The organism is Pseudomonas sp. ICBG1301 (genome assembly GCF_016918385.1).
Classification (GTDB): domain Bacteria; phylum Pseudomonadota; class Gammaproteobacteria; order Pseudomonadales; family Pseudomonadaceae; genus Aquipseudomonas; species Aquipseudomonas palleroniana.
The window spans coordinates 1-56,922 of record NZ_JAEKGB010000009.1 but is presented as its reverse complement, the minus strand read 5'-3'; the positions used below and the strand labels follow the sequence as shown (position 1 = coordinate 56,922).

The window sequence follows — 56,922 nt, the reverse complement described above, 5'->3', positions numbered from 1 at the left end:
GTTGCAGTGCAGCGCCTATTGGAAAGCCCAGGGAGGTGTGAATGAGCTGGCGAGTATTGAGCAATTGGAGGCAGGCCTTGGACAGCTGGACTTTGCGGGCCTGCTGCAACGCTGTCGCGATCAAGGTCTGCTATACGCGCAAATGGCGGCGGCGACGGACACCGACCTGTTGAATTTCATCGAGCGGGAAGTCGGGCATGGACATGCGTTGGCGCATTACAGCCTGTTCCCGCTGCCGCTGGCGGTGCATCTGTTCAGTGCCGAGGAACGGCCTACCGAGCTGTCGCGACGCAGTGAATCGCTGGGCTGGAGCGACGCGCTGGCGCCGGGGCAACTGCGCCGCATCGAAGTGCCGGGGGATCACCAGAGCATGATGCAAGCCCCGCATATCCAGGCGTTGGGCCGCGCGCTGAACGAGGCATTGGCAACGGGGACGCCGGTCAAGGAGGCCGCGCATCAACCGTTGCTGCGCATTCAAAGCGGCCGCGCAGGGCATGCGCCGATCTTTTGCGTGCCGGGGGCGGGTGACAGCGTCACCGGCTTCGTCGGCTTGAGTGAGGCGCTGGGGCGTGACTGGCCGCTGTATGGCTTGCAACCCCGTGGCCTCGACGGCGAAGCGGTGCCCCACAGCCAAGTGGAAGCGGCGGCGCAGTGTTACCTGGCTGCGTTGGAGCATGAGTGCCCGCAGGGGCCGGTGCATCTTATCGGACATTCGTTTGGCGGCTGGGTCGCGCTGGAAATGGCGCTGCGCTTGCAGGCTGCGGGGCGTGAAGTGGCGTCATTGACTGTGATCGACAGTGAGTCGCCGGGTGGCAACGGTGTGATAGGGCGGCCATACACCTCGACGGCGGCGCTGCTGCGCTTGATCGAGTCCATGCAGGTGTCGGCCGGCAAGTCGCTGGGCATCGATCCGCCGGACTTTGCCCTGCGCGATGAGGTGGCCCAACAGCAGGCGTTGCATGCGGGGATGGTGCGCGTGGGGTTGCTGCCTGCCCGCGCTGCGGTGGATGCGATGGTGGGGCCTGCGCGTACCTATGCGGCGGCGTTGCGCACGGTGTATCGGCCGGCGCGGCCGTATCGCGGGGTGGTGCGCCTGGTGTTGGCACGCGACGCGACCCTGGATATGGCGGGCAATCAGCGTGAGCAGGGGTTGATGATTGAAGGCTGGCGGCGCCAAGGCAGTGGGCTGGAGGTGGGGTATGGCGAGGGGAATCATTTCACCTTGCTTAAAGCGCCGAATGTTCAGGGAGTGGCGCAGTGGTGGCTTGAGCGTTTGGTGATTGGGGAGGTGGTGTCTTGAAGGCCATGCAACGCGCCCATTTTTAACTGTCCCGCTTTAGAACGGACCTCATCACTGCTTTAGGGTCATTTATGCAAAAGTCAAAGTTTCGCAAAGTCGGCTTCGGCCTGGCGCTGGTTGTCGCGGCGGCATTGGTCATCTACACGGTGCAAGCGCCCGCCGATGCCCCGCAATACCTCACCGCGCCCGCCGAACGCGGTGATATTGAAAATGCCGTGTTGGCCACCGGCCTGTTGGAAGGGGTCAAGCAGGTCGATGTCGGCGCCCAGGTTTCCGGGCAGTTGAAGTCGCTCAAGGTCAAGGTCGGCGACAAGGTCAAGAAGGGCCAGTGGCTTGCCGAAATCGACCCGTTGATCCTGCAAAACACCCTGCGCAAAGCCCAGGTGGATGAAGAAAACCTGCAGGCCCAACGCCGGGCCACGGCGGCCCAGCTCAAGCAAGCCAAGTCGGTGTATGAACGCTACAAGGACTTGCAGAGCGACGCGTCGGTGTCGCGCCAGGATTTCGAGAACGCCGAGTCGAACTTCCAGGTGCAGCAGGCCAACCTGGTGTCCCTGGATGCGCAGATCAACAGCGCGCAGATCCAGATCGACACCGCCAAGGTCAACCTCGCCTATACGCGCATTGTCGCGCCCATCGACGGCGACGTGGTGGGGATCGTCACCCAGGAAGGCCAGACCGTGATCGCCAACCAACTGGCGCCGGTGCTGCTCAAGCTGGCGGACCTGGACACCATGACCGTCAAGGCTCAGGTGTCGGAAGCCGATGTGATTCATATCGGCAGCGGCCAGCCGGTGTATTTCACCATCCTGGGTGAGCCTGAAAAACGCTACTACGCCAAGCTGCGCGGCACGGAGCCGGCGCCGCAGAACTTCCTGGAAACCCAGGCCGCGGGCACGTCGAAGCAGAACACGGCGGTGTTCTACAACGCGTTGTTCGAGGTGCCCAACCCCGACCATCGCCTGCGCATCTCCATGACCGCCCAGGTGCGCATCGTGCTCGACACCGCCCAGGCTGCGTTGCTGGTGCCGGTGGCGGCACTCGGTGCGCGCAGCTCCGATGGCCGCTATACGCTGCGGGTACTGGATGCCAAGGGCAAGGCGGTGCCCCGTGAGGTGAAGACCGGTATCAACAACAACGTCAAGGTGCAGATTCTCGAGGGCCTGGCTGAGGGCGATAAAGTCGTGATCGGCGACGCGACACCTGCCGTGGCAGGGAGCTGACGCATGGCTCAGCCGCTGTTGGAGCTCAAGGGCATCACTCGCAGTTTCATGGCCGGCGAGCGTGAGTTCATTGCGCTCAAGGGCATCGATTTGACGATCCAGGCCGGGGAAATGGTCGCGATCATCGGCGCCTCGGGGTCGGGCAAATCCACGCTGATGAATATCCTCGGTGGGCTGGATTACGCCACGGCCGGCAGCTACAAGATCAACGGCATCGAAACCCGCTCCCTGGGGGATGAGCAACTGGCGGAGCTGCGTCGGGATTATTTTGGTTTCATCTTCCAGCGCTACCACTTGCTGGCGCATTTGAGTGCCTTGCACAACGTGGAAATGCCGGCGATCTACGCCGGTACGCCGCAAACCGCACGGCACAGCCGGGCTCGGGAGTTGCTGGCGCGCCTAGGGCTGTCGGGGCACATCAGTCACCGGCCGAGCCAGTTGTCCGGCGGGCAACAGCAACGGGTGAGTATTGCGCGGGCCTTGATGAATGGCGGCGAAGTGATTCTCGCCGACGAGCCCACCGGGGCACTCGATTCCCACAGCGGTAAAGAGGTGATGCGTATCCTCACTGAGCTGCACGCGGCCGGGCATACGGTGATCATCGTCACCCATGACCCCAAGGTGGCGGCGAATGCCCAGCGTATCGTCGAGGTGTGCGACGGCGAGATCGTCAGCGACCAGGCCAACGAACGTGTCGGCCTGGACTTGCCCAGCGAAGCGCCCATCGAACCCAGACGCAGTGGCGCACGTCGCTTGGTGGCAAGCCTGGGGCTGTTCAAGGAAGCGTTCAACATGGCCTGGGTCGCGCTGATTTCCCATCGCATGCGGACTTTGTTGACCATGCTCGGGATCGTTATCGGCATTACGTCGGTGGTGTCGATCTCGGCGATCGGCGAGGGTGCCAAACGCTATGTCCTCAAGGACATCCAGGCGATCGGCAGTAACACTATCGATATTTTTTCCGGCACCAGTTTTGGTGACAGCCGTGCGTCGGCCATCGAGACCTTGATGCCGTCGGATGTGGAGGCGTTGAACCAGCTGTATTACGTCGACAGTGCCACGCCGGTGGTGGGCCGCAACCTGTTGCTGCGCTTTGGCAACATCGACGTGGATGCGCAGGTTAATGGCGTGAGTGAGCGCTATTTCAAGGTCAAGGGCTTGAAGCTCGAAGCCGGGATTGCCTTCAGCGAAAATGATGCGCGACGCCAGGCGCAAGTGGTGGTCATCGACCACAACACGCGTCAGCGTTTGTTCGGGCCGAATATTGACCCGCTGGGCCAGGTGATCCTGGTGGGCAAGCTGCCGTGTACGGTGATCGGGGTCACGGCCGACAATAAAAACATGTTCGCCGCCAGCAAAGCGCTGAATGTGTGGGTGCCTTACGAAACGGCGGCGGGCCGCGTGTTGGGCCAGCGCCATCTGGACAGCATCACTGTGCGCATCAAGGATGGCCAGCCGAGCAAGGTGGTGGAAGACAACGTCAATAAACTCATGCTGCAACGCCACGGCACCAAGGACTTCTTCACCAACAACCTCGACAGCATCATGCAGACGGTGCAAAAAACCAGCCGTTCCCTGGCGTTGCTGTTGTCGCTGATCGCCGTCATTTCGCTATTGGTGGGGGGCATCGGCGTGATGAACATCATGCTGGTGTCCGTCACCGAGCGTACCCGCGAGATCGGTATCCGCATGGCCGTGGGCGCAAGGCAGTCGGATATCCGCCAGCAGTTTCTGGTGGAGGCGGTGATGGTGTGCCTGATCGGTGGGGTGATCGGGATTTCGCTGTCCTACGCGATCGGCTATCTGTTTTCGCTGTTCGTGAAGGAGTGGGAGATGGTGTTCTCCCTGGGCTCGATCATCACCGCATTTGCCTGTTCGACGCTGATCGGCATTGTGTTCGGCTTTGTACCGGCGCGAAATGCGGCGCGACTGGACCCGATCGAAGCACTGGCCCGCGACTGATTGTGCCTCTCACTCATGTGGCGAGGGAGCTTGCTCCCGCTGGGCCGCGAAGCGGCCCCGGCTTTTGGTTTGAAAAGACTGGGCCTGCTACGCAGTCCAGCGGGAGCAAGCTCCCTCGCCACAAGTTATCCGTCGTCCGTTCTATCGATTAACCGACAGGCATCAGGGTTTGTCCGCCCTGTTTATTCTGGGAGTGGTCCATCGTCGGTGGCGTACATCCATCGCAACAATGAGTGCCGCCCACTGATCCCCAACTTGATCGCCGCCCGCTTCAGGTAGCTCTCGATGGTGTTGACCTTCAGCGCCAATTGTTCCGCCAGTTCGCGCGCGGTGCGCCCGGCCAGCAGGCCGACACAGACTTCCAGCTCACGCTTGGACAGCTTCAGCCCCGATTGCACCAGGCGCTCCTGGATGCGTTGACGCAAGGCTTCGAGGCCCTGGTTATCCGGTAGCGGCGGCTCGCTGTCGTGGCGGCAGGGATCTATTGCCGTGATGTGTTTTTCCACCATCGGCAGCAGCAGGGTGGAAAAATCCCGCAGCAGGCTGCGTTCTTGCGGCGAAAAGTTTTCGGATTGCTGGCCGCGATACACCGACAGCACGTAACGCACGTTGTCCTTGTAATGCGTCAGGTGCAACTGGGCGGCGGGTTGCTCATGGTCCAGGGCCACCACCGAATCGGTGTAGACCGGGTTGATCTCACGGTGGGCGTGCCCGGTGCAACTGACCTGCAACTGCGTGATATGGCTGGCGTCCACTGCCAGTTGGGTGCGGATAAGGTCATGCAGCAAGCGTGGGAAATGGCGACTGCCAGTGCTGGCGATGACCTTGCCTATCTGTGGGAACAGGTGTGAGTTCATCAATTCATCCATGAATTTCAGGTGCAGATATTTGGCCTTATGCTAGTACAGCCTGACGCAGGGATGGGGATCCAATCGGTAAAAAATCAGATTAAAACGCATAACGGCGGTCGGACCAGTCCGACCACCGTTTGTGGGAAAGGATAACGCCGAGCTTGGGACTTATTTCAGGGCATGTTCGACGGTCGAGGGCCGGCGGGTCGTCTCGCGCATGCATTTGGCCAAGGCTTGTTGCACATCGGCCAACAGGTCGGCGACGTCCTCGAGCCCCACCGACAAACGCACCAGACCTTCACTGATACCGTGGTGTGCACGTTCTTCCGGGGTATAGGTGGAATGGGTCATGCTCGCGGGATGCTGGGCCAGTGATTCCGCATCGCCCAGGCTGACCGCGCGGGTAAACAGCTTGAGCGCGTTCATGAAGCGCCGACCGGTCTCAATCCCGCCCTTGAGTTCAAACGCGATCATGCCGCCGGCCATTTTCATCTGGCGCGTCGCCAATTCGTACTGTGGGAAAGAGCGTAGCCCAGGGTAAGTCACCCACTGCACGGCAGGGTGCGCCTGCAAGGCTTCGGCCACCGTCTGGGCGCTGCTGCAATGACGTTCCATGCGCAGGGCCAGGGTCTTGAGACCGCGCATCAACAGCGAGGCATCCTGTGGCGACATCACTGCACCGGTCAGGTCCTTGAGCCCTTGCAGGCGAATGCGTTGCGCGAGGGCGTGGCTGCTCACCGCCACGCCGGCGGTAATGTCGCCGTGCCCACTGAGGTATTTGGTGGCCGAATGCACGACCACGTCGGCGCCCAATTCCAGGGGCCGTTGCAGGTAGGGCGTGCAGTAGGTGTTGTCGACCACCAGCGTGACATTCGGCTGCTCATGGGCGAGTTGCGCCACGGCGGCGATGTCGACCAATTGCAGGGTCGGGTTGGCCGGGGTTTCGCAATAGATCATGCGGGTGGCGGGGGACAGCGCCGCGCGAAGGGCGGCCAGGTCGGTGAGGTCGACATGGCGCACCTTGATGCCGAACTCCCCGATGCCGTGGTGCAGCAGGGCGAAGGTGCAGCCGTAGAGCGTCCGGCTGACGATGACTTCGTCGCCGGGACGCAGCAGGGTCCAGAACGTCGCCGCAATGGCACCCATGCCGGAGCTGAACGCAACGGCGGCCTCGCCGTTCTCCAGGGTGGCCATGCGCGACTCGAGCAGAGCCAGGGTAGGGTTGGAAATACGTGTATAGAAATGGCCGTTCGCTTCACCGGCGAAGCAGGCGGCGCCATATTCGGCCGTGGGGAAGGCGAACGTGGCAGACAGGTAGATCGGCGGCACCAAAGCCCCGTGGTGGTCCTTGGGGTCATAGCCGTGGTGGATGGCGCGGGTGGAAAATCCGAAGGCAGGGTGTTTATTGTTCATCTCAAGCGCTCCTTATTTCCTACAATGCTATGCTCATAACCGCAGATGAACGTTGCCAAATTTGCCGACAATTCCCGCGTCAAGGGATGAAAAACCTATAAAAATAATGATCAGAGGCACGTTATGCCCATCCGTCTGGACCGTACCGACAAAGCCCTTTTAAACGCGTTGCAAGGCAATGCCCGCCTGACCGTCGCCGAACTGGCCGACCGGGTGGCCCTGACGACCTCGCCTTGTTGGCGACGGGTCAGAAACCTGGAAGACAGCGGTGTGATCAGCGGCTACCAGGCGATTTTGTCGCCCAAGGCGCTGGGGTATGGGGTGACGGCGTTTGTCAGCATCATGATGGAGAGCCACACCAAGGACATTGCCCGGGCGTTCGAGAAACGGCTGTTGGAAATTCCGGAAATCGTGGCGTGCCATAACGTGTCCGGGCGCTATGACTTTCTGCTGGAAGTGGTGGCCAAGGACCTGGAGTCGTTTGGCGAGTTCGCCAGGGAGGTCTTGCAGACCCTGCCCTGTGTCAAAGAGATCTATTCGAGTTTTTCCTACAAGTCGGTCAGGCCGTTGCGGGTGATCCCGTTGCCGGGTTGATCAGAGCGTTATGCGCACCTCGGCACACAAACCGCCGCCCTCGCGATTGCTCAGGGTCAGTGACCCACCAATCGCCACGGCCAATTGCTGCGCAATCGCCAGCCCCAACCCGGTGCCACCGGTGCCACGGTTACGTGAGCTTTCCACCCGATAAAACGGCTGCATCACTTGCATCAGTTCTTCCTCGGCGATACCGGGGCCGCGGTCCAGCACCTTGAGCGAGCATTCGCCGTTGGCCGTCGAACTCACCTGCAGTTCGGCGCTGCCGGCGAATTTCAGCGCATTGTCCACCAGGTTCACCAGCACCCGGCGCAGGGCGTGGGGGCGGGTGTCCAGCAGCACCGCGCTTTTACCGCTGAGGCTGACGTTTTTATGCATGTCCTGGTAGTCAAACACCAGGCTGTCCAGGAACGCATCCAGGTCGATGCGGTGGCTGGCTTCGGTGGCGCCGTGGACGCTGCGGGCGTAGGCCACGCCTTCACGCACCAGATGCTCCATTTCCCCCAGGTCGTTCCACAGTTTGTCGCGGTCGACGGAGTCCTCCATGAACTCGGCGCGCAGCTTCATGCGGGTAATCGGTGTTTGCAGGTCATGGGAAATCGCCGCGAGGATCTGCATGCGTTCCTTGAGGTATTCGGCGATGCGCTGTTGCATTTGATTGAACGCCGCAGCCGCGTGGGCCACTTCGGTGGGGCCTTTTTCGTCCAGGGGCGTGGGATGGGCGTTCGGGTCGAGGGTTTCCACGGCGCGGGCCAGGCGCGTCAGCGGGCGGATGGCCAGGCGCACGGCGATCCAGGTGCAGCCGAGCAACAGCGCCAGTTGCAGCACCAGCACCACCGGCAACCAATAAGCGACCGGCTGGGCGGCGGGGCGCACGTCAATGGTGATCGGGCTGCCATCGGCCAAGGTCAAGTGGGCCTGGAAATGCTTGCGCAGGCCGGGCAGGTCACGAAAGGTCAGGGCATAGTGCTCACCCAGGGCGCTGGTGATCGAGGTTGCCGCCATGGGCACGTCATCGTTGCTCAGCGGTTCGCCGGTTTCGCCGGCATCGAGCAGGTAGCGGTAATTCTGCCGGTCGAGGCGTGGCAGCCAGCTTGCGCGTTCGTTGGCGGGCAAGCGGTCGAGGATCGCCACCGAGGTCGACACATCGTTTTCCAGGTTGCCGAGCATGACGGTGCGGGCGCTGAGGTAGCGCTCGTAGAACTGCGCACTGAACGACAAGCCATGGGCACACAGCAGGCTGATCAAGAAGATCAGGGACAACTGCGACGCCAGCGTGCGTGGCCAACCCAACCGCCACTTCATGGCGCAGCCCCGAGGATTTCCACCGGCAGGGAAAACACATAGCCCTCGCTGCGCACGGTCTTGATGTAGGCCGGTTCACGGGCATCATCCAGCAGGCGTTGGCGCAGGCGGCTGACCAGCAGGTCGATGGAACGGTCGAACAGGTCCGCGTCACGGCCTTGGGTCAGGTTCAGCAACTGGTCGCGGTTGAGCACGCGCTGGGGATGGTCGAGGAACACCCGCAGCAACCGGTATTCCGCGCCGCTCAGGGCTACCAACGTGTCGTCTTCATCCAGCAGGTGGCGGGCGGTGGTGTCCAGGCGCCAGCGGCCAAAACGAATCAAACGGCCGGTTTCGCTGACCACCAGGTTGGGCGGCAACATCCGCGTACGGCGCAACACGGCGTTGATCCGCGCCAGTAACTCACGGGCGGCGAAGGGTTTGACCAGGTAATCATCGGCACCCATTTCCAGGCCGATGATGCGGTCGGTTTCGTCGTTGCGCGCCGTGAGCATCAGCACTGGCGTCGCCTTGTGCTTGCCCACCCGCAGCTCGCGGCACAGCAGCAGCCCGTCGTCGCCGGGCATCATGATATCCAGCACGATCAGGTCCACGGGGGTGGTGTCGAGGAAGCTGCGCATCTGGCGGCCATCGGCGACCACGGTGGTGCGCATGCCGTTTTTCTTCAGGTAATTGCCCACCAGCTCGCGGATTTCGCGGTCGTCATCGACGATCAGGATGTGATCGACATGCTCCATGCTGCGTTCCTCAAAAAGTGTGATTGCCGCGCAGTCTAGCCATTATGGGCGCCGTTGCCTTGTGCCCTTTGTATTGCACTGTATCTGGCGATAAGTAGATACACGACGAGGCAAAAAACAGCCGGATGATGTTTGACGTCAAGGGCACCTCGTGGAGCTTCTACGGCCTGTTCACCTGCCCACGGCCTTGAGCAGCAAGGTCTCGAATAACCGCTGAACCCGTGGCTCATCGGTATGGGCCACATTGAAACGCATCGAATCGCCGTTGGCCGGGTCATAGCCGAACAGTGCGCCCGGTGCCAACGCCATGCTGTGTTTCAACGCCGCCTGGGCCAGTTGCTCGGCATTCACTCCCGCAGGCAGGCGCGCCCAGATGAACATCCCACCCTCATAAGCCATCGCCGGTTCGCAGCCACAGCGCTTGAGCCATTGCTCGACTCGTCCGCCGGCTTCCTGCAGGCGCTGCACCGTGCGTTTGCGGTGCCGGGCATAGCTGCCTTCGCTGAGCATGCGGTACACCACGTGCTCGAACAGTTCGGAGGTGACGCCGCCGCTCATCAATTTCATATGCGTCAGGTTGGCCGCCAGTTGCGGGGCGGCCACCACGTAGCTGACGCGGGTGTTGGCACTGAGGATCTTCGAGAAGCCTGACAGGTAAGTGACCTGGTCCAGCCCGGCCAGGGCCGCCAGGCGCGGGGGAGGGTTGGGATGCAGGTCGCCGTAGAGGTCATCCTCGATGATGTGGCAGTGGTACTGCCGGGTCAGTTGCAGCAGGCGAAACGCCTGGCTGGGGCTGAAGGAGTGACCGGTGGGGTTTTGCAGCACGCTGGTGGTGAGGTACAGGCTGGGCCGGTGTTCGGCGAGCAATTGCTCCAGCGCGGTGAAGTCCAGACCGTCGGGTCGACGCTCGATCGTCACCACCTTGACCCCATGCAGAGCCAGGTTGGCGTGGAAGTTGAAGTAGCACGGCGCGTCCAGTAGCACGGTGTCGCCGGGGCGGGCCAGCAGGCGCATGAGCATGTCCAGGCCCTGCACGGTGTTGGGGGTGGTGATGATCTGCTCCACCGGCACCGACAGGCCGTCGCTGTGCAGCTTTTGTTGCAGGGCCTGGCGCAACGGCAACAAGCCCGCCGGCGTCCCCAGCCCGGCGATCCGCAGTGAGGGCGCGCGCACCACGCTGCGCAGGGCCTGGCGGATGGCTTCGGTGTTCAACCAGTCTTCCGGCAAATGCCCACTGCCCGGGCGCAGCTCGCTGTCGGCGTTGGCCAAGGGGCGTCGCAATACGCTGAGCAAGTCCTGGGGCAATAGATCAACCCAGGCCACCGACGCCGGCCGGGCGGTTTCCATCGCGACGAAGTAGCCACGGCCCTGGCTGGACGTCAGCAGGTTGCGCCCGCGCAGGCGGTCCAACGCCTCATTCAGGGTGAACTTGCTGACGCCCAGCACCTGGGTCAATTCGCGTACAGACGGCAACTTGCTGCCGGGCGCCCACTCGCCACCTTCGATGGCCTGGCTGAACGCCTCGACGATCTGCTGAACCTTCGGCGTGCCTTTCACAAAGGCGATGGCGGATATGAACATAAACCTTCCTGGTGTTTACCGGTGATTTTACCGGTGAAGTCAGGCCGGATTAGGCACCACTTTACCTGCCTTGTGCAATGACGCTGGCCTAGACTGCGCGCCAGGCGCCGCGACGCCCAAATCTCTTTGCTACCCCCTCCAAGGCCCCCTGACCATGACCAGTGCGTTAACCCTGTCTTCGTTTCTCTATTTCCTGGTGTTTTGCGCCACCATGACCTTCAGCCCCGGCCCCATGACCTTGCTGCTGTTGAGCCTGGGCCTGAGGGACGGCCTGCGTCGTTCGATCCCGGCGCAGGTCGGCGCCAGTGTGGCGTACCTGATTTCGATCCTGATCTTTGCCGTGGGCTTTTCACAGTTGATCAAGGGTAACGTTGTCATTACGCAGACCCTCCAGGTGGTCGGCGTGGCCTACCTGCTTTACCTGGCCTACAAACAATGGACCAGCACCGGCGGAATCATCGCTCAGGGCGGCGCCCCGGAAAGTTCGCGCAGTCTGTTCGGGAAGGGGTTGTTGACCGGGTTTTCCAACCCCAAGACGCTTATCCTGTTCAGCGCGGTGTTCCCGCAGTTTGCCGGGGCAGGGGAACACAGCTCTATGGCGGATATCGCGATCCTGGGCCTGACCTTTCTGCTGCTGCAATTTGCCAGTGGCTGCCTGTATGGCTACTTCGGCCAACGCATCAAGGGCGTGCTGGAAAATCCCAGGCATCGAGTGCTGCTACAGCGTTGCACGGCGCTGATGCTGGTGGGGGTTGCGGGGATGTTGGCACGCGGGTTTTCGCACTGAAGTATTAGCCCATAAGCGGTAGTGGCGATTTGACTCTGCCCTGATAGACTCCAGGCACTTAGCCTGGATGATACCCACACCATGCCAGCCGCCGGAGGAAAGGGACTTCCGCTCGCTTCGCGCCTATACAAATCCCGCGCATTGGGGCTGACGCTCGGCTTTGTGTGCGTGGTGTTTGCCATGTACCCGCTGCACCCGTCCGCCTGGGTCTGGGCCTGGATGCTGATCAATGCCTTTGTGTGGCCGCACCTGGCCTATCAGTGCTCGCGACGTGCGAGCAATTCGTTGCGCAGTGAGCGACGCAATCTGCTGTTCGATTCTTTTTGCGGGGGCTTCTGGGTCGGTGCGATGCACTTCAACCCATTGCCCAGCGTCACCACGCTGTCGATGATGACCATGAACAACGTCGCCATCGGCGGATCGCGTTTCATGTTCATGGGCTGGGTGGCGCAAGCGCTCGGCATTGGCGTGTCCCTGCTGTTGTTCACGCCGGCGTTCATTGCCGTGACCAGCCAGGCGCAACTCTACGCCTGCCTGCCGATCCTGACGGTGTATCCCCTGGTCCTGGGCTGGATCTGCTATCGCCAGGCCGTGACCCTGGCGCGGCACAAGCGTGAACTGCTTGCCCTGAGCCGCACCGACAGCCTGTCCGGCCTGCTCAACCACGGCGCCTGGAAAGACCACCTCGAAATCGAATTTCAACGGTGCCGCCGTGGTCCGGCCGGCGCGGCGATCGCCCTGATCGATATCGATCACTTCAAGACCATCAACGACACTTACGGCCATGTGACCGGTGACATCGTGCTGCGCCAACTGAGCAAAGTGCTGCGCCAAAGCTTGCGCATCACCGACCTGGCCGGGCGTTATGGTGGCGATGAGTTCTGCGTGATTCTGCCGGGCATGCCGCTCGACCATGCCACCGAAATGATGGAGGCCCTGCGCGATCGCTTCAACGCCTTGGTGTACGCCCAGGACCCGACCTTGCGCGCCAGTTTGAGCATCGGCTTGGCGCCGTATCAACCGAGCCACGCCGATTCGCTGAGTTGGCTCAACGACGCTGACCTTGCGTTATACGAGGCCAAAAGCAGTGGGCGTAATCGCGTCAGTTCGGCCCAGGGGAGTTTGTTGCGGTCAGTTTAGTGGGGTAGGGTAACGCGGCCCCTCTCAACAAAAACAAGGATCGGTTCAATGCTTTTTACTTTCCCCCGTACCCTTTTGGCCGCGACCCTGGCCTTGTCCGTCGTCGTGCCGGCCTACAGTGCCGAACCCCATAAACAGATCCAGGCGGATGCCGAACAGTCCAAGGCCCCCGCCTTGAAACTACTGGAGCGCCTGGTGAATATCGACTCGGGCTCAGGCTACGAGCCGGGCCTGACCCAAGTGCGCGACATTGCGGTGGATGAACTGAAACAGCTCGGTTTCAGCATTGAGTTGGTACCGGACAAAGCCGCCAACAACAGTCATGTGGTCGCCACCCTCAAGGGCACCGGCAAGGCCAGGATTTTGCTGATGGCCCATATGGACACCGTCTTCAAGGAAGGCTCGGCCGCCGAGCGCCCGTTTCACATCAAGGACGGCCGCGCCTATGGCCCCGGCGTGATGGATGACAAGGGCGGCATCGTCGCCGGTATCTATGCGCTCAAGGTCCTGAAAAACCAGGGCTTCAAGGACTACGCGCAAATCACCTTCCTGCTCGACGCCAGCGAAGAAACCGGTTCTGAAGCGGCCTCCGAGCTGATCCGCAAAACCGCCAAGGCGCACGACGTGACCTTGAACCTCGAACCCGGCCGCCCTGCGGACGGCCTGGTGGTATGGCGCAAAGGCAGCGCGACCGCCGTCGTCGAAGTCAAAGGCAAAGCCGCCCACGCCGGCGTCGCCCCGGAACTGGGCCGCAATGCGGCCATGGAAGCCGCGCACCAGATCCTGCAACTGGGCAAGCTGGGCGATGAAGAGAAGAAAACCACCATCAACTTCACCGTGCTCAAGGCCGGTGACCGCGTCAACGTGATCCCCGATCAAGCCACCGCCAAGGCCGACGTCCGCGCGGCGTTACCGGAAGAGTTTGATCGCATCGAGAAAGACCTGGCGCGAGTGTCGGCCAACAAACTGATCCCCGACACCGAAGTGACCACCAGCCTGCAACGTGGCCTGCCACCCATGCCGCAAACGCCGGAGTCGGACAAACTGGTGGCGATTGCCCAAGGTATCTACGGCGAATTGGGCAAGACCTTGACCATTGAAGGCAGCGGCGGCGCGGCGGATGCGAGCTTGTCAGCGGGTGTGGGCACGCCGACGCTGGATGGGTTCGGCATAGTGGGCGGCAATATTCACACGCCGGAAGAGTACGCGGAGGTGGAGAGCGTAGTGCCTCGGGTTTATTTGTTGAGCCGGATGATTATGGAACTGTCGAAGCGCTGATTGGGGTGGGGCCTTATCGAGATGATGATCGCCCCCCTTGTTTTTGTGGCGAGCGAGCTTGCTCGCGCCGGGCTGCACAGCAGCCCCAAAACAGACAATACCTATTCAATTGAAAACACCCGTCGCCGGGCCTGGGGGGGCGCTTCGCGGCCCAGCGCGAGCAAGCTCGCTCGCCACGTAAGGTGCGATAGTTTGAGGTAAGTTCTAGTTCGTACTGTTTGAATGTGGCTTAGTTGAACTTTTCATAGTCCTGTGCGCCGAGTGAAGCTAGCCATTTTTTAAAGAAGTCGATCTGGTCTTGTGGGTTGTTTGTTAGGTTTTCCTCTTCGTAGTCAAAGATGTGAACTATATCTTTTTCAGTAGCTTGTTTGCCTAGGCTCTGTACGAAATCCCGAGAAACCCAATCGGCGTCCTTCAGAAGCCGAAATTCTTTAGGGTTCCCGGCCATCTACGGAAAGGAATTCTGTGATGGCAAAGCGTTATGAACTCTCGGATGAGGCCTGGACTGTGGTCGCCGATCTTTTCACTGAAACCCATGGCCGGGGTCGACCCCGGCTGAGCGACCGCCTGATGCTCGATGGCGTGCTCTGGGTACTCTGTTCAGGCGCTGCGTGGTGCGATATGCCCGAACGCTTCGGCCCATGGTCAACGGTGTATCAACGCTTCCGGTGTTGGCGAAACCAAGGCACATTCGACCAGATGCTCAAACGCTTGCACCTGAGATTGAATGAGCAAGGCTTGATCGATTTGCAAACCTGGATGATCGACTCAACTGCTGTACGCGCAATCCGAGCCTCTTCTGGCGCCGGGAAAAACGGGGGCCTGACGAGCCTGTCGATCACGCTCTAGGCCGCAGTCGCGGTGGCCTGACAACCAAGATCCACATGCTCTGCGACGCTAACGGGACACCGCTGCGCTTTCTCCTCTCTGGCGGTCAATCCAGTGACATTAGCTATGCCCAGCCACTGCTGGACGACGTCAGCATTCCATCAAGCCAACGAGGTCGTCCGCGCAAGCGCTGTAACTGGCTGCTTGCCGACAAGAGCTACGACGCCGAAGCGCTTCGCCGCGACTGCGACCAATATCGAATGCAACCCGTCATCCCGATGCGCTCTATGAAGCGCAAACCCAAGCCCGGCTTATCCAGACTTTTTGATCGGCCCAAATACCGACAGCGCAACATCATCGAGCGCAGGTTTGGCTGGCTGAAAGAGAACCGTCGCATCGTGACACGCTTCGACAAGCTCGCGAGAAGCTATGCCGCCATGGTCTCACTGGCTTGTTCTATACGGTGTTTGCGACATCTCTTTTCGTACAGAGCTTAGTGGAGTTATCGCTAATTGTTATAAAAAACTGTCAAATCTAACAGGTGCAGTTGATGTAAGGCGCCGGTATAAATTAAGCAGCAGGAGCATGGAGCAGTGGAACAAGCTAATAACGTCCCAAAAACCAGAGAGGTAGTACAGATTTTATTAGTCATGAAAGTAACGTATAAAGATATATTTATTTAAAGGAGAGCACATCATGGCACTTTCTTCAATTAACGTTTATGTACTTACGAAACATGGAAAAACATTCACGTTGACCCTCGTTGCGCCTAAAGATCCAGCCTATGGAAAGCAATACAAATTCTCGGTGGATACCAGCACCACTACGGGGAAAGATCTTGTACAGCAAATTACTAATAAGTGTGGGTCTCCTCCTTTGAAAAAAAGCGGTGACACACCCGCACTATACTATTTCAAAAACGTTGCACCACTACTTGATAAAGCCGACGGAGTGGAGTTTGTGCAAACTGCTCAGGAGTTAAGCAATAGGGGATTGCCAAATATAATGGATCAAACTCTTTATTCTGCAGTTCCAGTTTATGAATCCAGCATACTTGCAGACAAACAGATTGATGAGACAGGTCTGATTTTCTGCCTAACATTTCGTTATCGATATTAATGTGCTGTCTTAAAAATGTTGTCCTCGGCAGCCCGTGATGCCATAGCGCTCACGGGCGCGCTGAATCTAGGCTCTGTACGAAATCCCGAGAAACCCAATCGGCGTCCTTCAGAAGCCGAAATTCTTTAGGGTTCCCGGCCATCTACGGAAAGGAATTCTGTGATGGCAAAGCGTTATGAACTCTCGGATGAGGCCTGGACTGTGGTCGCCGATCTTTTCACTGAAACCCATGGCCGGGGTCGACCCCGGCTGAGCGACCGCCTGATGCTCGATGGCGTGCTCTGGGTACTCTGTTCAGGCGCTGCGTGGTGCGATATGCCCGAACGCTTCGGCCCATGGTCAACGGTGTATCAACGCTTCCGGTGTTGGCGAAACCAAGGCACATTCGACCAGATGCTCAAACGCTTGCACCTGAGATTGAATGAGCAAGGCTTGATCGATTTGCAAACCTGGATGATCGACTCAACTGCTGTACGCGCAATCCGAGCCTCTTCTGGCGCCGGGAAAAACGGGGGCCTGACGAGCCTGTCGATCACGCTCTAGGCCGCAGTCGCGGTGGCCTGACAACCAAGATCCACATGCTCTGCGACGCTAACGGGACACCGCTGCGCTTTCTCCTCTCTGGCGGTCAATCCAGTGACATTAGCTATGCCCAGCCACTGCTGGACGACGTCAGCATTCCATCAAGCCAACGAGGTCGTCCGCGCAAGCGCTGTAACTGGCTGCTTGCCGACAAGAGCTACGACGCCGAAGCGCTTCGCCGCGACTGCGACCAATATCGAATGCAACCCGTCATCCCGATGCGCTCTATGAAGCGCAAACCCAAGCCCGGCTTATCCAGACTTTTTGATCGGCCCAAATACCGACAGCGCAACATCATCGAGCGCAGGTTTGGCTGGCTGAAAGAGAACCGTCGCATCGTGACACGCTTCGACAAGCTCGCGAGAAGCTATGCCGCCATGGTCTCACTGGCTTGTTCTATACGGTGTTTGCGACATCTCTTTTCGTACAGAGCCTAGTTCGTACTATTTGAGTGAGGCTTAGTTGAATTTTTCATAGTCCTGTGCGCCGAGTGAAGCTAGCCATTTTTTAAAGAAATCGATCTGGTCTTGTGGGTTGTTTGTTAGGTTTTCCTCTTCGTAGTCAAAGATGTGAACTATATCTTTTCCAGTAGCTTGTTTGCCTAATGTCATTTCATAGGCAACAAGGCCTGCACTCATTTGAGATGCCATTCTTGACGGCATTACGTTTATTTTTGCGCCCTTGCACAGAAATTTCATGTGCGGGAAGTCAGCTCTTACCTTTCCTAGGCAGGTGAAGATATCTTTGCCGTAGTAAGGTTTTTTAAAGTTTTCTGCTTCGGAAAATTTCACGAGGCAATTTCTTGCATCGTATCTGATGACGGTTTTAATCTTCAGGTTGTTTGCTATTGCGAATACTGTTTTGCTTTCCAATGTGTTTTCTAACCTAAATAGAATGAGTGAGAGGGGCTTACAAGGATTCGGCCCATTTAGTCCGGTAAGCTATTTGTTCGTTGATGTCATTTGTAAGGTCGTTCTCTTCGTAGTCGAATATTCTTACGAGTTCTGCGTCTGGGTCCCCAATTTTTACTTCGTAGGCAACGACTCCGCCTGACATTTGTGATGCCATCGCTGAAGGATATACATTTATCTTGGAACCCTTGCAGAGGAATTTTATATCGCTGAATTCTTTCCTCAGTGTGCCGAAGCATGTGTAAATATCTGTCCCTGTGAACGTCTTTTTTATTCCATCTGGAAATACTACTGAAAGGGTTGATGTTTTTCTTTCACAGTCAATAATTGCCATCTCTCTAAGAGAGTTTCTGATTATGGAGATTTCTAGTTTTTTCATCTTTTTCCTTGGTCTTATAAATTGGTCTCAGGTGTTTAATCATTATTACTACTTGGCTCTTGGTCGACACGGTCAGCGCCTATTGATGTGATCCATTTTTTATAGAAATTGGCCTGCTCCTGCGGATCACTTGTAAGATCGTGCTCTTCATAATCAAATATATGCACTAAATCTTCTCGCGTCGCGCTTTCCCAGTGTTAACTCATATGCGACCATTTCTCCGCTCATTTGTGAGGCCATGCTTGATGGCCTTACATTTATTTTTGCACCTTTACAAAGAAATTGAATGTGCGGAAAGTCAGACCTGACTTTGGCGAGGCAGATGTACATGTCTTTCGCAGTGTAAACTTTGGCAAAGTTATCTGCTTCGGAGAATTTTAGTTTTATGTGGATGGAGTCATATTTAAAAGTAACATAGATCTCTGTGTTGTTTTTTATGGCTTTGATTTTCTTTGTTTTCATTTATTTCAGAGCTTCTAGCAAATGCTATTTGGTTTTCGCAGGTTAGATTGAGTAAAAATTCTAATTTGTGGGGCAACGGGGTTGATGTCTCCTAAGTGGAATCTGCCCAGCGTCGGCAGAAATCATGTTGCTCTTTTATGTCGTTGGTTAGATCATTTTCTTCATAGGAGAAAATATGTACAAGCTCACCATCTGGCTGCCCCATCGTTAACTCATAAGCAACCAAGCCATTCGACATGTGTGAAGACATACCGGAGGTGTGGACGTTGATTTTTGAGCCCTTGCATAAAAACTTTATATGTTTCATATCTGCTCTCAATAATCCGAAGCTTTCAAAAAGATCGAGAGCTGTATAGGGTTTTCGGGATCCATCAGCTAATAACAAATGAAGAGTAGGCTTGCCTCCTTCATATTCTACTGTCACGATTTCAGTTATGCCGTTTTTGACGGTAGTGATTTCGCGTGCTTTCATGGGAGTTCCTTTCCCGTAACTTAAGTAAATTCGTCCCTTACGGTTCGGGTTGTTGAGTCGCATGGTTATGGAGTTTTCGAAGCGGCGATTGGGTTGGGAATCGTTGATGATAGAGAAAGTTTGGTGTTTTTTAATTTTCCGAATTTGATGTGTTGTAATATTTATTTAAGCAAGCTAAGAGAATTTTCATGAATTCTCTTTGGTTAATTACAGGTGCGTTGAAGTAGGTCGCCATTCTTTTAAAGACTTCATCAAAGTTATCATTCGTAGCCAAAAAATGTGTGATGGAGGCAATAAACCACGCCTGCTAACTTTTTGTAAAATTTAGAAATTCTGGTTTGGACAATTCGTCAAAAAGCTCTATAAGTTCTCTCTCGTTATTTATGTCTTTTGAGACGATAATTTTCTCTCGCTCTAAATCGTCGGTATTTTCAATATCGTAAGTGAACAGTAGTCCACGAATTATTGATATGCTGAGTTTATTTTCCATTTTTGATTTTGAACGGCGGGAGGTTAATTTGGTTTTGCAGTTCGGTTTGGCCTGAAAGTCATGCCATTTTTCAATTTTAAGCTGACAAGTTTATATCGTACCTTGTAAGGTGGTCTCAGTTGAATTTTTCGTAGTTTTGCGCGCCTAGTGAGGCTAGCCATTGTTTAAAGAAATCGATCTGGTCTTGTGGGTTGTTTGTTAGGTTTTCATCTTCATAGTCGAATAAATGTACTATATTTTCGTTTGTCGCTTGTTCGCCTAAAGTCATTTCGTAGGCGAAAAGGCCTGCGCTCATTTGAGATGCCATTCTTGAGGGTTTAACGTTTATCTTTGCGCCTTTGCATAAGAAAGTGATGTTGGGAAAGTCTGCTCTGACTTTTGCAAAGCAAACATATATATCTCTTCCTTCGTAAACTTTTTTGAAGTTGTCAGCTTCTGAGAAAGTCATTGTCAGCTTTGTAACGCTGTACTTTACGGTTACCTCTGTTTTTTGATTTTTGATTATGGTGCCTATTTTTTGTGTTTTCATTTTGTTGTCTGTTTTGATTTTGAATGGGGTGCCATAAACATTTTTATTAAATTGAATAGATTTTTCCGTTTTTGCCGTTATGTGTTTTTGAAATGATTGGCTTGTCTTTAGGTTGGATTTTTAAATCCATCGCTTGCTTCGCTGTTATAGATTTTTAGTCTTTCGAATAGTGTCTCCATAAAAGCCCTTTTATCTAATATTTCATCTTCGAAATAGGTGTCGAATAAATAAAAAACGGATTCAAAGTTTTCTCCTGTTTCTAAGAAGTGTTGAAGGGTTTCTATGAGCCACTGCTGTTCATCTTCTCTGTATGAAAGAAACTCAGGTTTTGTCAATATATCGAAGAGTTCTGCTAGCTCTTTCGCACTGTTGATATCTTTAGAAGCTATGGTTTCTTCTCGCTCAAGATTTTTAGAGTTCTCGACGCAGTAAGTAAATAGCAGGCCTCGAAGTATTGAGAGTTTTTGTTTGTTTTTCATATCAAAATTCCGTAAAGGCAGTGATTGGTTTGCCGTCGCTGTCTAAATATACAACGGCTCTTCTCTGTATACTCTTCGCCGATTATCTTTCCCATAGCCATTGAAGCGGAGGTGTTGGCACGCTCCATGAGTTTGAAAATTAGTATTGCTCGAGCTATGGTATTTAGCTGGTCTCTATGGTTCAGAGCGTGTATGGCTGCACTTTGATTTCAGGGTTTTCCCGATCATCAAGCGCTATCATGTGTCTCAATGCTCTAGTCGTTAACCTAAATATATTCGTCCTCTTTAATTTTCTATGCGGATGCTTCTGAATTGTAATGCGTAAGACGCTCAAGTAGTACTTTCATAAACTGTCTTTTGTTAATGACCTCGTCGGTGAAGTAAGTGTCGAAAAGGTAGAAAACCGCCTCAAAATTTTCGTCAGTATTTAAAAAATATTCGATGGTGTGGATATATCGTTGTCTTTCTTCATGTTTGTATCTAATAAATTCTGGTCTAGTCAGCTTGTCAAACAGCACTCTAAGCTCTTTTGGATTGTTTACATCTGTGAAAGCGATAATCTCCTCTCTATCTGGGTTTCTCGCATTTTCGATGCAATAGATGAAAAGCAGACCTTGAATTGTTGAAAGGCGTGGTTTAGTGTTCATTCGAAGTTCGCCTTAGACAACAGAGATGTAAGAGGGTGGATTTGTTTGATTATTCAATTCTGGCTGCTCATTAAATGAGCTTGTCCACTTTTGTTTGGTCGAATTTTGCTGTGCACAGATATTCATCAAATTTTTGGACTATATGGCTTAGCCATAATGGGCCTGATCCCCACTGGTTTGGATAGTAATAATAGCAACTTAGTTCGCTTAGTAGGTTTTCTTGGAAATCCAGCTCATTTTTATATGATTCAATTAATTCTAGGATTTCCTGTTTTACTGTGATGATCACATCTATAGGTGAGTCTAGTAGAAAAGCATCGATAACTTCATTGGCGGAAGGATATTCCTCTACCCAGTCTTGGTTGAAGTAAGCGCCAAAAAATTGTTGCAGCTCTGTCAGTGGTTTATTCATTTTTCAGGGTATCCTGTCAGCAGTAGATAGCCGTTTGGCATTTTTGGAGCCCGTTTTAAAACCAGCATAAATCTATAAACGGAGATGGGCTTTTCGGTCCCTTTTAAGATGCTGACCCCTACAGGTTGACTTGAACTGTCTCTAATTAATAACTTATCCTTTTCTCCATTTATAAATGTAATGATTTCTTGGTGGTGTTTAGATAAGCTCTTTGAAACTATTGTTTCAGCCTCTTCTAAAGTTTTAAATGTAGATGCGGCTGGAATATTTGGTTCTAATTTGAGTCTTTCCAGTAGTTGTTCTCTTGTCTGTTCAATATGTTTTTTAATTAAATGTCCTCCCGCGTTCTCATGTGTGGTTAATACACCACTAAAAGCCTTTTTTTTCAGATTGCCTTTTGAGTCTGGACAGTCTCCAGCCTTACAGCTCAACCCCAGCGGATCCACCCACCCCGTAGGATTCGGCACGTACTGGTACGCATTGATCCCACCCGCCAGCTTCACCGGATCCGGCGTCAGGTATCGACCAATGTCCGGATTGTAGTAGCGATGACGGTTGTAGTGCAGCCCGCTTTCCGCGTCGCAGTATTGGCCTTGAAAACGCAATGGGTTGTCGATTTTGCAGGCATCAAGGCGGGCGATTTCGCCGTAGGCACGGTAGTGCGCGGACCAGACGATTTCGCCTTCGTTATCGGTCAGTTCCTGCGGGGTGCCGAGGTGGTCGAGTTGGTAGTGGTAGGGCTTTGTTTCTTGTGGCCCAAAGCCTTCCAGCAGGGCGAGCGGGCGGAAGGTACCGGGTTCATACAGATAACTGCGATGGCGCTCCGCATGATGCTCGGCAATCAGCTTGTCGCCTTGCCAGAAAAACTCCGTGGTTGTGTCATCCACGGTTTTGCTGATGCGCCGCCCAAATGGGTCGTAGCGATAGTGGGCGGTTTGCCCGTTGGGTGTGGTGAGGCCAATCAAACGGTGTTGGCAGTCGTAGCGGTATTCGGTGACGAGTTGCTGGCCTTCGCCGCGTCGTTCGCGGATGAGGTTGCCGAAGGCGTCGTAGTCATAGTGATGATCGCCCTGGATCATCAGGCGATTGCCCGCAACGATGTCCGGACCAGGGCGGTTCTGCATCAGCAGGTTGCCCGCCGGGTCGTGGCCGAAGCGTTCCTGTACGTCTTGCGAGTGGTTGGCGCGGGTCAGGCGGGCGAGGGGGTCGTAGTGGTAGTCGCGCTGGCCCTTGCGGGTGTCGAGCAGGCGGGTGAGGTTGCCGCTTTTGTCGTAGTCGTATTGGCGTTGGTAAAGAATCTGTTCCTGCTGGGTGATGACGTGGGCGTGCAGGCGGTGCTGGTCGTCGTAGTGGTAGTGGCTGAGCAACTGGCCTTGTTGGCGTTGGTGTTCGCGACCGTTTTTAAACAGGTGTGAGGTGAGCAGCGCACCGTTGAGTTCAACCGTGGAAAGGTGGCCGCCTTTGTCGTGGTTGAACACCAGACGGTTGTTGTCCGGCAGACGCAGGTGTTTTAACTGACCACAGGCGTCATAGCCGTAGCGCAGGGTGCCCCAGCCCTGGTGTTCGGCGGTGAGGCGATTCTGGACGTCGTATTCGTAGGCCAGTGCCCAGTGACCGTCGTCGACACTGAGCAGGTTGCCCTGGCGGTCGTAGGCGTATTCAACCACCTTGCCATCGGCAAGGGTTTTTCGTACGAGGCGCCCGGCGTGGTCGCGCTCATAACGCGTAACCAGCTGACTGCCATCGTCACCGTGTTCGGTCTTTTCCAGCAGGTTGCCGTTGAGGTCGTAGGCATACGCCGTGCGCTGGCCGTCAAAACCAATCTCTTGCTGGATCAGGCCGTTGGGGTGGTAATCAAGCTGATAGGTTTCGCCGGCTTCGTTTTCAATCGCGGTGAGCAACAACCGTACGTTGTCGTAGCGGTACTTGACCTGGGTGCCGTCGGCATTGAGGCGGCGGCTGATCAGGTGCAGGCCGTCGGCATATTCGTAATGGGTGACGTGGCCGAGTTCGTCGCGTTCGGCGGTGATTTTTCCGTAGGGGTTGTAGCTGTATTCCCGACACGCACCGCCCGGCAAGACCACGCGAACCAGGCGGCCCACGCTGTCCCACTGGTACTGGATCAGCGCACCGTGCTCATCCTCACGCGCCACCTGCCGCCCAACGTCGTCATAGCGATAACGCTTGATGGCGCCATTGGGCAGTTGCTCCTCCAGCAATTGCCCGCGCTCATTCCACACCAGCCTGTGACAGCTGTGATCGGGGTACCAGACGCCCGTCAGTTGCCCGGATGGGTTGTAGCTGTAGTCGGTGATGTGCCCGGCGGGATCCGTCCGACGCGTCACGTCGCCCTGGTCATTGCGCTCATATTTCCAGACCGCCTGGCCCCGTCGCACCACGCGTACGAAGCCGTTGTCATGCTCGTAGGACGTTGGCTCGTCGTCCCCCGGAAACACCGCCACCAAGCGTCCGGCATCGTCGTACTGATAGGCCGTCACCGCGCCCAGCGGGTCTTGCTCGACCGTCAGCCGGCCCTTGTCGTCGTAGGATTTGAAATGCTCGGCGCCGTCCGGGTCGATGCGCTGTACCAGCCGTGCGCGCTGGTCATGCACGTAGACTTCCTGGCTGCCGTCGGCGTTAAACACCGTGACCTGGCCGTCGTCACCCCAGGCATAACGCGCGTCCATCTGCGAGAAGCTGGCCCAATGCCGGATACAGCGCGCCGCCTTGCCGGAACGTTCCCATTCCCAATAGAAACTCGCGCCACCGGCCAACTGCCGTTCAAGGATGACGTGCTGATCGTCGTAGCGATAAACCTCGCGCTCACCCACGGCATTGGTCGCACACACCAGTCGGCCTGCATCGTCATAGGCGTAGGACACAACGTTGTGTTCGGTCACCCAGGTGAAGGCTTCATGGCCTTTGGCGCGCTGAACCTGGTAGTCCACTGCCACAATGCGCTCAAGCTCATAGCGCAAGAACAGCGAGCGGCCGACGCCGTTATCCAGCCGTTCAATACGCCCCGAGCGATCCCGCACAATGCGCAACCGGTTGTCGTACGCATCGCTGATGGCGGTGAGGACACCGTCGCAAAAGTGGTAGAAGCGTGACGCCTGGGCCAGCACTAATTCATCGGGCAGAGCGCCCAGATAGATCGCTACTTCGGCCAAACTGTTGGTTATTGCGGGCCGGGAAATAGACGGCAAGGGCAGCGTGGTCGACCGATTCTCATGATCCGTCCACACCACCGAATCGCCATCAACGACAAGCCTGTGCGCCAGCGCATGGCTCCAGCCAAACCCCAACCCACAATCCACTTCAACGGCACTGGTGCGATACAGCCGCGTCCACTCAAACGGCAACACGCCATCCAGCGTGCCATCGGTCAGCGTCAGCAATTCCTCGCCAGTGACCATCGACACCGGGCAGCCATGGGAGGCGGTCTTGTCCGCCGATGCCGAAGCCTCCCCATTGAGGTTTTTCCCCGAGGCCGGCACATCGTCGACAGGCTCCTGCCTGACCAGTACCGTACGTTGCGTCGCCTTGTCTCGCACTGCCGTCACGGGGTTGGAAACTAACTGATCGCCAGCTTTCAACGGCCCGATCGGTACCGTGTTGATCGGCGTCGGCGCGCTGCCGAGCCAAACCGGCTTAGCCATCTCAACGTGATCATCCACACCAGATTTGCCGAATTGCTCAGCCATGTGTTCCAGCCAGTGCCGCGCACGACGGGACTTGATCGCGCCCAGCACCTTCGTGCTCATGCGTATCGCCAGGCCCATCCCGCCTGTGGCGAGGCACAGCAACAAATTGATCAGGACCTCGGCGCTGATTTCCCCCAGCAGTTCGTTCATGTACGGCGCTGGCAGCATGCGTATCCAACTGACCATGGCCGCCAGATAGACAAACAACAGTGGCTCATCGCTGAGCACGAGCAGGCCTTTGGCGAGGGCCTCGGTGCTGACTTTCAGCAGTTGTTCGAACTCAGCCTGGGACAGGTAGTGCAGCAGTTTTTCCGCATGGGCCAAGGGGTCGCTCAACCATTGAAACAGCTGCTTGAGGTCGTCCCAGAGCGAGTAGAGCGCGTTACCAAAGCCTCGGGCATAGGCGTGGTGCAATGTCAGGTAGCGCTTGAGGAAGTTTGCTTCGGAGTAACCCTTCCACAGTGGCTTGAAAGTGGTGTGCCACTCTGCGCGCAGCCAGTCTTCCAACGGTGCGATGAGCGACTGATACGAGGCGTACAGCGCCTTGAAGTGCGCCTTGGAGACATCGGGGTAGAAGTTGACCCGGTATTGCTGGTTGCGATCACACTCGGTGATTTCCAGAATGCCGCTTGGCCCGATGGTGTGATGAATCGGCTCGCCCAATGGCCCGCCGTCAGGATCGACGCGTTGCACGATCACCGGGGTATTGCCAATCGGCACGAAACGCGAACTCTGGAACATATGCACCAGGGTCAGGGTGCCGTTGGCTTGGCAGGTGGCGACGGTGCTGCTGGGCAGGATCGAGCGGTTGATCGGCGCAACGAGCGCCACTTCATTGCCGACCTTGAAGACCTGCTCGATATCGAGCGCCGAAAAGCTGAAAAAGCTCTCTGCCCAATCGTCGTAATGGTTGAGGCAGCGCTTGAAGTCGCTGATGACCGATTCGACGTCGCCGGTCTTTGAATCCATGGCGGCCAATACCAGCAGACCGATGGTCTGGCCGGTCACGGCGATCAAGAGGCAACCCCGAAAGACAGGGTTCTAACGCAAAGAAACATCGGCAATCCCTCGCACTGTGTATTCAGGCGAGGGACTTTGCAGAGGTTTTCAGGGGAGGGGAGTAGAGCTTATCCGGCGCTTGTGTGGGATGTTTCGACGGCTTCTGTCTGCTTGCGCCCCAGCACCAAGCTGCACAGTGCCGGCAGGAACAACAGCGTCAACACGGTGCCCACCGACACCCCGCCGATCAGCACATACGCCAGGGATGACCAGAACACCGAAAGCGTCAGCGGAATGAAGGCCAGCGCCGCCGCCAGCGCGGTGAGGATCACCGGCCTGGCTCGTCGCACGGTGGCTTCGACGATCGCCTCGCGAATCGCCATGCCCTGTTCCTGGTTCTGGCGAATCTGGTCGGTGAAGATCAGCGTGTTGCGCATCAGAATCCCGCCGATGCCGATCAAGCCCAGGATTGCGTTGAACCCGAACGGCTGGTTGAACAACAGCAACGTCGGCACCGCGCCGATCAACCCCAAAGGCGCGGTGGCGAACACCATGAACATCACGCCGAACGAGCGCACCTGGAACATGATCACCGTGAGGGTCAGCAGGATCATGATCGGGAACAGCGCCGCCAGCGCGACGTTGGCTTTGGCGCTTTCCTCCACCGGGCCGCCGATGTCGATCCGGTAGCCGGCAGGCAGCTTGGCGATTAGTGGCTGCAGGTCCTTGTACACGGCCATTTCCACGTCGGGCGGTTGCACGCTGTCGATGATATCGGCGCGTACTTCCACGGTGGTCGCACGGTTGCGGCGCTTGAGGATCGGCTCTTCCATCACGGCCTGGAACTGCCCGACCTGGGCCAGCGGTACCGAAGTGCCGGCGCTGTTGGTCAGGGTCATGTTGTTGAGGTTGCCGAGGTTCTCGCGCTGGCTGCCCTGGGCGCGGGCGACCACGGCAACGGTGCGGTTGCCTTCGCGCACTTCGGTGATCGGGTTGCCGCTGAGCAAGGCGTTAAGCTGGGACTTGACCTCATTGGGGGTGAAACCCAGCAGGCGCAGGCGATCTTGATCCAGGACCAGGCGATAAGTGCTGGTGCGCTCGCCCCAGTCGAGGAAGGCTTCCTTGGTCAGCTTGTTGGCGGCCACCACACGACGCACCTCTTCGGACACGCCGCGCAGCACATCCACATCCGGCCCGGACACGCGGAACACCACCGGGAACGGCACCGGCGGGCCGAACAGCAACTGCGTCACGCGCACACGGGCCGCCGGAAATTCACCGGCGGCGATGCGCTCACGCATACGCAGTTTCAGCGCATCACGAGCGTGGGAGTCCGGGGTCTGCACGATCAGCTTGGCGAAAGCCGGGTCGGGCAATTCCGGGTTCAGCGACAGGAAAAACCGTGGCGCGCCGCCGCCCACATAAGTGTCCACCAGGCTGGTTTGCGGCTCTTGCAACAGAGCCTTTTCCAACTGCGCCGCCACCGCCTCGGTGGCTTTGAACGCGCTGCCGGGCGGCATGTACACCTCAAGAATCAGCTCGGAACGGTCGGAGTTGGGGAAGAACTGTTTCTTCACCACGGCCATGCCCAGCCCGCACAGTACAAAGGCTGCGACCACAAAGCCGGTCACCAGCCAGCGTCCACGTACGCAGGCTTCGACCAAGCTACGCAGTTTGCGGTAGTAGCGCCCGGCGTAGATCGCGTCATGGCCACCGGGCACCGGTTTGATCTGCGGCAGCAGCTTCACGCCCAGGTACGGTGTGAATACCACTGCCACCAGCCAGGAGGAGATCAGCGCAAAGCCGACGATCCAGAAAATATTGCCGGCGTATTCTCCCGCCGCCGAGCGGGCAAACCCCACCGGCAGAAAGCCGATAATCGTCACCAGGGTGCCGGTGAGCATCGGCGCGGCGGTGGAACTCCAGGCGAAGGTGGCGGCGTGAATCCGATCGAAACCTTCCTCCAGTTTCACCACCATCATTTCAATGGCGATGATCGCGTCATCCACCAGCAAGCCCAGGGAAATGATCAGCGCACCCAGGGTGATACGGTCGAACTCACGCCCAGTGAGCAGCATGATCACGAACACCACCGACAAGGTCAGCGGCACCGCAGCCGCCACTACCAACCCCACGCGAAATCCCAGGGCCAACAGGCTGATCACCATGACCACGGCCAGCGCGACGAAGAATTTCAGCATGAACTCATTGACCGCCAGGCTGATGTTTTTCGCCTGGTCGGAGACCTTGGCGAAGTTCACGCCCAGCGGCAGGTCGGCCTGGATCCTGGCTTCCTCGGCCTTGAGACTTTTGTCCAGCTCCAGACCGTTCCAGTGTTTCTCCATGATCACGCCGAGCATCAGCGCCGGGTCACCCTGGTGGCGGATGCGGTAGCTGGGCGGGTCTTCATACCCGCGGCTGACGCTGGCCACATCGGCGATGCGCAGCACACGTCCGTTGGCTTCCAGCGGTACGTTTTCAATCAGCGACAGGCTGTCAAAGGCACCGTCGATGCGGATATAGGCGCGCGCCCCGGCGGTTTCCACAAAGCCGGACGGCGCCACTGCGTTTTGTGCGGCGAGGGCGGCGAAGATCTGGTCCGGCTTGATGCCCAGGGTTGCCAGGCGCTCATAGGAAAACTCGACAAACACCCGTTGCGCCTGCTCACCGAGGATATTGACCTTCTTCACCCCCGGCAGGTCCAGCAACTGCTGGCGTAGCGTTTCGGCCATCTGCACTTGCTGGCGGTGGGGCAGGTGCTCGGCTTCGAGGGCGTACAAGGCGAAGTACACATCGGAATATTCGTCGTTGAAGAACGGCCCGACCACGCCATTGGGCAGTTTGGCGGCTTCATCGCTGAGCTTTTTGCGGGCCTGGTAGAACAGGTCCTGGAGCTCGCCGGGGGGCGTGGACTCCTTGAAGGTCATGCGCATCGACACGAAACCCGGCTGGGCGATGGTCTCGACGCGGTCGTAGTAGTCCAGTTCCTGCAGGCGCTTTTCCAGGCGGTCGGCCACCTGTTCCTGCATTTCCCGGGCGGTTGCGCCGGGCCAGGCGGCGCTGATGGTCATGACCTTGACGGTAAACGACGGGTCTTCGGCGCGCCCCAGTTTGCCGAACGAGAAGACCCCAGCGGCGAGGATCGCAATGATCAGGAACAGCGTGACCGCACGGTGTTTCACGGCCAGTTCGGAGAGGTTGATGCCATGCATGCTCAATGGTCCTGTTTACGGTTGAGGGCCACGGTTTGGGCCGGCAGCAAGCGCACCGCGTCACCCTCGTGCAACAGGTGCGCACCGAGGGCGACGATGATTTGCCCGGGGTTCACGCCGCTGTCGAGCAGGGCGTCTTCCTGGCCGAGGCTGGCGACTTGCACCGGGGCGAAGCGGACCTTGTCGTTATCACCGATCACCCACACGCCGCTGCCATGCCCGGCGTCCAGCAGCGCGCCGATGGGCACGCGGGTTTGCTGGGCCTGGCCGCTGCCTTGCAGGCGCACGGTGATGGTGGAACCGAGGGCGAAACGCTCGACGCCGCCATGCAGCACGAAGCGGGCGCGGTAGGTGCGGGTGACCGGATCGGCACTGGCGGACAACTCCCGCAGGGTGGCCGTGAGGGCTTGTTCCGGGGCGCCGAAGGGGAACGCCAAGGCTTTTTGCGAGGCTTGGTCGCGCTGGGTTTCCGGCAGGTTGACGATGGCTTCACGGGCGCCATCGTGGGCCAGCCGCGCGACGATTTGCCCTTCGGCGACCACTTGGCCGCGATCCACGCGCACGTCGGTGATGATGCCGTCACCGTCGGCCTTGAGTACCGAGTAGGTGCGCCGGTTTTCGATCTGGCTGGCATCCGACTGCGCCGCAGCCAACTCGGCTTCGGCGACGCGCAGGTTGGTCGCCGACTGGTCGAAAATCTGCCGCGACACGGCGCCGGTACTGGCCAGGCGCTGGTAGCGGTTTTCGTCGTCACGGCGTTGGCGCAACTGCGCCTGGGCGGCGTTGACGCGGTTTTTCGCTGAGCGCAGGGCCAGTTCGAAATCGCCGATATCCAATACCAGCAGCGTATCGCCACGCGAGACATGCTGGCCGGGGTCGACCTTGCGTTCAATGACCTTGCCGCCCACCCGGAAGCCCAGGTCGCTTTCGGTACGGGCCGCCACCACGCCGGTGTAGGCGCTTTGCTGGGTGCCGGCGGCCTCGACCTTGGCCGCCAATACCGGGCGGGGCAGGGGCACTTCGGCGGCGGTATCGGCCTTGCTGTTGCAACCGGCGAGGACGCTCAGCAAGGCCAGGGGGGTGAGAAGACGCAGGGCTAGAGGGTTCATGATGGGCTCCAGGGGGATCGAGCAGAAAATTATGGACATAATTTTTTGCTCATATTATGGTCGAAATATAAATTAATCCAGCCCCGGATCATCCCCATGGCAAACACCCCGACACCCTCACGCAGTTTGTTGTTTTTATTGGTTGCCCTGACGGCACTGGGTGAAGTCTCGACCCAATTGATCATCCCGGGCCTGGGCTCTATCGAGCAGGCGCTGGCGGCGCCGCCCGGTTCGGCATTGATGGCGATGTCGGCATTTGTCGCGGCGTTTGGCCTTGGGCAACTGCTGTTTGGCCCGCTGTCGGACCGCATAGGTCGCCGTCCCGTACTGATCGGCGGCTTGGTCCTGTATGTGCTGGCCACGCTGTCGATGCTGTTGGTCAGCGACATCCACCAATTGATTGCCGCCCGGGTCGCGCAGGGGCTGGGCGCCTGCGCCGCGCTGGTGTTGGCGCGCACGGTGGTGCGCGATGTCTGGAAAGCCGAGGCGGGCCCGGCCCTGGCGTTGACCATGATCGGCATGCTCTACGCCATTGTGGTCGCACCGATGATCGGCGGCCTGCTGATCAAACTCTTCGGTTGGCGTGCGCCTATCGTCCTCTCGTTGCTCATCGGTGGCGCGGTGTTGCTGCTGGCGCTGCTGTTTTTCCGCGAGAGCAACCATTCCCTCGATCCCAAGGCCGGTCATTGGCGCTCGCTGGGCGGGCAATACCTGGATTTACTCAAAAGCCGCCAATACCGCGCCTACGCCGTCGCGCTGGCCTTTACCTATGGCGCCATGTTTGCAGTGATCGCCGGCTCCTCGGCGGTGTTTATCAACCTGTTGGGTTTCAGCAGCCTTGCATACGGCATCAACTTCGGCCTGATCGTGTCGATGCTGATCCTCGGTTCCACCTACACCCGGCGCAATATCCTGCGCCTGGGCGCGCAACGGATTGTGGCGATGGGCGTGACGATAGTGGCTGTGGGCGGTCTGTCGGCCGTGTTGATTTACGCAGTGTTCGGTCTCTCGGTCGTCGGCTTGGACCTGCCGATTGCGCTGGTCACCCTCGGCGGTGGGCTGGTGTTGCCAGGCTCGGTCACCGGTGGGGTGATGCCCAATGCCCACCGCGCCGGCCTGGCCGCCGGCTTGATGGGCTTTTCCCAGATGTTCGGCGCAACCTGCAGCGGCTTGTTATTGAGCCAACTGCGCGATGGCAGCGCCGTGCCCATGATCATGCTCGAGGCCAGTTTTGCGGTGGCGGCATTCGTCGCGTTTCACCTGTTGCGTGAGCGCCGGCCGGCGCTGGCGGCTGCCTAGCCATAAGCGGTTGATTGTCTCACCTGTGGGACAGTAAGAGCTGTGGCTGCTATCTAGCGCTCAATTGGTATCGGATTTAAGGTGTATGCACTTTGGAGGTACACCATGAAAAAACTGATCGGTATCTACACCAGCCCCCGCGCCCACTGGGTCGGCGACGGCTTCCCGGTGCGTACGCTGTTTTCCTACGACACCATGGGTAAGCACATCAGCCCATTCCTGTTGCTGGACCACGCAGGCCCTGCCGATTTCACCCCCACCGAGCAACGTCGTGGCGTCGGACAGCACCCTCATCGTGGCTTTGAAACCGTGACCATCGTCTACGACGGCGAAGTCGAGCACCGCGATTCCACGGGGGCCGGCGGCAAAATCGGCCCTGGTGATGTGCAGTGGATGACGGCGGCCAAAGGCATCCTCCACGAGGAGTTCCACTCCGAAGCCTTTGCCCGTAGCGGCGGGGCACTGGAGATGGTGCAACTGTGGGTCAACTTGCCGGCCAAGGACAAAATGGCCGACGCGGGCTACCAGACCATCGTCGATGGCGACATTCCGCTGCTGCCGTTGGCTGACGGCGCCGGGCAACTGCGCCTGATTGCCGGTGAGTTCGCCGGCACCCAGGGCCCGGCGCGCACCTTTACGCCGATTGACGTGTGGGACCTGCGCCTCAACGCCGGTAAAGCGCTGACGCTGGACCTGCATGCCGGGCGCAACACCGCGTTGGTGATCCTGCGCGGCACGGTGCTGGTCAACGGTGAGGAAGTCGCACGCCAAGGCCAGTTAGCCTTGTTCGAGCGCGATGGCAGCCAGCTGACCCTGGAGGCCAACGACGACGCCAAGGTGCTGCTGCTCAGCGGCGAGCCGATCGACGAGCCCATCGTCGGCCACGGTCCGTTCGTGATGAACACCGAGCAGGAAATACACCAGGCGTTTGTTGACTTCCAGTCGGGCAAGTTTGGGCGGATGTGAAGCCAAGGGTTGTCGCAACCCCCCTGTGGGAGCGGGCTTGTTGTGGCTGGGGAGCTTGTTGTGGCGAGCAAGCCCCTTCACCACAACAAGCCCGCTCCCACATTTTGCTTGGCGCTATACCTGATCTGTCTATTTCATGCGATCTTCTGCGCATTCGCCCTGGAGTCGCCTGGATGCCCACATTTATCGCTGAACACCCCATGCTCTGCGCGTTGGCGCTGATCTTTATCGACATTGCCGTGTGGCGGCTGATTTCCGTCAACCTGGCCAGTTGGAAGCTGGCGGCGCGGTTGGTGATCTTCGCGGTTTTCAGTGCCGTGCTGTTCAACGACGGCATGAACCCCATGCAACTGGCGCCCTATGCCGACGACACCACCTTGCACCTGGCCGCCACGGCCCTGCAGATCGGCTGGTGGCTGTTCGCGGCGCGCACCCTCACGGTGTTGCTCGGCACCGTGATGATGCAGCGGGTCGGTCACACCGGGCGGCTGTTGCAGGACCTGATGGGCGCGGTGATTTTCCTGATCGCGATCATCGCGGCCATGGCCTATGTGCTCGACCTGCCGGTCAAGGGGGTGCTCGCCACCTCCGGCGCGGTGGCGATCATCGTCGGCCTGGCGCTGCAGAGCACCTTGAGCGACGTATTTTCCGGGATCGTGCTCAACACCACCAAGCCGTATCAACTCGATGACTGGATTTCCATCGACGGCACCGAAGGCCGCGTCACGGATATCGACTGGCGCGCCACGCGCCTGCAAACCTCCCAGGGCAGCCTGGCGGTGATTCCCAACTCCCTGGCGGCCAAAGCCAAGATCATCAACTTCTCACGCCCGGCGGACATGTTCGGGTTGGCGGTCAGCCTGCAAGTGAGCCCCCACGCGCGCCCGCAAACTGTGATCGAGGCATTGGAACGGGCGATGCTCGGGTGCCGGCCGTTGCTGGCCACGCCGGCCCCGAGCGTGGCATTCAAGTCTTCGGGCAGTGGCGGCGTCGAATATGAGATCAGTGGTTTCGTGCCGGCCATGGGCCTCAAGCGCGATGTGCGCAACCAACTCTATGACCTGGCATTCCGTCATCTGCAGGCTGCGGGCGTCAGCCTGTTGTCCGCCACCGAAAGCAGCGCGCCAAGCTTGGTGTCCGGGGCGCGGGCACTGCTGGAGCGCTCGCCGATTTTCTCCACCCTGCGTCAGGAAGAAAAGGACACCTTCAGCCAGAACATGGTCCTGCAATCGTTTCGTAGCGGCGAGATGATCTTGCCGGCGGGAGAGGTCAGCGACCACTTGTTCATCGTCGCCTCCGGTGTGGTCTCGGTCATGCTGACCAAGGATGGGCGCAAATTCGAAGCCGGGCGCATGGGGCCGGGCGAGGTGATTGGCGAGGCGGGGATTCTGTCCGACCAAGGCGTGCCGGCAGACTTCCTGGCCAAGACCTACTGCACCCTGTACCGCGTCGAGAAGGAATACCTCAAGCCTTGCCTGGATGCGCGGCATGACATCAGCGAGGCCATGAAAGCCTTGCTCGACTTCCGCCTGCACGCGGCCCAGACCTTGACTCAAGCCACACCGGTCGCGCCGGTAAAGACCGGGTTCCTGCAGTGGCTGCGCAACCGTGGCCTGTAGATTGGTCACCTGTTCTTCGCCCGAATTGGCTATTTCTCCGGGACGCCGCGCTGACTAATCTGCTCAGCGTTCCCACCGTTCCCGGAGTATCACCATGCAGGCCCGTACCGATTTCTACACCGCGTCCCCAGATGCCATGAAAGCCATGCTTGCCCTGGAAGCCGCCGTTGGCAAACTGTCCATTGAACTGCCGTTGCTGGAGCTGGTGCGCCTGCGCGTGTCGCAGATCAACGGCTGCGCCTTCTGCCTCGACATGCACACCGCCGATGCGCGCAAGGGCGGTGAAACCGAGCGCCGCCTGTACACCGTGTCGGCCTGGCGCGAAACACCCTTCTTCACCCCCCGTGAGCGTGCCGCCCTGGCCTGGGCCGAAAGCCTGACGCTGATCAGCCAGACCCACGCCGCCGACGCCGACTACAGCGCACTGGCGGCTGAGTTCAGCCCACAGGAGCAGGTCGACCTGAGCGTGGCGATCAGCACGATCAACAGCTGGAACCGCCTGGCGGTGGGCTTTCGCAAGATGCCCAAGTAATCAGAAATTGACCGAGGCACTCAGGCGCGCCGTCAAGGGCGCGCCCTGGAACAGGTAGTCATCGCCCAGGTACTCGCCCGCGTCGCGCCAGTAGCGCTTGTCGAACAGGTTGTCGACGCTCAGGCGAAACACCGTTTCATAGCCGTCGAGCCGGGTGGTGTAGCGGCTGCCCACATTGACCACCGCATAATCCCCCACCTCCACATTGCCGCTGCGATTGGCGTACTTCTTGGCGCTGTATTGCACGCCGCCGAGTACCGCCAGGCCGTTGACCCACGGCAAGGCATAGTCGGCGTACACACTGGCGCGCAGCTTGGGCACGTTGATCGCTTGATGACCTTCGTAAGCCGGCGTGCCGCTGCCGTTCACCCGGGCACGGATCGCCGCCACGCTGGTGGCGATTTGCAGGCGGTCAGTGGCCCAGCCGTTGGCTGACAACTCCAGCCCGGTGTTCTGTTGCCGGCCTTGTTGCACGTAGGTGAACTGGCCATTTTCGGGTTTGGCGTACTGATAGGCCTGGCGCGTCTGGAACACGGCGGCGGCGAAGCTGATACGGCGCCAGTCGTATTTCACACCGGCTTCGATTTGCCGCGAGGTAGTCGGGGCCAGGGTTTCATCGGCATTGGTTGCGAACCACGGCGCGCTCCCGCCCAGGGACAGGCCCTTACTGTAGCTGGTGTACAGCGAGAGGTTTTCAATCGGTTTATAGATCAACGACGCCTGGGGGAGAAACACAGACTGCTGGGTATGACGCGCCGGGTTGCCATCGCTGTCGAAGGCTTGTTCATCCAGGCGCACTTCACGTCCGCCGAGAATCGTCTGCCATTGCTCGTTGAAACGAATGCGGTCGGTGACGAACAGGCCGTACTGGCGGCTGTCGAGGTTACGGTGGCTGTCGTTCAACGGGACGTCGGTGGCTGGGAAACTCGGCGCATCTTCGTTGATATTGCCGCTGCCGATGTACTCGTTGACCGGTTTGCGCTTGTCGATCACCCGGCGGAACGCGCTGGTGCCGAAGGTCAGCTCATGGCCCAGGCCCGCGGTGTCGAACAGCCCGGTCATGGCCGCTTGCACTTCGTCATCGCGGCGGGTGTCGTCGGGGCTGCGGTAGTCGTAGATGCCGTAATCGCCTTGCGCAGAAAAATAGTTGCCCAGGCCCGTCGTGTCGCCGCCCCAGGCAAACGAGCTGTAATCGTCAATCACCACCTTGCTGCGTGCCGCGCTGACGGTGCCTGTCCACTGATCGTTGAAGCGGTACTGGAACTTGCCGTTGAGGTTCAACGAATCGATACCGACCTGGCGGCCGCCGGTTTGATGGCCGAGCAGTTTCTTCGGCGACGCGTCATGGGGCACTTCAGTGCCGCCGAGCAACTGATAGCCCGGCACCGAACGCTGCTGCTTGTTCTGGTATTCCGCATCCAGTTGCAGCACGGCGTCGGGGCTGATATTCCAGTCGAACGCCAAAGACACGAAATCACGCTGGCCATTGGCATGCTCCACATAGCTGTGCAGGTCTTCATGGGCCACGTTGGCGCGCAGGCCAAATTGCTGTTCGCTGCCGAACCAGCCACCGACGTCGGTGGCGACATAACCACTGCCACGATCGTCGCTGGAAACGCTGACCGAACGCACATCCTCCGGGCGCTTGGTCACATAGTTGATCACACCGCCGGGCTCGGAGATGCCACTCTGCAAGCCGGCCAGCCCCTTGAGCACTTCCACCTGCTGCTTGTTTTCCAGGGCGACGTTCTGCTCGCCGGTGATGGTGCGCCCGTTGATCTTGTAGCTGCTCGCCGCATTCAGCGAAAAGCCGCGCACCACAAAGTTTTCGTAATAGCCAATGGGCGCATAGCTGTCACCCACTGCGGCGTCGTTGCGCAGCACTTCGCTGAGCAGGCGGGCCTGCTGGTCCTTGAGCATGGCGGCGTTGATCACTGTGATCGAGGCCGGGGTGTCCAGCAATGGCGTTTCAGTGAAGCCGCCGACCGAGGCTGTGTCGCTGCGGTAGCCGGATGCTTCCTGGCCCTGGACCTTCACCGCCGGCAGCTCTATTTCAGCCGCCAGGCTGTTGCCGATGCCGCCGCTGAGCAGCAGGCCGAGGGCAAAATGTGAAGGAGCGACGGGACGAAAACGCAAAACCATGGGGCAGGGCCTTAAAGCGCGGGGAGGGGGGCGCATAAGCTAGGGGGCAATGCGGCAGCGGGCAAGCCCAAATATCAGTCACGGAAGACTTTTTTGCGGGCGCGGGCTGTTCGCGTCAGATCATTGCTTGCCGGGCATGTCGATGCCCAACCGGTTGACCCGGCGATACAGCGTCGCCCGCGAAATCCCCAATGCCTGCGCCGTCGGCAACGGCTTCCAGCGATGTCGAATCAGCGCGTCCAGCACGACCTGGCGTTCCGGGCTGGCACTCGGTTGCACCTGTGCCTCAACCTGTTCCCCGCGCATATCAATCGGCAAATTCGCCAATTGCAAGGTATCGCCTTCGCACACCGCACAGGCATACGCCAGCACATGCTGCAATTGCCGCACGTTGCCCGGCCAGGCATAACCGAGCAGCGCCTGGAGTGCCGCCTCGCTGAGACCCAGCGTGATGCCGCTGTTGCGCGCTTGCTGTTCCAGCAGTCGGTTGATCAACGCCAGCTTGTCGGTACGTTCGCGCAATGGCGGCAGGCAGAAGCGCGCACAACCGAGGCGAAAGTACAGGTCTTCGCGAAAGCGCCCTTGGCTGACCAATTCCGCCAAGTCGCGGTGGCTGGCGCAGATCACCTGGATATCCACGCGGCGCGTCTTTGCCGCGCCCAACGGCGCCACTTCGCCTTCGGCCATCACCCGCAGCAGGCGCGTTTGCAGCGCCAGCGGCATATCGCCGATTTCGTCGAGGAACAGCGTGCCGCCATCGGCTTGTACCAGCAGCCCCGGCATGCCCTTGCTGGAGGCGCCGGTAAATGCCCCGGCCACGTAGCCGAACAGTTCGCTCTCGATCAGGTTTTCCGGAATCGCTGCGCAATTCACCGCCACGAACGGCCCGTTGCGGCGAGCACTTTGTGCATGCAACTGGCGGGCAAAGACTTCCTTGCCGGCGCCGGTTTCACCCTGTACCAGCACCGGCAGGTTGCGGTCCTTGACCCGCACGGCCAGGCGCAAATGCTCTTCGACGCGCGCGTCCACCTGCGCCACCGTTGCGGCGCGCACCGGTTGGCGCCTGGGGGCATTGACGCGGACGTGCAGCGCCCCCGGTTCGCCCAGCCAATGCAGTTGCTGGGCATGTTGATCCGTGACTGCGCGCAACGCCTCCAGGTCGAACACTTCGCCGATATGCGCCGGCACCTGGCCGAAGCGTCGGCGCAGGGCTTGGCGGGCTTTGCTGTTGAGCGCCTGTAGTCGACCGTCCTGGTCCCAGGCCAGCAGCAGGTCAGGCTGGCTGTCGACGTAACCCGGCGTGCTGTGGGCTTGCAGCACCCAGTGCTGGCGAGCGCTGTGCATGAAGAAGGCATTCTCGATGGCCTGCGCACTCTGCGCCACCAGCTGGCGCACCAGGTGCTGGCTGCGGCGGTCGTCCGGCGACTGCAAGGCTGAGGCGTCCATCACGCCCAGCAGGTTGCCCTGGGGATCGAAAATCGGCGCGGCGGAGCAGGTCAGGCCGATAAACGCGGCGCGGAAGTGGTCGCGTTTATGCACCGTCACCGCCGATTGGCTGGTCAGCACCGTGGCCACGCCGCAGGTGCCTTCTTCGGCTTCCGACCAGCAGGTGCCCAGGTACAGGCCGGCCTTGCGGCAGTCGCTGCGAATCGTGGTGTCCACGCGATGGTCGATGGTCTGGCCCTGAGCGTCGGTGAGCATCACGCAGTAGTCGGCGTGACGCACGCGGTGATGCAACTGGCCGACGGCTTCGCTGGCGATGCGCATGAACAGCTCGGCACGTTCGCGGCATTCCTTGAGCAAGGGTTCGGTGAGGATGCGTGGCCCTTGCAGCGAACCTGGGTCCAGGTGGTATTGCTCCATGGAGCGGCGCCAGGAATCGAAGATCAACGACGGTACCGGCGCCTGGGGCAGGCGATCGGCATTGCGCACCACGCGGCTGACGCAGTCGACATGCTCCTTGGGGGTCAGCCCCCTTGAGTTCGCGGCGAGCATAAGGCCTCCGGTTCTCGATCTTTGTTGTTATGCCCGCCATTAAGCGCGTATGCGCCGGGAGGGACAAGGGCAGCCTGACCAAATGCCCGGCGTGAGACGCAGCGTCTCATCCGGCGCGAGACGCTGCTTGCGTATTGCACTGCCGCGTCTCATGCAGCGCTGGCCCGGGGCGTGGGCACAGGCTGGCGGCGCCGCTCTGGATCAGGCATTTGCCAGGTTTTCCAAGGCCTTGGCACAGGCTGTGCTCAAGGGCCTGTAGCTGGTCGAAGCCAGCCTTTTGTGTGTCGAGACAACCTGGAGAACAACAAGATGTCCACTCACCTGTCCACCGATCAATTGCTGCATGCCTACACCGTGATGCGCACCATCCGTGATTTTGAAGAACGCCTGCACGTGGAGTTCGCCACCGGCGAGATCCCAGGCTTTGTGCACCTTTACGCCGGGCAGGAAGCCTGCGCCGCCGGGGTCATGGCCCACCTCAACGATGAAGATTGCATTGCTTCCAACCACCGTGGCCACGGGCATTGCATCGCCAAGGGCGTGGATGTGTTCGGCATGATGGCCGAGATCTACGGCAAGAAAACCGGCGTGTGTGGCGGCAAGGGCGGCTCCATGCACATCGCCGACCAGGAGAAGGGCATGCTCGGTGCCAATGGCATCGTCGGGGCCGGTGCGCCGTTGGCGGCCGGTGCGGCGCTGGCCGCCAAACTCAAGGGTAGCCAAGGCGTGGCCGTGGCGTTCTTTGGCGACGGTGGCTCCAACGAGGGGGCGGTATTCGAGGCGATGAACCTGGCTGCGATCATGCGGCTGCCCTGCCTGTTCGTCGCCGAAAACAACGGCTATGCCGAGGCCACCGGTTCCGGCTGGTCGGTAGCCTGCAAGGACATCGCCGAGCGTGCCGTAGGGTTTGGCATGCCGGGGGTGATCGTTGATGGCAATGATTTCTTCGCGGTGCATGCAGCGCTCGGCGTCGCGGTGGAGCGTGCCCGCAGCGGCCAGGGGCCGACCCTGGTGGAAGTCAAATTGAGCCGCTTCTACGGCCATTTCGAAGGCGATGCGCAAACCTATCGCGGCCCCGATGAAGTGAAAAACCTGCGCGAATCCCACGATTGCCTGACGCTGTTCCGTCAGCGCTGCAACGCCGAAGGCTGGTTGGAAGTGGCGCAACTGGAGCGCATCGACCGCGAGGTAGCGCAGTTGATTGACGACGCCGTGCGCCTGGCCAAGTCCGACCCCAAGCCTCAGGCCGCCGACCTGCTCAGCGATGTGTACGTCGCGTACCACTCATAACAACAACTACGTGGAGAGAATTTTATGGCTCGCAAAATCAGCTATCAGCAGGCGATCAACGAAGCCCTGGCCCAGGAAATGCGCCGCGACCAGAGCGTCTTCATCATTGGCCAGGACGTCTGCGGCGGCACCGGCTCGCCCGGCGAGCAGGACGCCTGGGGCGGTGTGTTGGGAGTTACCAAGGGCCTGTATCCGCAATTTCCCGACCGCGTGCTGGACGCGCCGTTGTCCGAAGTCGGTTACGTGGGCATGGCGGTGGGCGCCGCCACCCGCGGCATGCGCCCGGTGTGCGAGTTGATGTTCGTCGACTTTATCGGCTGCTGCCTCGACCAGTTGCTCAACCAGGCCGCCAAGTTCCGCTACATGTTCGGCGGCAAGACCACCACGCCGTTGGTGATGCGTGCCATGTACGGTGCCGGCCTGCGCGCCGCCGCCCAGCATTCGCAGATGCTCACCTCGATGTGGACGCACATTCCCGGGCTCAAGGTGGTGTGCCCGGCCACGCCCTATGACGCCAAGGGCATGCTGATCCAGGCCATCCGCGACAACGACCCGGTGATCTTCCTCGAGCACAAGATGCTCTACAGCCTGCAAGGCGAAGTGCCGGAAGAGTTGTACACCGTGCCTTTTGGCGAAGCCAACTTTGTGCGCGAAGGCCAGGACGTTACCTTGGTCACGTACGGGCGCATGGTGCATATCGCCCTGGAAGCCGCCGCCAACCTGGCGCGCCAAGGCATCGATTGCGAAGTGCTCGACCTGCGCACCACCAGCCCGCTGGACGCAGACAGCATCCTGGAAAGCGTCGAGAAAACCGGGCGCCTGGTGGTGATAGACGAATCCAACCCACGTTGTTCCATCGCCACGGATATCAGTGCGTTGGTGGCGCAGGAGGCGTTTTCATGCCTGCGTGCTCCCATCCAGATGGTCACCGCGCCGCACACGCCGGTGCCGTTTTCCGATGCGCTGGAAGACCTGTACATCCCCAACGCCGCGAAGATCGAAGCCGCGGTGCTGAAGATCGCCGACAAGAGGACCGCCGCATGATCCATACCTTGACCATGCCCAAGTGGGGGCTGTCGATGACCGAGGGCCGTATCGACATCTGGCTCAAGCAACCCGGCGACCGGGTGGAGAAGGGCGAGGCGGTGCTGGACGTGGAGACCGACAAAATCTCCAGCAGCGTCGAGGCGCCGTTTAATGGCGTACTGCGCCGGGTGCTGGCGCAGAGCGACGAGACGTTGCCGGTGGGGGCGTTGCTGGGGATTGTGGTGGAGGGCGAGGCCACCGACGCGCAGATTGATGCAGTGATTGAAAGCTTCAACGCCGGGTTTGTCGCCAGCGCGGATGAAGTCCAAGCGTCTGGCCCCAGCGCGCAGAAGGTTGAACTGGGCGGGCGTTTGCTGCGCTATCTCGACCTGGGCGAGGGCGCCACACCGTTGGTGCTGATCCATGGCTTCGGCGGTGACCTGAACAACTGGCTGTTCAACCAGCCGGCATTGGCCGCCGAACGCCGCGTGATCGCGCTCGACCTGCCAGGGCATGGCGAGTCGGGCAAGCACCTGCAAAGTGCGGATGCACACGAGTTGAGCCATGCGGTGTTGGCGTTGCTCGATCACCTTGCACTCGACCGCGTGCACCTGGCGGGCCACTCCATGGGTGGGTTGGTCGCGCTGACGCTGGCCGACCAGGCACCCGAGCGTGTTGCTTCACTGACGCTGATCGCCAGCGCCGGCCTGGGACCGGATATCAATGGTGATTACTTGCAAGGCTTTGTCGAGGCCAACCACCGCAACGCGCTCAAGCCGCAATTGACCCAGCTGTTCAGCGACCCCGCATTGGTGACGCGGCAGATGCTCGAAGACATGCTCAAGTTCAAGCGCCTGGAAGGGGTGGATCAGGCGTTGCGGCAGCTCAATGCCAAGCTCTTCGACGGTGGGCGGCAGACGCTGGATTTGCGCAAGGTGGTGGGGCGGCAACCGAGCCTGGTGATCTGGGGCAGTGACGATGCAATCATCCCGGCCAACCACGCCGAGGGGCTGCAGGCCCGGGTAGAGATCCTGCCGGGGCAGGGGCATATGGTGCAGTTGGAGGCCGCGGAGCGGGTCAACCTGTTGATGGCGGCGTTCCTCAAGTCACAGCCTTGAGGCATCCAGGGTAGGAGCGAGCTTGCTCGCGAAGCACTCACAGGCGCCGCGTTGATTCAGGCAACACGGGGTATCGTTGAGGTTTTTCGCGAGCAAGCTCGCTGCTACAGTTTCAACCGTGACGCTTGAGGGTTTCGCTGGGCAATTCCTTGAACAGGGCACGGTAGCTGTTGGAAAACCGCCCCAAATGCCAGAACGACCAGTTCATTGCCACTTGGGCCACGGTCGTTCCCGGCGAGTTCAACAACTCCCGCCGTGCGCCATTCAAGCGGCGCAAGCGCAACCACTGCGCCGGGCTCATCCCGGTGTAGGTCTTGAAGCCCTGCTGCAATTGACGCAGCGGCACCCCCGCAATCTGCGCCAGTTCCAGCAGGTTCACGGTTTCATCCGGCGCATCCGCCGCCCAAGCGCCGATGCGCGCCATCAACTGGCGTTCGGCGCTGCGACGTTGCAATGAACTGTCGTCCAGGCACACGCAGGCGTTATCCAGAATGAACAGGCAGTCATCGAGCAGTTGCTGGGTGAGGGCGTCGCGACTGATCGGGTCGCTGACGGCGGACAAGCGCGTCAGGGTGCCGCTGAGCCAGCGGGTGAACAGCGCGTTTTGCCGGCAGGTCAGCGGCGCCATGAACAAACCGTCCAGCTTCGCCACGTCCAACCCTTGGCGCTGCACGAACTGCGGGCCGAATACCACGGCCACCTCACGGTAGTTTTCCGGGGTGATCCAGGTGTTGCGGCTTTCGCCATTGAGCATGTACAGCGCGTTGTCGCTGCCGTCGAAACAGAACGCCAGCGAGCCCGGCGGTGCATTGAAATGCTGTTCCACGCGGGTGTTCATGCACTCTTCGTACACCTGCACACCTTGCAGGTCGAGGTAGCGGACCTGCCCGGCAAAATGCCCCGGTGACATCTGCTGGTACTGCTGCACCCAGCCGGGTGTTGCATTGCATTGAGCGGCCACATCACCGGTGGTGAAGGCCTGTACGCGCAAAGCGGTTGCCTGTGTCATGAATGACCTTGGCGCACTCTATTGGTGCGTTATGGTTCGTGCAAAGTGGATAGATGCCTGTTGGAGGCTGGCCCAAGATAGACCTCAATGCGCCGAGAGTACAAGCCGGCGTGTGTATCCCACCCATGACGAGGTCCTTATGAACGCCCCCTTCGATCAGCTGTCCGCCTGGCTGAAAGAACACAAGATTACCGAAGTCGAATGCGTGATCAGTGATTTGACTGGCATCGCACGCGGCAAGATTGCGCCCACCAACAAGTTCCTGCATGAGCGAGGCATGCGCCTGCCGGAAAGTGTGTTGCTGCAAACGGTGACCGGGGACTTCGTCGACGACGATATCTACTACGACCTGCTCGACCCGGCCGACATCGACATGGTGTGCCGCCCGGTATCCAACGCGACCTATGTGGTGCCCTGGGCCATAGAGCCCACCGCGATCGTGATCCACGACACCTTCGACAAGCAGGGCAACCCCATCGAGCTGTCGCCGCGCAACGTCCTGAAGAAGGTATTGCAGCTCTACACCGAGCGCGGCTGGCAGCCGATTGTCGCGCCGGAAATGGAGTTCTACCTGACCCAGCGTTGCGAAGACCCGGACCTGCCGCTGAAAACCCCGGTGGGCCGTTCCGGGCGCGCCGAAACCGGCCGCCAGTCGTTTTCCATCGACGCCGCCAACGAGTTCGACCCGCTGTTCGAAGACGTCTACGACTGGTGCGAAGCCCAGGGCCTGGACCTCGATACGCTGATCCACGAAGACGGCCCGGCACAGATGGAAATCAACTTCCGTCATGGTGACGCCCTTGACCTGGCCGACCAGATCACCGTGTTCAAGCGCACCCTGCGCGAAGCCGCGCTCAAGCACAACGTCGCCGCCACCTTCATGGCCAAGCCGGTGGCCGACGAGCCGGGCAGCGCCATGCACCTGCACCAGAGCGTGGTGGACATCGCCACCGGCAAACCGGTATTCGTCGATGGCGACGGCAAGATGAGCACCTTGTTCCTGCACCACATCGGCGGTTTGCAGAAGTACATCCCCAAGCTGCTGCCGATGTTTGCACCCAACGTGAACTCGTTCCGGCGCTTCCTGCCGGACACCTCGGCACCGGTCAACGTCGAGTGGGGCGAAGAAAACCGCACCGTCGGCCTGCGCGTGCCCACCTCCAGCCCCGACGCCATGCGCGTGGAAAACCGCCTGCCCGGCGCCGATGCCAACCCTTACCTGGCGATTGCCGCGAGCTTGCTGTGCGGCTACCTGGGCATGGTTGAACAGATCGAACCGAGTGCGCCGGTTGAAGGGCGTGCCTACGAGCGCCGCAACCTGCGCCTGCCGTTCACCCTCGAAGACGCGCTGGCGCGGATGGAGGATTGCGACACGGTCAAGCACTACCTGGGCGACAAGTTCGTGCGGGGCTACGTGGCGGTCAAGCGCGCCGAGCATGAGAATTTCAAGCGCGTGATCAGTTCCTGGGAGCGTGAGTTCCTGTTGTTGAGCGTCTAAAAAACCAAAAAAGGGGTGTCGATATGCGTCTTGTGAAAAAGCTTCTCCCGCTGGCCCTGGTAGCCGCTTTCAGCAGCACCAGCCAGGCGGCGCAAACGGTGAGTGTCTACAACTGGACCGATTACATCGGCGACACCACCTTGGCGGATTTCCAGGCCAAGACCGGAATAAAAGTGATCTACGACGTATTCGACTCCAACGAAACCCTGGAGGGCAAACTGCTGGCCGGGCGCACCGGCTATGACGTGGTGGTGCCGTCCAACCACTTCCTGGCGCGGCAGGTGAAAGCGGGGGCGTTCCTCAAGCTCGACCGTGCGCAGTTGCCCAACTTCAAGAACCTGGACCCCAAGTTGCTCGCGCTGCTCGAGAAAAATGACCCGGGCAACGCGCACTCGGTGCCGTACCTGTGGGGCACCAACGGCATCGGCTATAACGTCGACAAGGTCAAGCAGGTGCTGGGCATCGACCATATCGACTCGTGGGCGGTGCTGTTCGAGCCGGAAAACATCAAGAAGCTCAACCAGTGCGGCGTGGCCTTCCTCGACTCGGCGGACGAGCTGTTCCCGGCGATCCTCAACTACATGGGCAAGGACCCCCGCAGCGAGAACCCCAAGGATTACCAGGAGGCGGAAGCCAAGCTGCTGACACTGCGGCCGTATATCACTTACTTCCATTCCTCCAAGTACATCTCGGACCTGGCCAACGGTGACATCTGCGTGGCGTTCGGGTATTCCGGCGACGTGTTCCAGGCCGCCAACCGTGCCAAGGAAGCCAAGAACGGGGTGAACATCGCCTATTCGATTCCCAAGGAAGGCTCCAACCTGTGGTTCGACCTGCTGGCCATTCCCGCCGACGCCGGCAACGTCAAAGAAGCCCACGCCTTCATCAACTACCTGCTGGACCCCGAGGTGATTGCCAAGGTCAGTGCCTCGGTGGGGTATGCCAACGCCAACCCCGCGGCCAAGCCGTTCATGGCCCCGGAACTGGTGAACAACCCTGAGGTTTACCCGCCCCAGGCAGTGCTCGACAAACTCTATATTTCCACCACGCCAACCCCGGCGACCATGCGCCTGATGACCCGCGCCTGGAGCAAAGTGAAGACCAACAAATGATGCAGTCCAGTGAGCACGCCCGCTCCTATTACCGGGCGACGGCCAATGCCATGCCTGAGCGTGCGGTATTGGACGCGGATCTTGACGCCGATGTCTGTGTGATCGGCGGTGGCTTCACCGGCGTCAATACCGCCATCGAGCTGGCCCAGCGCGGGCTTTCGGTGATCCTGCTGGAGGCCCGGCGCATCGGTTGGGGCGCCAGCGGGCGCAATGGCGGGCAGTTGATTCGCGGCATCGGCCACGATGTCTCGGGGTTCGCCAAGTACATCGGCGAGGAGGGCGTGGCTTACCTGGAGCGCGCCGGCATCGATTCGGTGGCGCTGGTCGGCGAGCGCATCCGCGAGCACGGCATCGACTGCGACCTGCGCTGGGGCTTTTGCGAATTGGCCAACACCCCGGCGCAGTTCGCTGCGTTCACGCGTGAGCAGGAACACCTGGCGCAGTTGGGGTACACCCCCGAAACCCGTCTGGTGCCACGCCACGCGATGGCGCAGGTGGTGGACTCCACGGTGTATGTCGGTGGCCTGGTGGACATGGGCTCCGGGCATCTGCACCCGCTCAATCTGGTGCTGGGCGAAGCCCGCGTGGCCGAGGCCCTCGGGGTGCGGATTTTCGAGCACAGCCCGGTGCTGGAACTGATCCACGGCGACAGGGTACAGGTGCGTTGCGCGGGCGGCACGGTGCGCGCCGGCCACCTGGTGCTGGCGTGCAATGCTCACCTGGAGGAGCTGGAACCGCGCCTGAGCGGCAAGGTGTTGCCGGCGGGCAGTTACATCATCGCGACCGAACCGTTGAGCGAAACGCAGGCCAGGCAACTGATCCCGCAAAACCTTGCCCTGTGCGACCAGAAAATCGGCCTGGATTACTACCGCCTTTCAGCTGACCGCCGCCTGTTGTTCGGGGGCGCGTGTCATTATTCGGGACGCGACCCGGCCGACATCGCGGCCTATATGCAACCGAAGATGCTCAAGGTGTTCCCGCAGTTGGCCACCACCGCCATCGAGTTCCAGTGGGGCGGCAAGATCGGCATTACCGCCAATCGCTTTCCCCAGGTCGGGCGGTTGCAGCAGTACCCCAACGTGTTCTATGCCCAGGGCTATTCCGGGCATGGGCTCAACGTGACCCACTGGTGCGCGCGCTTGCTGGCCGAAGGCATTCATGCCGGGCAGAGCCGGGGCCTGGACCTGTTCAGTCGCGTGCCGCACATGACCTTCCCGGGCGGCAAGCTGTTGCGATCACCGTTGTTAGCCCTGGGCATGCTCGGCTTGCGTTTACGCGGGCTTGTCGCTGGCTAGACCTTGAGGGACTCAAGTTGGTCGCAGTATGTCTTGGACGGTCCGATCTTTGCCGTCTAGGATCTTTTCAACGGTCATGACGCCCCTGAGACTGGTTGATTCAACGTGAGGATTTCGATGATGAATATTGATGTGAGTGGCAAAGTCGCCATCGTCAGCGGCAGCACCGCCGGGATCGGCCTGGGCATCGGCCGCGCCCTGGCGCAGTCCGGCGCCACCGTGGTGGTGATCGGGCGAGAGGCGGGCAAGGTGGATGCGGCGCTGGCGAGCATTCGCCAGGACGTGCCGGGAGCGGACCTGCGTGGCGTGGTCGCCGACCTCGGCACCCTGGAGGGCGCAGAAAAACTGTTCGCCGCCGAGCCGCATGCCGACATCCTGGTCAACAACCTGGGCATCTTCAATGATGTGGACTTCTTCGATGCGCCCGACAGCGAGTGGGCGCGTTTCTACGAGGTCAACGTGATCTCCGGCGTGCGCCTGGCGCGGCATTATGTGCCGGGCATGGTGACGCAGGGCTGGGGCCGGGTGATCTTCGTGTCTTCGGAGTCCGGCATTGCGATCCCGGCCGACATGATCAACTACGGCGTGACCAAAAGTGCCAACCTGGCGGTGTCCCATGGTTTGGCCAAACGCCTGGCGGGCACCGGTGTGACGGTCAACGCGATCCTGCCGGGACCGACCTTTACCGATGGCCTGGAGCAGATGCTCACGGACGCCACGGCCAAATCCGGACGCAGTGCCCGGGATGAAGCGGATGTGTTTGTGCAAAACGCCCGGCCGACGTCGATCATCCAGCGCGCAGCCAATGTGGATGAAGTGGCGAACCTGGTGGCGTACATTGCTTCACCGCTGTCGTCGGCCACCACCGGTGCGGCGTTGCGGGTCGACGGTGGTGTCGTCGACAGCATGGCGATCTGATTTTTCTGGAATGGAGTATGACCCGTGGCAACAGCAGCTTGCGTGATTGAAATACCGGCATCGGCCGATGAGGTCTGGCAATTGGTCGGCGGCTTCGATGCGCTGCCCGAGTGGCTGCCCTTGATCGTCAAGAGCGAAACCCGCGAAGGCGGCCGTGTGCGTCATCTGCAAGCGGCCGATGGCGGTGTGGTGGTCGAGCGTCTGCAGACGTTCGACAACGTGGCGCGCACCTACAGCTACACCATCGAACAGTCGCCGTTCCCGGTGTCGGCGTACCTCGCGACCTTGCAGGTTGAAGCCTTGACCGACACGTCGGCGAAGGCGACCTGGTCCGGCGTGTTCACCCCGGCGGCCGGCACCACGGATGAGCAGGTTGAAGCGCTGTTCGCCGGGGTCTACCGCGGCGGGCTTGAGGCGCTGCGGGCTAACTTCCCCGGCTGAGCCGTTCGAGGATCAGCGCCAGTGACTGGTCCGGCGTGACGCTCGCGGTGTCGAGCGTCAACAGCGGTGTCTACTTCAAATAGCAGGCGCTGATCCAGTCCGCCGGGTGCTCGGCCAATTGTTTGGCCACCGGCAGGTAACGGCTGTCCAGTTGTGCCGCCAACCAGAACAGCGTGGCGCTGCTCTTGGGTTGCCAGGTGCCGCTGTAGCCGGCTTCACCGACGTTGGCGCGGTCTTTGTCGAATTGCACATGGGTGTGCACGAACTCCTGGTGGCTGCGCTGGCCGTTGGCATAGGGCACCAGCCAGTCCAGCGCAGCCCCCAGGGAAGCGCCGTTGGCGCTGAGCTTCAACCAGTCGCCGCCGATGCCGTAGGGTTTCGCCGCCAGTGCGGCCTGCACCAGCGGTTCGAGGTCGTAGACCACGTAGTGCAGAGCGTCGCGGTCCTGGAAGTCGGTCACCGAACCGTCGGGCAGGACATTGTCGGCGATCTGCTGTTTAAACAGTTGCAGCGCCTGTTCCAGCATCGGCCGATCACCCAGTGCGGCGGCGGCCACGGTCACCAGCTTGACGCGATGGCTCTGCCAGTTATTGGTCTGGGTGCCTTTCTTCGCGCCGTGAAATTGCTGGATCTGCGCGATGTAGCCGTTGCCCAGGCGTTGGATCAAGCGACGGCTGGCGTCGCGGGTCTCCAGCCGCAGGTGGTCGGCGGTGAGCGCGTAGGCGCTGATCAGCATGTCGAGGTTGGTTTCGTCGATGGGGTTGAAGTCCGGTTGATACACGTCGGCCCAGGCGGCCAGGTCGTTATCGACTTGCTTGAGGTAGCGCGGGTCGCCACTCATGCGCCAGGCCAGCGCGGCCTGGCGCATGATCGGCCAGTCCTTTTCGGCGGCGATGCTCTGCTCGCGGATACCCTGGTTGGGCAAGGTCCCTTCGGTATGCACACGGGGCAGCGGGTTGGGCGTGTCGCCCAAGTGCCGTTGCGCCGCCGCCAGCAACACCTTGGCATTCGGGCTGGTGGCGACCGGCTGGCAAAGAGTGGCCGCGATGGCCCCCTGGGACAACACGGCGAGTGCCGCAATTAAGGCGAGTCGGTTGGTTTTCATGAAAAGCTCGGCTGGGCTGGAACGCGACCACGCTAGCATGGGGCTGGACCGGGTTTGATGAAACTCCCCTCGACTCAGTATGCTGGCGTTCACCGCCCGCTCGCCCACAGGACTGTCCATGCCCTTGCCGTTCGTGAAAATGCACGCCCATGGCGATGATTTCATCATCATCGACCGTCGTGGCCAGGACGACCCGATCACCGCGCAAATCGCCCGTCGCCTGGGCAACCGTCACACCGGCATCGGTTTCAACCAACTGGCCGTGGTGCTCGACTGCGCGGACGCTGCTGCGCGCGTCAAGTTCTGGAACCCCAACGGCACGCCGCTGGCCACTTGCGGCAGCGCCACCCGTGGGGTGGCCGACCGCCTGATGCATGAAACCGGCACGCAGTCGGTGGTGTTGCGCACCGACCGCGGCCTGCTCACCTGTACGCGTGCGCCGGGGCGGCAGGTGGCGGTGAACATGGGCCCACCGTCGCTGGGCTGGGCTGACGTGCCGCTGGCCGAGGCGATGGACACCGGCGCCTTGGCCATCGACGGCGCGCCGGCGGCGTGCAGCATGGGTAACCCGCACTGCACGTATTTTGTCGACGACGTCGCCGCCATCGACGTGGCGGCGCTGGGCCCGGCGCTGGAGGTTCACCCATGGTTCCCTGCCAGGACCAACGTGCATTTTGTGCAGGTACTGGACCGCCGCCACATCCGCCTGCGCATCTGGGAGCGCGGTGGCGGCGTGCCGCTGGGTTCCGGTTCGTGCTGCTGCGCGGCGGTGGTCAACGGGATCCGCCGCGGTTTACTGGATGACACGGTGGCCGTGCAGTGCGACGGCGGCACCGTCACCGTGCAGTGGGACGGGCAGGGCGGGGTGATATTGACCGGCAGCGTCGAGCCGATCATGCAGGGCAGTGCCTACGGGCTTTGAAACGTCACGGTAAAGGTCGTGCCTTCGGCCGCAGCGGAGCTCACCGCCACATCCCCGCCATGCACCTTGGCCAGCTCGCGCACGATGTACAAGCCCAGGCCCACGCTGCGTACGTCACTGCCTTGGTCGGTGCCCCGGGTCATGGGTTCGAACAGCCCCGCCAACAGTGCTTTGGGAATGGCCGCGCCGTGGTTGTGCACCGCTACTTCGCAACCGCCGTCACTCAGGCGTGAGGTGATGGTGATCGGCTGTTGCAGGTCGCCATACGCCACGCTATTGGCCACCAGGTTGCCGATGATCTGTTGCACCCGGTCGGCATCCAGGCAGGCATTGCCCTGGCCCTCGGCTCGATGTTCCAGCGTGGCCTTGGGGAACGCCACGCGCAACTCATCCACGGCGTGGCGAATCACCGCATGCAAGTCCAGCGGCGCGGTCTTGATGGTGATGCCCTGGCCGACCCGGGCCTGGGTGAAGTCCAACAGGTCGGCGATCATGCGCTGGGCGCGCTCGGACGATTGGCTGATATGCCCGAGCAGTTGTTGCTCCCGGGCTGTGCGTTCGCCACGGCTGAGAAAGTCGGACGCCATGCGGATGGCGGTCAGCGGATTCTTCAGGTCGTGGCTGACGATCGCCACCATCTGCTCGGCAAACAATGCACGGCGCTGTGAAATCGCATAGGCCTCGTGCAGTTCAGCCTGGGCCTGTTGCAACGCGACCTCGGCGGCGGTTTTTTCCTGCAGGAGGGCTTCGGCGAGGTGACGTGCGTTGAGCAGTTCGCGCTCGTACTTGTCGCGGTCGGTGGTGCCGAACAGCGCCAGGTCGTAGACCGCACCTTCGGGCACCTCGCGCTTGATACCGTTGAGCAGCACGGTCACTTTGTGCCCGTCGCGGTGCAGTATGTCGAGCTTCACTTCGGTGACGCGGCCCTGCATGCGTAGCATGGGCGCCAGGTGGGTCTGGTGGAAAATCCGCCCACCCATGGTCAGCAGATCCTGGAAACGGCGGCCGCACAATTGGGCAGCGTCAAACCCCAGCCAGTCGCTGAAGCGGGCGTTGGCTCGCACAATCGTGCCGTCTTCAGCGGTGACGGCCAGCGCGCAGGCGGCATTGTCGAACAGGTCAGACAGCATTGGGGCTCGCCCATGGCGTCAGGAACGCGTCCATTGCCGCTGCGCAGGCCAGCGGCGCGCTCATGTGCGGGCAATGGCCGACGTTGTCGACCAGGCAGTAGGTGCTGTCGGGCAGCACGCTGTGCAAGTATTCGCCCACGGCGACCGGGGCGATCAGGTCATCGCTCGATTGCAGGATCAGCACCGGCACGTTCAGGCCGAGCACGTCCTCGCGGTTGTCCGAGAGGAAGGTGACGCGCGCGAACTGCTTGGCGATGTCCGGCTCGGTGCGGCAGAAACTTTCGGTCAGCTCCGTGCTGAGCGCCGGTTGGCCAGGCGCGCCCATGATCACCGGCGCCATGGCACTCGACCAGCCGAGGTAGTTGCTGTCGAGGGTGTCGAGCAGGTCATCGATGTCACTGCGCTTGAAGCCGCCCACGTAGTTATCGGTATCGATATAGCGCGGCGAGGGGCCGATCATCACATGGCCGGCGACGCGTCCGGGCGCCAGGCGGTCGGCCAGGGTGCCGATCATCGCGCTGACCGAATGGCCCACCAGAATCACCGGGCCCTGGGCGTAAGCGTCGATAATTTCGTTGAGGTCGCGGGCGTAGCCATCCAACACGCTGTATTTGTGTTTGTCGAAGGCGCCCAGGTCCGACAGGCCGGCCCCGACGAGGTCGTACAGGACCACGCGGAAACGCGCCAGGAAATGCGGCGCCAGGTAGTTCCACATCGCCTGGTTGCAACCAAAACCATGGGAGAACACCAGCGTCGCGCGACCGTCGCCCATCACGTGGATATTGTTGCGGTGGCGGAGGTCCATGGATGAGTTCTCGATTATGGCCTAGTGCTATAGCTCTAGGAGTTTAGAGAGTCGCGCCGTCTGGGTCACGCCTTATAGCGCCGATAAGGTAGAGTCGGCAGCTTCAGGAAGAAACTTCAGGTAACAAAACATGCTGGTGATTTTGCGGCAATCCGTTGTGAGCCTCGTGGCACTGCTGCTCGTGGGCCTGCTCAGCCTGGCCCGGGCCGACACATCGCCCATCGGCGTGGCTCTTGACCAGCGGGTGATTGACCTCACCAACACCCTCGACGCGGGCACTACCGCCGGTCTGAAACAACAACTGGCGGCCCTCGAACAGCGCAAAGGCGCACAAATGGCGGTACTGCTGGTGCCCACCACCGGCGGCTCAAGCATCGAGGATTACGCCAACCAACTGTTCCGCGCCTGGAAGCTGGGGCGCAAGGACGTCAACGACGGCATCCTGCTGGTGGTGGCCAAGGATGATCGCAAAGTGCGCATCGAGGTCGGTTACGGGCTGGAAGGTACGGTGACCGACCTGCTGGCCCATCGCATCATCGAGGAACACATCACCCCGGCGTTTCGCCAGGGCGACTATGCGGGCGGCGTGCAACAGGCGGTCAATGACCTGACCGTGCTGGTGGACGGCGGCGACTTGCCCAAAGTCGCAGGGCCCGGCTTGAACCCCCAAGCGCTGGCGATAGCGCTCGCGTTTATCCTGGGGGCGGTTGGCGGTGTATTGATGGCTGCCGGCAAGCTGCGCTGGCGCAAGGCATTGCTGGCAGCGGTGGTGCTGACCCTGCTGCTGAGCTTTTTGGCCGGTGGCCGGGAGTGGTGGGCGAACCTGTTCATCCTGCCGCTGACCATGCTGATCGGCGGCGCCACGTTCGGCGCGTTATGGATGGCGCGCCCGGTGTTTTACGGCGTGGTGGGGTTGCTGGCCTACATCATTGGCCTGCTGGTGGTGGACCACTGGTATCTCGACGTCAACTTTATCCATTGGCTCGCATTGCCGCTGGGCGCACTGGCGGTACTGGGGGCCTACCTGGTGCTGTGGATGGTCATGAGAAGCGCCTGGAACACCAGTCGTGTCGGATTTGCCATACGCCTATGCGCGGCGGTGGCGGTGTATGTGGCGGCAGGGCTGATCGCCGACGCCGGGCGTCACGGGTGGCTGATGGCGTTTCCGATTGCGTCATTCGTGGCCTTGTTCATCTTTGCCAAGACCACAGGCGGCTCGGGCTCCGGTTCGAGCGGCTCAAGCGGTTCGGGTTCCAGCAGCTCCAGTTCCAGCTCCAGCGGCAGTTCGTCCGGGGGCGGCGGTTCCAGCGGCGGCGGTGGGGCATCGGGCAGTTGGTAAAGCGCTAGCGCGGCTTGTAGCCCACCCAACCTTTGAAACTGAAGCCGGCATAGAACAGCTCGACGCTTTCAAAGCCGGCCCCGCTCATCAAGTCCACATCCGCCTCGGGTGAGAGCACCGGCAACTTTTCACTGATTGCCGCAATCGCCCGTTTGGCATCGGCGGCGGGTACGCCCGAATCCACTGCAAATGCCGCGTAGCGCTGCAGCCAGCGGGCTTTCTCTGCGGGTGCTTGAGGGACGCTGTGATGCGCCACAACCAGCGGTGCGCCTGGCAGCAGCCGTCGCCATAGAGCCTTGAGGGTTTGCAGGCGCTCCTCGGCAGGGATGAAGTGCAAGGTCAACAAACACGTGGCGCCGTCAAATGGTCCCGGCGGGGCGGTATCGATATAGCCTTCATGCAACTGCACATGCTCATTCAACGGGCCCAGCGTTGCCTCGGCCAGTTTCAACATTTCGGCTGACGGGTCCACCCCCACAAAGCGCCAACCCGGCTCGGCCTCGGCAAAACGCTTCAGCTCCAAGCCACCACCGGCGCCAAGCACCAACACCTTGCCGTTGGCGGGCACGCTTTCACGGAGCAGCAGAGTCGTCATGCGTTGCAGCCCATCGAAACCCGGCACCAGGCGCACGGGGCCTTCGGCGTAGCGGGCGACGGCATCAGGGTCGGAAAAACTCATGGGGGCGTTCCTGCGAATGGGCGGGGGCTAAACCCTACTGTGACGAGTCCGCAGTGGCAACATTCATGGTAAAACCTCAATCCTCAACTGCCTGAGTAAGGACACTCGATGCCTGCCATCACCCTTCGTCCCGCCACCGCCGAGGATGCCCTGTGCATCGGTGTGCTGGGCATGCAGGTGTTTCTCGACACCTACGCGACCCAAGGTATCCGAAGCTCGATTGCCAATGAGGCACTGCAAGCGTTCGCCCCGGATGCAATCACGGCGCTGATGGCCGAGCCCGGCATTGCGCTGCTTGTCGCCGAAGCCGACCGACACCTGGTTGGCTTTGCCCAGATCAGACTCGACACGCGCCACCCGATGATCGAGGCGCCGGACGTTGCCGAGTTGCAGCGTTTGTACATCCAGGAGCGCTTCACCGGCCAGGGCGTCGGTTATCGGTTGTTGCAAGCGGCAGAGCAGTGTGCCGCGCAAGCAGGCGCTTCACTGTTGTGGGTGACGGTGTGGGAGGGCAACGAGCGTGCGCTGGGTTTTTACCCGCGCCGTGGGTATGTGGCGCTGGGCGCGCCGACCTACACCTTCCAGGGGGAGACCCACGGCAATCGGTTGTTTGGCAAACGCCTGGGTGTCACAGCGGCTTAGACAGAAACACCCGACAGCTGCCCGCAGGCTCACACGGGATTTCACCAAACCGCAGCCAGCCGTGTTTCTCATAAAACCCCGGTGCCTGAAAACTCAGGGTGTACAGCACCGCATGCGCGCAACCTCGGCGGCGGGCTTCGTCTTCAAAGGCTTGCAGCAATCGGCTGCCAAGGCCCGAACCGCGTAGCGACTCGGGCAGGTGGAACAGGTCAAGAAAGGCCATGCCCAGGCTGGTCTTTCCGGTGATGCCGCCGAGAATTTGCTGAGTGTCGGGACACTTGAGCAATACCGTCAGCGGCAGGCGATCGTTCATGCCGGTAATGCCTTCATTGAATGCGGCCAGGCCGCTACCGAGGATGCCCTCGGCTGTGGGGTTGGCTTGGTCACCGATTTCAATGAGAGGCATGGTCATGGCGGTTTCTTGGTTGTGTTATGCGCGTTGCCTTTGCTTGCCTACTTGAACCCGTAGTACACCTCAGTCAAGAATCATCACCATTTCATGCCACGCCATACCGCCGTGATCCGACGGGGAAGGCTGCACATAGCGGTAGCCCATGCGGCTGTACAGCGGCACATGTTGCTCTTTGCACATCAGGTGAATGGTCTGCTTGCCCAGCGCCCGCATGCGCTGCACGAACTCGGTCATCAGCAGTCTGGAATAGCCTTTGCCCTGATAAGCCGGGTCGACCACCACCGACATGATCACCACATTCGGCGCTTGCGGCGAATGGCCTACCAGCTCCTTGAACGCCTCGTCCGACATCACCACCTCATGGGCGCAGCCAGAGTTGATGAAACCCACCACGACGCCATCGGCTTGCAGGATCAAAAAACCTTGCGGGTACTGGGCGATACGCGTGGCGATCTTCTCCAGGGTGGCGGCTTCGTCACCTTCGTAGGCGCTGGATTCGATCTCAAAGCAACGCGCGGCGTCGGCAGGCAGGGCGTTGCGGAAGGTGAGGGCGGGCATGGTGATTCCTGAGGCGTTGAGCGAAAGGCCACATCATAAAGAAACATCTGAAATCTGGCATCGTTGTAGTGAGCGGGTTTGCCCTAATGCCGGTCAGTTAAGCGATAAAGCGGGCGATGAATAAATTGTGGGAGGGGGCTTGCTCCCGATAGGCCGCGCAGCGGCCTCAAAAATGGGCCTGCTAAGCAGTCCATCGGGAGCAAGCCCCCTCCCACAGTGACCGCGTTAATCCTTAACTGACTGGCATTAGGGCTTGCCCCGCGCTGGGTGGCGCAGCCGCCCCAAATCCAGTCACTGCGATCTTCCTGAAACACCACGGCGTCCTTGTCGGGGCGGCTCTGCCACCCGGCGCGGGTGTAGAACCGTAGACATCGTTTACATCTGAAACCGGGGACATCGTTTACACATTTGAAGCTTGGACGCGAGTCATTCCCCGTTCAAGCCTCCCCAAGGGATAGTCACACAGGTAAAGATCCCAGACATCATCTTCAGTCTCTTTCAGCCCTATTCGTTCTCCAGCTAGCGCTTCGCTAACAAATACCAGCTTGCCCTTCCACATTATCGA

Annotated in this window: 49 protein-coding genes and 1 pseudogene (1 of these 50 only partly in view); 25 read left to right on the top strand and 25 right to left on the bottom strand. The window is 60.0% G+C overall.

Translation table 11 applies throughout. The features are described 5' to 3' along the window. The 3 genes from JBE38_RS21270 to JBE38_RS21260 form a co-directional block, all read left to right on the top strand. Positions 1–1,300, top strand: partial view of a non-ribosomal peptide synthetase gene (locus JBE38_RS21270; RefSeq protein ID WP_205345062.1) — the 3' end only. It extends 10,046 nt beyond the left edge of the window; the window shows 1,300 of its 11,346 coding nt (coding positions 10,047–11,346); the start codon falls outside the window, past its left edge; its stop codon occupies positions 1,298–1,300. Positions 1,301–1,371: 71 nt separating this feature from the next. Further along, positions 1,372–2,523, top strand: coding sequence for a macrolide transporter subunit MacA (gene macA, locus JBE38_RS21265; protein ID WP_205345061.1), 1,152 nt, complete (start codon positions 1,372–1,374; stop codon positions 2,521–2,523). A 3-nt stretch (positions 2,524–2,526) separates the two neighbouring features. Continuing rightward, positions 2,527–4,485, top strand: a complete 1,959-nt coding sequence (locus JBE38_RS21260; protein WP_205345060.1) for a MacB family efflux pump subunit — start codon at positions 2,527–2,529, stop codon at positions 4,483–4,485. Positions 4,486–4,667: 182 nt separating this feature from the next. Here the strand turns inward: JBE38_RS21260 and JBE38_RS21255 are convergent, their stop codons facing one another. Continuing rightward, entirely contained in the window at positions 4,668–5,342 is a 675-nt protein-coding gene (locus JBE38_RS21255; protein WP_205345059.1) for a response regulator transcription factor, read from the bottom strand. Between the two features lie 162 nt (positions 5,343–5,504). Beyond that, positions 5,505–6,749 carry a methionine gamma-lyase gene (locus JBE38_RS21250; protein WP_090370368.1) on the bottom strand — a complete coding sequence of 415 codons (1,245 nt, stop codon included), beginning with the start codon at positions 6,747–6,749 and terminating at the stop codon, positions 5,505–5,507. A 123-nt stretch (positions 6,750–6,872) separates the two neighbouring features. Between JBE38_RS21250 and JBE38_RS21245 the strand changes: the two genes are divergently transcribed. Beyond that, positions 6,873–7,343, top strand: coding sequence for an Lrp/AsnC family transcriptional regulator (locus tag JBE38_RS21245; protein WP_126870627.1), 471 nt, complete (start codon positions 6,873–6,875; stop codon positions 7,341–7,343). Here the strand turns inward: JBE38_RS21245 and JBE38_RS21240 are convergent, their stop codons facing one another. The 3 genes from JBE38_RS21240 to JBE38_RS21230 form a co-directional block, all read right to left on the bottom strand. After that, positions 7,344–8,648, bottom strand: a complete 1,305-nt coding sequence (locus JBE38_RS21240) for an ATP-binding protein (protein WP_205345058.1) — start codon at positions 8,646–8,648, stop codon at positions 7,344–7,346. Then, the gene (locus JBE38_RS21235) at positions 8,645–9,385 is read right to left on the bottom strand and encodes a response regulator (RefSeq protein ID WP_060755575.1); all 741 of its coding nucleotides are present in this window, start codon (positions 9,383–9,385) and stop codon (positions 8,645–8,647) included. Before JBE38_RS21235 ends, JBE38_RS21240 begins: the two co-directional genes overlap by 4 nt. A gap of 171 nt (positions 9,386–9,556) precedes the next feature. Continuing rightward, a complete protein-coding gene (locus tag JBE38_RS21230) occupies positions 9,557–10,966 on the bottom strand; it encodes an aminotransferase-like domain-containing protein (protein WP_205345057.1) in 1,410 nt (469 codons plus the stop codon). Between the two features lie 154 nt (positions 10,967–11,120). On the opposite strand from JBE38_RS21230, the gene JBE38_RS21225 reads away from it, so the two are divergent. The 6 genes from JBE38_RS21225 (at position 11,121) to JBE38_RS21200 (ending at position 17,137) form a co-directional block, all read left to right on the top strand. Continuing rightward, entirely contained in the window at positions 11,121–11,753 is a 633-nt protein-coding gene (locus JBE38_RS21225; RefSeq protein WP_090370374.1) for a LysE family translocator, read from the top strand. A gap of 81 nt (positions 11,754–11,834) precedes the next feature. Continuing rightward, positions 11,835–12,893, top strand: coding sequence for a diguanylate cyclase (locus JBE38_RS21220; protein WP_205345056.1), 1,059 nt, complete (start codon positions 11,835–11,837; stop codon positions 12,891–12,893). Between the two features lie 48 nt (positions 12,894–12,941). Beyond that, the gene (locus JBE38_RS21215) at positions 12,942–14,171 is read left to right on the top strand and encodes a M20/M25/M40 family metallo-hydrolase (protein ID WP_060755570.1); all 1,230 of its coding nucleotides are present in this window, start codon (positions 12,942–12,944) and stop codon (positions 14,169–14,171) included. Between the two features lie 468 nt (positions 14,172–14,639). Next, positions 14,640–15,496, top strand: a protein-coding gene (locus JBE38_RS21210; protein ID WP_205345054.1) for an IS5 family transposase whose coding sequence is annotated in 2 segments (ribosomal slippage) — positions 14,640–14,981 and positions 14,984–15,496 — 855 coding nt in all. Because the reading frame shifts where the segments join, the coding sequence is not laid out codon by codon here. Positions 15,497–15,695: 199 nt separating this feature from the next. Beyond that, complete coding sequence (locus JBE38_RS21205; protein WP_205345055.1) at positions 15,696–16,118, top strand: hypothetical protein; 423 nt, start codon at positions 15,696–15,698, stop codon at positions 16,116–16,118. A 162-nt stretch (positions 16,119–16,280) separates the two neighbouring features. Then, a protein-coding gene (locus JBE38_RS21200) for an IS5 family transposase (protein WP_205345054.1) occupies positions 16,281–17,137 on the top strand; the annotation gives its coding sequence in 2 pieces (ribosomal slippage) (positions 16,281–16,622 and positions 16,625–17,137; 855 coding nt in all). Positions 17,138–17,158: 21 nt separating this feature from the next. Here JBE38_RS21200 and JBE38_RS21195 read toward each other — a convergent pair. From JBE38_RS21195 to JBE38_RS21150, 10 genes are all read right to left on the bottom strand, one after another. Next, the gene (locus tag JBE38_RS21195; RefSeq protein ID WP_342592925.1) at positions 17,159–17,491 is read right to left on the bottom strand and encodes a hypothetical protein; all 333 of its coding nucleotides are present in this window, start codon (positions 17,489–17,491) and stop codon (positions 17,159–17,161) included. Positions 17,492–17,609: 118 nt separating this feature from the next. After that, a complete protein-coding gene (locus JBE38_RS21190) occupies positions 17,610–17,990 on the bottom strand; it encodes a hypothetical protein (protein WP_205345052.1) in 381 nt (126 codons plus the stop codon). 553 nt (positions 17,991–18,543) lie between these two features. Further along, positions 18,544–18,924 carry a hypothetical protein gene (locus JBE38_RS21185; RefSeq protein WP_205345051.1) on the bottom strand — a complete coding sequence of 127 codons (381 nt, stop codon included), beginning with the start codon at positions 18,922–18,924 and terminating at the stop codon, positions 18,544–18,546. Between the two features lie 605 nt (positions 18,925–19,529). Beyond that, complete coding sequence (locus tag JBE38_RS21180) at positions 19,530–19,943, bottom strand: hypothetical protein (protein ID WP_126870830.1); 414 nt, start codon at positions 19,941–19,943, stop codon at positions 19,530–19,532. Between the two features lie 107 nt (positions 19,944–20,050). Beyond that, on the bottom strand, positions 20,051–20,422 hold the full coding sequence (locus JBE38_RS21175; RefSeq protein WP_205345050.1) for a hypothetical protein: 372 nt from the start codon (positions 20,420–20,422) through the stop codon (positions 20,051–20,053). Positions 20,423–20,715: 293 nt separating this feature from the next. Beyond that, a complete protein-coding gene (locus JBE38_RS21170) occupies positions 20,716–21,069 on the bottom strand; it encodes a hypothetical protein (protein ID WP_205345049.1) in 354 nt (117 codons plus the stop codon). A gap of 70 nt (positions 21,070–21,139) precedes the next feature. Next, positions 21,140–21,481 (bottom strand): contact-dependent growth inhibition system immunity protein, encoded by a 342-nt coding sequence (locus JBE38_RS21165; protein ID WP_205345048.1) that lies wholly within the window; start codon positions 21,479–21,481, stop codon positions 21,140–21,142. After that, entirely contained in the window at positions 21,478–26,154 is a 4,677-nt protein-coding gene (locus tag JBE38_RS21160; RefSeq protein WP_205345120.1) for an RHS repeat-associated core domain-containing protein, read from the bottom strand. The genes JBE38_RS21165 and JBE38_RS21160 overlap by 4 nt, the downstream gene beginning before the upstream one ends. 158 nt (positions 26,155–26,312) lie before the next feature. Continuing rightward, the gene (locus JBE38_RS21155; protein ID WP_205345047.1) at positions 26,313–29,396 is read right to left on the bottom strand and encodes an efflux RND transporter permease subunit; all 3,084 of its coding nucleotides are present in this window, start codon (positions 29,394–29,396) and stop codon (positions 26,313–26,315) included. A gap of 2 nt (positions 29,397–29,398) precedes the next feature. Beyond that, complete coding sequence (locus tag JBE38_RS21150) at positions 29,399–30,505, bottom strand: efflux RND transporter periplasmic adaptor subunit (RefSeq protein WP_205345046.1); 1,107 nt, start codon at positions 30,503–30,505, stop codon at positions 29,399–29,401. Between the two features lie 96 nt (positions 30,506–30,601). On the opposite strand from JBE38_RS21150, the gene JBE38_RS21145 reads away from it, so the two are divergent. The 4 genes from JBE38_RS21145 (at position 30,602) to JBE38_RS21130 (ending at position 34,921) form a co-directional block, all read left to right on the top strand. Further along, a complete protein-coding gene (locus tag JBE38_RS21145) occupies positions 30,602–31,804 on the top strand; it encodes a multidrug effflux MFS transporter (RefSeq protein ID WP_205345045.1) in 1,203 nt (400 codons plus the stop codon). 105 nt (positions 31,805–31,909) lie between these two features. Next, positions 31,910–32,770 carry a pirin family protein gene (locus tag JBE38_RS21140; protein WP_060752455.1) on the top strand — a complete coding sequence of 287 codons (861 nt, stop codon included), beginning with the start codon at positions 31,910–31,912 and terminating at the stop codon, positions 32,768–32,770. 173 nt (positions 32,771–32,943) lie between these two features. After that, positions 32,944–34,389: a cyclic nucleotide-binding domain-containing protein gene (locus JBE38_RS21135; protein WP_060752456.1), complete on the top strand. Its 1,446-nt coding sequence runs from the start codon at positions 32,944–32,946 to the stop codon at positions 34,387–34,389. A gap of 94 nt (positions 34,390–34,483) precedes the next feature. Beyond that, a complete protein-coding gene (locus tag JBE38_RS21130; RefSeq protein WP_090370387.1) occupies positions 34,484–34,921 on the top strand; it encodes a carboxymuconolactone decarboxylase family protein in 438 nt (145 codons plus the stop codon). On the opposite strand, the gene JBE38_RS21125 is transcribed toward JBE38_RS21130, so the two are convergent. Together JBE38_RS21125 and JBE38_RS21120 are read right to left on the bottom strand one after the other, a co-directional pair. Further along, complete coding sequence (locus JBE38_RS21125; protein ID WP_205345044.1) at positions 34,922–37,063, bottom strand: TonB-dependent siderophore receptor; 2,142 nt, start codon at positions 37,061–37,063, stop codon at positions 34,922–34,924. It lies immediately after the preceding gene. 120 nt (positions 37,064–37,183) lie between these two features. Beyond that, entirely contained in the window at positions 37,184–39,058 is a 1,875-nt protein-coding gene (locus JBE38_RS21120; RefSeq protein ID WP_205345043.1) for a sigma-54-dependent Fis family transcriptional regulator, read from the bottom strand. Positions 39,059–39,367: 309 nt separating this feature from the next. On the opposite strand from JBE38_RS21120, the gene JBE38_RS21115 reads away from it, so the two are divergent. Genes JBE38_RS21115 through JBE38_RS21105 form a run of 3 tightly spaced genes read left to right on the top strand, consistent with a single transcriptional unit; the run spans position 39,368 to position 42,492 of the window. Next, positions 39,368–40,348 (top strand): thiamine pyrophosphate-dependent dehydrogenase E1 component subunit alpha, encoded by a 981-nt coding sequence (locus JBE38_RS21115; RefSeq protein ID WP_060752460.1) that lies wholly within the window; start codon positions 39,368–39,370, stop codon positions 40,346–40,348. 24 nt (positions 40,349–40,372) lie between these two features. Further along, positions 40,373–41,392, top strand: a complete 1,020-nt coding sequence (locus JBE38_RS21110; protein ID WP_060752461.1) for an alpha-ketoacid dehydrogenase subunit beta — start codon at positions 40,373–40,375, stop codon at positions 41,390–41,392. Further along, entirely contained in the window at positions 41,389–42,492 is a 1,104-nt protein-coding gene (locus tag JBE38_RS21105) for an acetoin dehydrogenase dihydrolipoyllysine-residue acetyltransferase subunit (RefSeq protein ID WP_205345042.1), read from the top strand. Before JBE38_RS21110 ends, JBE38_RS21105 begins: the two co-directional genes overlap by 4 nt. 112 nt (positions 42,493–42,604) lie before the next feature. On the opposite strand, the gene JBE38_RS21100 is transcribed toward JBE38_RS21105, so the two are convergent. Beyond that, entirely contained in the window at positions 42,605–43,501 is an 897-nt protein-coding gene (locus JBE38_RS21100) for a helix-turn-helix domain-containing protein (protein ID WP_090370395.1), read from the bottom strand. A gap of 139 nt (positions 43,502–43,640) precedes the next feature. Between JBE38_RS21100 and JBE38_RS21095 the strand changes: the two genes are divergently transcribed. The 5 genes from JBE38_RS21095 (at position 43,641) to JBE38_RS21075 (ending at position 48,765) form a co-directional block, all read left to right on the top strand. After that, positions 43,641–44,999 (top strand): glutamine synthetase family protein, encoded by a 1,359-nt coding sequence (locus JBE38_RS21095; RefSeq protein ID WP_161550304.1) that lies wholly within the window; start codon positions 43,641–43,643, stop codon positions 44,997–44,999. Between the two features lie 23 nt (positions 45,000–45,022). After that, a complete protein-coding gene (locus JBE38_RS21090; protein ID WP_090370399.1) occupies positions 45,023–46,111 on the top strand; it encodes a polyamine ABC transporter substrate-binding protein in 1,089 nt (362 codons plus the stop codon). Further along, on the top strand, positions 46,108–47,406 hold the full coding sequence (locus tag JBE38_RS21085; RefSeq protein WP_205345041.1) for an NAD(P)/FAD-dependent oxidoreductase: 1,299 nt from the start codon (positions 46,108–46,110) through the stop codon (positions 47,404–47,406). The genes JBE38_RS21090 and JBE38_RS21085 overlap by 4 nt, the downstream gene beginning before the upstream one ends. A 120-nt stretch (positions 47,407–47,526) precedes the next feature. Beyond that, on the top strand, positions 47,527–48,324 hold the full coding sequence (locus JBE38_RS21080; RefSeq protein ID WP_060752467.1) for an SDR family NAD(P)-dependent oxidoreductase: 798 nt from the start codon (positions 47,527–47,529) through the stop codon (positions 48,322–48,324). Between the two features lie 24 nt (positions 48,325–48,348). Further along, on the top strand, positions 48,349–48,765 hold the full coding sequence (locus JBE38_RS21075; RefSeq protein WP_104994070.1) for an SRPBCC family protein: 417 nt from the start codon (positions 48,349–48,351) through the stop codon (positions 48,763–48,765). Between the two features lie 70 nt (positions 48,766–48,835). On the opposite strand, the gene JBE38_RS21070 is transcribed toward JBE38_RS21075, so the two are convergent. Next, positions 48,836–49,870 carry an alginate lyase family protein gene (locus JBE38_RS21070; protein WP_205345040.1) on the bottom strand — a complete coding sequence of 345 codons (1,035 nt, stop codon included), beginning with the start codon at positions 49,868–49,870 and terminating at the stop codon, positions 48,836–48,838. Positions 49,871–49,988: 118 nt separating this feature from the next. Between JBE38_RS21070 and dapF the strand changes: the two genes are divergently transcribed. Then, positions 49,989–50,792, top strand: a complete 804-nt coding sequence (gene dapF / locus JBE38_RS21065; RefSeq protein ID WP_205345039.1) for a diaminopimelate epimerase — start codon at positions 49,989–49,991, stop codon at positions 50,790–50,792. On the opposite strand, the gene JBE38_RS21060 is transcribed toward dapF, so the two are convergent. Then, on the bottom strand, positions 50,780–51,922 hold the full coding sequence (locus tag JBE38_RS21060) for a PAS domain-containing sensor histidine kinase (protein ID WP_205345038.1): 1,143 nt from the start codon (positions 51,920–51,922) through the stop codon (positions 50,780–50,782). The genes dapF and JBE38_RS21060 overlap by 13 nt on opposite strands. Further along, positions 51,912–52,727 carry an alpha/beta fold hydrolase gene (locus JBE38_RS21055; RefSeq protein ID WP_205345037.1) on the bottom strand — a complete coding sequence of 272 codons (816 nt, stop codon included), beginning with the start codon at positions 52,725–52,727 and terminating at the stop codon, positions 51,912–51,914. The genes JBE38_RS21060 and JBE38_RS21055 overlap by 11 nt, the downstream gene beginning before the upstream one ends. A gap of 130 nt (positions 52,728–52,857) precedes the next feature. Here JBE38_RS21055 and JBE38_RS21050 point away from each other — a divergent pair, with 130 nt between their 5' ends. Next, complete coding sequence (locus JBE38_RS21050; protein ID WP_205345036.1) at positions 52,858–54,066, top strand: TPM domain-containing protein; 1,209 nt, start codon at positions 52,858–52,860, stop codon at positions 54,064–54,066. Between the two features lie 4 nt (positions 54,067–54,070). Here the strand turns inward: JBE38_RS21050 and JBE38_RS21045 are convergent, their stop codons facing one another. Beyond that, positions 54,071–54,745, bottom strand: coding sequence for a class I SAM-dependent methyltransferase (locus JBE38_RS21045; RefSeq protein WP_205345035.1), 675 nt, complete (start codon positions 54,743–54,745; stop codon positions 54,071–54,073). Positions 54,746–54,853: 108 nt separating this feature from the next. Here JBE38_RS21045 and JBE38_RS21040 point away from each other — a divergent pair, with 108 nt between their 5' ends. Beyond that, complete coding sequence (locus tag JBE38_RS21040) at positions 54,854–55,387, top strand: GNAT family N-acetyltransferase (RefSeq protein ID WP_205345034.1); 534 nt, start codon at positions 54,854–54,856, stop codon at positions 55,385–55,387. Here JBE38_RS21040 and JBE38_RS21035 read toward each other — a convergent pair. The 3 genes and pseudogenes from JBE38_RS21035 to JBE38_RS28085 all read right to left on the bottom strand — a co-directional run. Further along, positions 55,374–55,799: a GNAT family N-acetyltransferase gene (locus JBE38_RS21035; protein ID WP_205345033.1), complete on the bottom strand. Its 426-nt coding sequence runs from the start codon at positions 55,797–55,799 to the stop codon at positions 55,374–55,376. The genes JBE38_RS21040 and JBE38_RS21035 overlap by 14 nt on opposite strands. A 63-nt stretch (positions 55,800–55,862) precedes the next feature. Continuing rightward, positions 55,863–56,357 carry a GNAT family N-acetyltransferase gene (locus JBE38_RS21030; protein WP_205345032.1) on the bottom strand — a complete coding sequence of 165 codons (495 nt, stop codon included), beginning with the start codon at positions 56,355–56,357 and terminating at the stop codon, positions 55,863–55,865. A 400-nt stretch (positions 56,358–56,757) separates the two neighbouring features. Next, positions 56,758–56,922, bottom strand: a pseudogene (locus tag JBE38_RS28085) (IS481 family transposase); the annotation flags it as partial.

Bases quoted from the DNA above. Each gene is read 5' to 3' on its own strand.
- macA (WP_205345061.1), top strand. From the start codon at position 1,372: ATGCAAAAGTCAAAGTTTCGCAAAGTCGGCTTCGGCCTGGCGCTGGTT.
- JBE38_RS21260 (WP_205345060.1), top strand. From the start codon at position 2,527: ATGGCTCAGCCGCTGTTGGAGCTCAAGGGCATCACTCGCAGTTTCATG.
- JBE38_RS21255 (WP_205345059.1), bottom strand. From the start codon at position 5,342: ATGAACTCACACCTGTTCCCACAGATAGGCAAGGTCATCGCCAGCACT.
- JBE38_RS21250 (WP_090370368.1), bottom strand. From the start codon at position 6,749: ATGAACAATAAACACCCTGCCTTCGGATTTTCCACCCGCGCCATCCAC.
- JBE38_RS21245 (WP_126870627.1), top strand. From the start codon at position 6,873: ATGCCCATCCGTCTGGACCGTACCGACAAAGCCCTTTTAAACGCGTTG.
- JBE38_RS21240 (WP_205345058.1), bottom strand. From the start codon at position 8,648: ATGAAGTGGCGGTTGGGTTGGCCACGCACGCTGGCGTCGCAGTTGTCC.
- JBE38_RS21235 (WP_060755575.1), bottom strand. From the start codon at position 9,385: ATGGAGCATGTCGATCACATCCTGATCGTCGATGACGACCGCGAAATC.
- JBE38_RS21230 (WP_205345057.1), bottom strand. From the start codon at position 10,966: ATGTTCATATCCGCCATCGCCTTTGTGAAAGGCACGCCGAAGGTTCAG.
- JBE38_RS21225 (WP_090370374.1), top strand. From the start codon at position 11,121: ATGACCAGTGCGTTAACCCTGTCTTCGTTTCTCTATTTCCTGGTGTTT.
- JBE38_RS21220 (WP_205345056.1), top strand. From the start codon at position 11,835: ATGCCAGCCGCCGGAGGAAAGGGACTTCCGCTCGCTTCGCGCCTATAC.
- JBE38_RS21215 (WP_060755570.1), top strand. From the start codon at position 12,942: ATGCTTTTTACTTTCCCCCGTACCCTTTTGGCCGCGACCCTGGCCTTG.
- JBE38_RS21205 (WP_205345055.1), top strand. From the start codon at position 15,696: ATGGCACTTTCTTCAATTAACGTTTATGTACTTACGAAACATGGAAAA.
- JBE38_RS21190 (WP_205345052.1), bottom strand. From the start codon at position 17,990: ATGAAAAAACTAGAAATCTCCATAATCAGAAACTCTCTTAGAGAGATG.
- JBE38_RS21185 (WP_205345051.1), bottom strand. From the start codon at position 18,924: ATGAAAGCACGCGAAATCACTACCGTCAAAAACGGCATAACTGAAATC.
- JBE38_RS21180 (WP_126870830.1), bottom strand. From the start codon at position 19,943: ATGAAAACACAAAAAATAGGCACCATAATCAAAAATCAAAAAACAGAG.
- JBE38_RS21175 (WP_205345050.1), bottom strand. From the start codon at position 20,422: ATGAAAAACAAACAAAAACTCTCAATACTTCGAGGCCTGCTATTTACT.
- JBE38_RS21170 (WP_205345049.1), bottom strand. From the start codon at position 21,069: ATGAACACTAAACCACGCCTTTCAACAATTCAAGGTCTGCTTTTCATC.
- JBE38_RS21165 (WP_205345048.1), bottom strand. From the start codon at position 21,481: ATGAATAAACCACTGACAGAGCTGCAACAATTTTTTGGCGCTTACTTC.
- JBE38_RS21160 (WP_205345120.1), bottom strand. From the start codon at position 26,154: ATGGATTCAAAGACCGGCGACGTCGAATCGGTCATCAGCGACTTCAAG.
- JBE38_RS21155 (WP_205345047.1), bottom strand. From the start codon at position 29,396: ATGCATGGCATCAACCTCTCCGAACTGGCCGTGAAACACCGTGCGGTC.
- JBE38_RS21150 (WP_205345046.1), bottom strand. From the start codon at position 30,505: ATGAACCCTCTAGCCCTGCGTCTTCTCACCCCCCTGGCCTTGCTGAGC.
- JBE38_RS21145 (WP_205345045.1), top strand. From the start codon at position 30,602: ATGGCAAACACCCCGACACCCTCACGCAGTTTGTTGTTTTTATTGGTT.
- JBE38_RS21140 (WP_060752455.1), top strand. From the start codon at position 31,910: ATGAAAAAACTGATCGGTATCTACACCAGCCCCCGCGCCCACTGGGTC.
- JBE38_RS21135 (WP_060752456.1), top strand. From the start codon at position 32,944: ATGCCCACATTTATCGCTGAACACCCCATGCTCTGCGCGTTGGCGCTG.
- JBE38_RS21130 (WP_090370387.1), top strand. From the start codon at position 34,484: ATGCAGGCCCGTACCGATTTCTACACCGCGTCCCCAGATGCCATGAAA.
- JBE38_RS21125 (WP_205345044.1), bottom strand. From the start codon at position 37,063: ATGGTTTTGCGTTTTCGTCCCGTCGCTCCTTCACATTTTGCCCTCGGC.
- JBE38_RS21120 (WP_205345043.1), bottom strand. From the start codon at position 39,058: ATGCTCGCCGCGAACTCAAGGGGGCTGACCCCCAAGGAGCATGTCGAC.
- JBE38_RS21115 (WP_060752460.1), top strand. From the start codon at position 39,368: ATGTCCACTCACCTGTCCACCGATCAATTGCTGCATGCCTACACCGTG.
- JBE38_RS21110 (WP_060752461.1), top strand. From the start codon at position 40,373: ATGGCTCGCAAAATCAGCTATCAGCAGGCGATCAACGAAGCCCTGGCC.
- JBE38_RS21105 (WP_205345042.1), top strand. From the start codon at position 41,389: ATGATCCATACCTTGACCATGCCCAAGTGGGGGCTGTCGATGACCGAG.
- JBE38_RS21100 (WP_090370395.1), bottom strand. From the start codon at position 43,501: ATGACACAGGCAACCGCTTTGCGCGTACAGGCCTTCACCACCGGTGAT.
- JBE38_RS21095 (WP_161550304.1), top strand. From the start codon at position 43,641: ATGAACGCCCCCTTCGATCAGCTGTCCGCCTGGCTGAAAGAACACAAG.
- JBE38_RS21090 (WP_090370399.1), top strand. From the start codon at position 45,023: ATGCGTCTTGTGAAAAAGCTTCTCCCGCTGGCCCTGGTAGCCGCTTTC.
- JBE38_RS21085 (WP_205345041.1), top strand. From the start codon at position 46,108: ATGATGCAGTCCAGTGAGCACGCCCGCTCCTATTACCGGGCGACGGCC.
- JBE38_RS21080 (WP_060752467.1), top strand. From the start codon at position 47,527: ATGAATATTGATGTGAGTGGCAAAGTCGCCATCGTCAGCGGCAGCACC.
- JBE38_RS21070 (WP_205345040.1), bottom strand. From the start codon at position 49,870: ATGAAAACCAACCGACTCGCCTTAATTGCGGCACTCGCCGTGTTGTCC.
- dapF (WP_205345039.1), top strand. From the start codon at position 49,989: ATGCCCTTGCCGTTCGTGAAAATGCACGCCCATGGCGATGATTTCATC.
- JBE38_RS21060 (WP_205345038.1), bottom strand. From the start codon at position 51,922: ATGCTGTCTGACCTGTTCGACAATGCCGCCTGCGCGCTGGCCGTCACC.
- JBE38_RS21055 (WP_205345037.1), bottom strand. From the start codon at position 52,727: ATGGACCTCCGCCACCGCAACAATATCCACGTGATGGGCGACGGTCGC.
- JBE38_RS21050 (WP_205345036.1), top strand. From the start codon at position 52,858: ATGCTGGTGATTTTGCGGCAATCCGTTGTGAGCCTCGTGGCACTGCTG.
- JBE38_RS21045 (WP_205345035.1), bottom strand. From the start codon at position 54,745: ATGAGTTTTTCCGACCCTGATGCCGTCGCCCGCTACGCCGAAGGCCCC.
- JBE38_RS21040 (WP_205345034.1), top strand. From the start codon at position 54,854: ATGCCTGCCATCACCCTTCGTCCCGCCACCGCCGAGGATGCCCTGTGC.
- JBE38_RS21035 (WP_205345033.1), bottom strand. From the start codon at position 55,799: ATGACCATGCCTCTCATTGAAATCGGTGACCAAGCCAACCCCACAGCC.
- JBE38_RS21030 (WP_205345032.1), bottom strand. From the start codon at position 56,357: ATGCCCGCCCTCACCTTCCGCAACGCCCTGCCTGCCGACGCCGCGCGT.